Source organism: Ignavibacteria bacterium, from assembly GCA_025612375.1.
Lineage (GTDB): Bacteria > Bacteroidota > Ignavibacteria > Ignavibacteriales > SURF-24 > JAAXKN01.
This window is the reverse complement of record JAAXKN010000036.1, coordinates 1-45,570: the sequence shown is the minus strand read 5'-3', so window position 1 is coordinate 45,570 and position 45,570 is coordinate 1. Positions and strand designations below refer to the sequence as shown.

At 43.5% G+C, this 45,570-nt stretch carries 55 protein-coding genes and 1 pseudogene; 25 read left to right on the top strand and 31 right to left on the bottom strand.

Annotation, left to right across the window (positions count from 1 at the left end):
- The 19 genes from HF312_17300 to HF312_17210 form a co-directional block, all read right to left on the bottom strand.
- Window positions 1–717: PD-(D/E)XK nuclease family protein (locus HF312_17300; protein ID MCU7521975.1), on the bottom strand; the 717-nt coding region annotated here is incomplete at its 3' end.
- A 92-nt stretch (window positions 718–809) separates the two neighbouring features.
- The gene (locus HF312_17295) at window positions 810–1,097 is read right to left on the bottom strand and encodes a hypothetical protein (protein ID MCU7521974.1); all 288 of its coding nucleotides are present in this window, start codon (window positions 1,095–1,097) and stop codon (window positions 810–812) included.
- Window positions 1,072–1,233, bottom strand: a complete 162-nt coding sequence (locus HF312_17290) for a hypothetical protein (GenBank protein ID MCU7521973.1) — start codon at window positions 1,231–1,233, stop codon at window positions 1,072–1,074. Before HF312_17290 ends, HF312_17295 begins: the two co-directional genes overlap by 26 nt.
- 185 nt (window positions 1,234–1,418) lie before the next feature.
- Window positions 1,419–1,784, bottom strand: coding sequence for a hypothetical protein (locus HF312_17285; protein MCU7521972.1), 366 nt, complete (start codon window positions 1,782–1,784; stop codon window positions 1,419–1,421).
- A 304-nt stretch (window positions 1,785–2,088) separates the two neighbouring features.
- On the bottom strand, window positions 2,089–4,614 hold the full coding sequence (locus tag HF312_17280) for a hypothetical protein (GenBank protein MCU7521971.1): 2,526 nt from the start codon (window positions 4,612–4,614) through the stop codon (window positions 2,089–2,091).
- Window positions 4,586–5,074: a hypothetical protein gene (locus tag HF312_17275; protein ID MCU7521970.1), complete on the bottom strand. Its 489-nt coding sequence runs from the start codon at window positions 5,072–5,074 to the stop codon at window positions 4,586–4,588. Before HF312_17275 ends, HF312_17280 begins: the two co-directional genes overlap by 29 nt.
- Window positions 5,067–5,480 carry a hypothetical protein gene (locus HF312_17270; GenBank protein MCU7521969.1) on the bottom strand — a complete coding sequence of 138 codons (414 nt, stop codon included), beginning with the start codon at window positions 5,478–5,480 and terminating at the stop codon, window positions 5,067–5,069. Before HF312_17270 ends, HF312_17275 begins: the two co-directional genes overlap by 8 nt.
- A 63-nt stretch (window positions 5,481–5,543) precedes the next feature.
- Window positions 5,544–6,527 carry a hypothetical protein gene (locus tag HF312_17265; protein MCU7521968.1) on the bottom strand — a complete coding sequence of 328 codons (984 nt, stop codon included), beginning with the start codon at window positions 6,525–6,527 and terminating at the stop codon, window positions 5,544–5,546.
- Window positions 6,524–6,823, bottom strand: a complete 300-nt coding sequence (locus tag HF312_17260) for a hypothetical protein (protein ID MCU7521967.1) — start codon at window positions 6,821–6,823, stop codon at window positions 6,524–6,526. Before HF312_17260 ends, HF312_17265 begins: the two co-directional genes overlap by 4 nt.
- Before the next feature lies 1 nt (window position 6,824).
- Window positions 6,825–7,505, bottom strand: coding sequence for a hypothetical protein (locus HF312_17255; GenBank protein ID MCU7521966.1), 681 nt, complete (start codon window positions 7,503–7,505; stop codon window positions 6,825–6,827).
- Between the two features lie 2 nt (window positions 7,506–7,507).
- Window positions 7,508–7,729 carry a hypothetical protein gene (locus HF312_17250; protein MCU7521965.1) on the bottom strand — a complete coding sequence of 74 codons (222 nt, stop codon included), beginning with the start codon at window positions 7,727–7,729 and terminating at the stop codon, window positions 7,508–7,510.
- Window positions 7,729–8,613, bottom strand: a complete 885-nt coding sequence (locus HF312_17245) for a hypothetical protein (protein ID MCU7521964.1) — start codon at window positions 8,611–8,613, stop codon at window positions 7,729–7,731. Before HF312_17245 ends, HF312_17250 begins: the two co-directional genes overlap by 1 nt.
- A gap of 14 nt (window positions 8,614–8,627) precedes the next feature.
- On the bottom strand, window positions 8,628–9,296 hold the full coding sequence (locus tag HF312_17240) for a hypothetical protein (GenBank protein MCU7521963.1): 669 nt from the start codon (window positions 9,294–9,296) through the stop codon (window positions 8,628–8,630).
- Between the two features lie 5 nt (window positions 9,297–9,301).
- Window positions 9,302–9,814 (bottom strand): hypothetical protein, encoded by a 513-nt coding sequence (locus tag HF312_17235; GenBank protein ID MCU7521962.1) that lies wholly within the window; start codon window positions 9,812–9,814, stop codon window positions 9,302–9,304.
- Between the two features lie 389 nt (window positions 9,815–10,203).
- Window positions 10,204–10,401 (bottom strand): hypothetical protein, encoded by a 198-nt coding sequence (locus tag HF312_17230; protein ID MCU7521961.1) that lies wholly within the window; start codon window positions 10,399–10,401, stop codon window positions 10,204–10,206.
- A 14-nt stretch (window positions 10,402–10,415) separates the two neighbouring features.
- The gene (locus HF312_17225; GenBank protein MCU7521960.1) at window positions 10,416–11,867 is read right to left on the bottom strand and encodes a DEAD/DEAH box helicase; all 1,452 of its coding nucleotides are present in this window, start codon (window positions 11,865–11,867) and stop codon (window positions 10,416–10,418) included.
- Window positions 11,857–12,036, bottom strand: coding sequence for a hypothetical protein (locus HF312_17220; GenBank protein ID MCU7521959.1), 180 nt, complete (start codon window positions 12,034–12,036; stop codon window positions 11,857–11,859). Before HF312_17220 ends, HF312_17225 begins: the two co-directional genes overlap by 11 nt.
- Entirely contained in the window at window positions 12,036–12,440 is a 405-nt protein-coding gene (locus HF312_17215; GenBank protein MCU7521958.1) for a hypothetical protein, read from the bottom strand. The genes HF312_17220 and HF312_17215 overlap by 1 nt, the downstream gene beginning before the upstream one ends.
- A 19-nt stretch (window positions 12,441–12,459) precedes the next feature.
- Window positions 12,460–12,897 carry a hypothetical protein gene (locus HF312_17210; protein ID MCU7521957.1) on the bottom strand — a complete coding sequence of 146 codons (438 nt, stop codon included), beginning with the start codon at window positions 12,895–12,897 and terminating at the stop codon, window positions 12,460–12,462.
- 177 nt (window positions 12,898–13,074) lie between these two features.
- On the opposite strand from HF312_17210, the gene HF312_17205 reads away from it, so the two are divergent.
- The 9 genes from HF312_17205 to HF312_17165 all read left to right on the top strand — a co-directional run bounded on the left by HF312_17205 (window position 13,075) and on the right by HF312_17165 (window position 18,919).
- On the top strand, window positions 13,075–13,284 hold the full coding sequence (locus HF312_17205; protein ID MCU7521956.1) for a helix-turn-helix domain-containing protein: 210 nt from the start codon (window positions 13,075–13,077) through the stop codon (window positions 13,282–13,284).
- Window positions 13,281–15,227, top strand: coding sequence for an AAA family ATPase (locus tag HF312_17200; protein MCU7521955.1), 1,947 nt, complete (start codon window positions 13,281–13,283; stop codon window positions 15,225–15,227). The genes HF312_17205 and HF312_17200 overlap by 4 nt, the downstream gene beginning before the upstream one ends.
- Window positions 15,217–15,363 (top strand): hypothetical protein, encoded by a 147-nt coding sequence (locus tag HF312_17195; protein ID MCU7521954.1) that lies wholly within the window; start codon window positions 15,217–15,219, stop codon window positions 15,361–15,363. Before HF312_17200 ends, HF312_17195 begins: the two co-directional genes overlap by 11 nt.
- Window positions 15,350–15,613 (top strand): hypothetical protein, encoded by a 264-nt coding sequence (locus HF312_17190; protein ID MCU7521953.1) that lies wholly within the window; start codon window positions 15,350–15,352, stop codon window positions 15,611–15,613. Before HF312_17195 ends, HF312_17190 begins: the two co-directional genes overlap by 14 nt.
- A complete protein-coding gene (locus HF312_17185) occupies window positions 15,610–16,653 on the top strand; it encodes a hypothetical protein (GenBank protein MCU7521952.1) in 1,044 nt (347 codons plus the stop codon). Before HF312_17190 ends, HF312_17185 begins: the two co-directional genes overlap by 4 nt.
- 125 nt (window positions 16,654–16,778) lie before the next feature.
- Complete coding sequence (locus tag HF312_17180; protein ID MCU7521951.1) at window positions 16,779–17,339, top strand: hypothetical protein; 561 nt, start codon at window positions 16,779–16,781, stop codon at window positions 17,337–17,339.
- A gap of 13 nt (window positions 17,340–17,352) precedes the next feature.
- On the top strand, window positions 17,353–17,634 hold the full coding sequence (locus HF312_17175) for a hypothetical protein (protein ID MCU7521950.1): 282 nt from the start codon (window positions 17,353–17,355) through the stop codon (window positions 17,632–17,634).
- The gene (locus HF312_17170; GenBank protein ID MCU7521949.1) at window positions 17,631–18,218 is read left to right on the top strand and encodes a hypothetical protein; all 588 of its coding nucleotides are present in this window, start codon (window positions 17,631–17,633) and stop codon (window positions 18,216–18,218) included. Before HF312_17175 ends, HF312_17170 begins: the two co-directional genes overlap by 4 nt.
- Before the next feature lie 356 nt (window positions 18,219–18,574).
- Window positions 18,575–18,919, top strand: coding sequence for a hypothetical protein (locus HF312_17165; GenBank protein MCU7521948.1), 345 nt, complete (start codon window positions 18,575–18,577; stop codon window positions 18,917–18,919).
- Between the two features lie 99 nt (window positions 18,920–19,018).
- Here HF312_17165 and HF312_17160 read toward each other — a convergent pair whose 3' ends face one another.
- The 8 genes from HF312_17160 to HF312_17125 all read right to left on the bottom strand — a co-directional run bounded on the left by HF312_17160 (window position 19,019) and on the right by HF312_17125 (window position 21,845).
- Window positions 19,019–19,318 carry a hypothetical protein gene (locus HF312_17160; GenBank protein MCU7521947.1) on the bottom strand — a complete coding sequence of 100 codons (300 nt, stop codon included), beginning with the start codon at window positions 19,316–19,318 and terminating at the stop codon, window positions 19,019–19,021.
- On the bottom strand, window positions 19,318–19,674 hold the full coding sequence (locus tag HF312_17155; GenBank protein MCU7521946.1) for a DUF3846 domain-containing protein: 357 nt from the start codon (window positions 19,672–19,674) through the stop codon (window positions 19,318–19,320). Before HF312_17155 ends, HF312_17160 begins: the two co-directional genes overlap by 1 nt.
- On the bottom strand, window positions 19,674–19,922 hold the full coding sequence (locus HF312_17150) for a transcriptional coactivator p15 (protein MCU7521945.1): 249 nt from the start codon (window positions 19,920–19,922) through the stop codon (window positions 19,674–19,676). Before HF312_17150 ends, HF312_17155 begins: the two co-directional genes overlap by 1 nt.
- A complete protein-coding gene (locus HF312_17145; protein ID MCU7521944.1) occupies window positions 19,923–20,321 on the bottom strand; it encodes a hypothetical protein in 399 nt (132 codons plus the stop codon).
- Window positions 20,308–20,580, bottom strand: a complete 273-nt coding sequence (locus HF312_17140) for a hypothetical protein (GenBank protein MCU7521943.1) — start codon at window positions 20,578–20,580, stop codon at window positions 20,308–20,310. The genes HF312_17145 and HF312_17140 overlap by 14 nt, the downstream gene beginning before the upstream one ends.
- A gap of 165 nt (window positions 20,581–20,745) precedes the next feature.
- Window positions 20,746–20,916 carry a hypothetical protein gene (locus tag HF312_17135; protein MCU7521942.1) on the bottom strand — a complete coding sequence of 57 codons (171 nt, stop codon included), beginning with the start codon at window positions 20,914–20,916 and terminating at the stop codon, window positions 20,746–20,748.
- Window positions 20,917–20,996: 80 nt separating this feature from the next.
- On the bottom strand, window positions 20,997–21,431 hold the full coding sequence (locus tag HF312_17130) for a hypothetical protein (protein MCU7521941.1): 435 nt from the start codon (window positions 21,429–21,431) through the stop codon (window positions 20,997–20,999).
- A 69-nt stretch (window positions 21,432–21,500) separates the two neighbouring features.
- A complete protein-coding gene (locus tag HF312_17125) occupies window positions 21,501–21,845 on the bottom strand; it encodes a hypothetical protein (GenBank protein MCU7521940.1) in 345 nt (114 codons plus the stop codon).
- A 614-nt stretch (window positions 21,846–22,459) separates the two neighbouring features.
- On the opposite strand from HF312_17125, the gene HF312_17120 reads away from it, so the two are divergent.
- The 16 genes and pseudogenes from HF312_17120 to HF312_17045 all read left to right on the top strand — a co-directional run bounded on the left by HF312_17120 (window position 22,460) and on the right by HF312_17045 (window position 42,219).
- Window positions 22,460–22,879 (top strand): hypothetical protein, encoded by a 420-nt coding sequence (locus tag HF312_17120; protein MCU7521939.1) that lies wholly within the window; start codon window positions 22,460–22,462, stop codon window positions 22,877–22,879.
- Entirely contained in the window at window positions 22,872–23,123 is a 252-nt protein-coding gene (locus HF312_17115; GenBank protein MCU7521938.1) for a hypothetical protein, read from the top strand. The genes HF312_17120 and HF312_17115 overlap by 8 nt, the downstream gene beginning before the upstream one ends.
- A 5-nt stretch (window positions 23,124–23,128) precedes the next feature.
- Window positions 23,129–24,568: a hypothetical protein gene (locus HF312_17110; protein ID MCU7521937.1), complete on the top strand. Its 1,440-nt coding sequence runs from the start codon at window positions 23,129–23,131 to the stop codon at window positions 24,566–24,568.
- A gap of 241 nt (window positions 24,569–24,809) precedes the next feature.
- On the top strand, window positions 24,810–26,786 hold the full coding sequence (locus HF312_17105) for a hypothetical protein (protein MCU7521936.1): 1,977 nt from the start codon (window positions 24,810–24,812) through the stop codon (window positions 26,784–26,786).
- 345 nt (window positions 26,787–27,131) lie between these two features.
- Window positions 27,132–28,043, top strand: coding sequence for a hypothetical protein (locus HF312_17100; protein MCU7521935.1), 912 nt, complete (start codon window positions 27,132–27,134; stop codon window positions 28,041–28,043).
- Window positions 28,044–28,062: 19 nt separating this feature from the next.
- Window positions 28,063–28,506, top strand: coding sequence for a hypothetical protein (locus HF312_17095; GenBank protein ID MCU7521934.1), 444 nt, complete (start codon window positions 28,063–28,065; stop codon window positions 28,504–28,506).
- A 14-nt stretch (window positions 28,507–28,520) separates the two neighbouring features.
- Entirely contained in the window at window positions 28,521–29,405 is an 885-nt protein-coding gene (locus HF312_17090; protein ID MCU7521933.1) for a hypothetical protein, read from the top strand.
- A 65-nt stretch (window positions 29,406–29,470) separates the two neighbouring features.
- Window positions 29,471–30,061 (top strand): hypothetical protein, encoded by a 591-nt coding sequence (locus HF312_17085; protein ID MCU7521932.1) that lies wholly within the window; start codon window positions 29,471–29,473, stop codon window positions 30,059–30,061.
- Window positions 30,054–31,547, top strand: a complete 1,494-nt coding sequence (locus tag HF312_17080; protein ID MCU7521931.1) for a hypothetical protein — start codon at window positions 30,054–30,056, stop codon at window positions 31,545–31,547. The genes HF312_17085 and HF312_17080 overlap by 8 nt, the downstream gene beginning before the upstream one ends.
- A complete protein-coding gene (locus tag HF312_17075; GenBank protein MCU7521930.1) occupies window positions 31,531–33,321 on the top strand; it encodes a hypothetical protein in 1,791 nt (596 codons plus the stop codon). Before HF312_17080 ends, HF312_17075 begins: the two co-directional genes overlap by 17 nt.
- Window positions 33,322–33,350: 29 nt before the next feature.
- On the top strand, window positions 33,351–33,599 hold the full coding sequence (locus tag HF312_17070; GenBank protein ID MCU7521929.1) for a hypothetical protein: 249 nt from the start codon (window positions 33,351–33,353) through the stop codon (window positions 33,597–33,599).
- Window positions 33,600–33,761: 162 nt separating this feature from the next.
- A pseudogene (locus HF312_17065) lies at window positions 33,762–33,878 on the top strand (LysM peptidoglycan-binding domain-containing protein).
- Between the two features lie 1,648 nt (window positions 33,879–35,526).
- Window positions 35,527–40,992, top strand: a complete 5,466-nt coding sequence (locus HF312_17060; GenBank protein MCU7521928.1) for a hypothetical protein — start codon at window positions 35,527–35,529, stop codon at window positions 40,990–40,992.
- 1 nt (window position 40,993) lies between these two features.
- Window positions 40,994–41,326: a hypothetical protein gene (locus tag HF312_17055; protein ID MCU7521927.1), complete on the top strand. Its 333-nt coding sequence runs from the start codon at window positions 40,994–40,996 to the stop codon at window positions 41,324–41,326.
- 12 nt (window positions 41,327–41,338) lie between these two features.
- Window positions 41,339–42,025: an N-acetylmuramoyl-L-alanine amidase gene (locus HF312_17050; GenBank protein ID MCU7521926.1), complete on the top strand. Its 687-nt coding sequence runs from the start codon at window positions 41,339–41,341 to the stop codon at window positions 42,023–42,025.
- Between the two features lie 2 nt (window positions 42,026–42,027).
- Window positions 42,028–42,219: a holin gene (locus HF312_17045; protein ID MCU7521925.1), complete on the top strand. Its 192-nt coding sequence runs from the start codon at window positions 42,028–42,030 to the stop codon at window positions 42,217–42,219.
- Window positions 42,220–42,419: 200 nt separating this feature from the next.
- Here the strand turns inward: HF312_17045 and HF312_17040 are convergent, their stop codons facing one another.
- The 4 genes from HF312_17040 to HF312_17025 all read right to left on the bottom strand — a co-directional run bounded on the left by HF312_17040 (window position 42,420) and on the right by HF312_17025 (window position 45,208).
- A complete protein-coding gene (locus tag HF312_17040) occupies window positions 42,420–43,019 on the bottom strand; it encodes a hypothetical protein (protein ID MCU7521924.1) in 600 nt (199 codons plus the stop codon).
- Window positions 43,020–43,434: 415 nt separating this feature from the next.
- Window positions 43,435–43,734 carry a VRR-NUC domain-containing protein gene (locus HF312_17035; protein ID MCU7521923.1) on the bottom strand — a complete coding sequence of 100 codons (300 nt, stop codon included), beginning with the start codon at window positions 43,732–43,734 and terminating at the stop codon, window positions 43,435–43,437.
- Entirely contained in the window at window positions 43,731–44,258 is a 528-nt protein-coding gene (locus HF312_17030) for a DUF669 domain-containing protein (protein MCU7521922.1), read from the bottom strand. Before HF312_17030 ends, HF312_17035 begins: the two co-directional genes overlap by 4 nt.
- A 14-nt stretch (window positions 44,259–44,272) precedes the next feature.
- Window positions 44,273–45,208, bottom strand: coding sequence for an AAA family ATPase (locus HF312_17025; protein ID MCU7521921.1), 936 nt, complete (start codon window positions 45,206–45,208; stop codon window positions 44,273–44,275).
- Between the last annotated feature and the right edge of the window lie 362 nt (window positions 45,209–45,570).

The window sequence follows — 45,570 nt, the reverse complement described above, 5'->3', positions numbered from 1 at the left end:
ATACGTGTAACGGTCACAACTTATCCTTCTACGTGACATAGTCCCATTTTTCAACATATCAGGAATTGTAGGTGGCTTCGTTTTGATATAGTCCATCAGGACCCCTGCAACATCTCCAGGCTTGAAGCCAAGTATTGGCGCGATTTGTTCTAGTACCCAACTATATACAGCTGTCTGACCGTCTGACATTCTGTAATCTTCACTAGGTATGTCCTTACCCACCGTCTTATGCTCCACAATCCATACCTTTCTACTAACCCTGTGTCTGATGATGGCATCAATCTTTCCCACTAGGACAATTTTGGTTCCAGGTACCCGTATCATAAAGTCTTGTTCAGCACGTACGGTCTCGTACTCAGCATCCACTTTCAGGTATGTCTGATGGTAGGCCCTCATCATACGAAATACCTCCGTGGGGAGGTCACCCAGTTCAACTTTCTCCTCCAGAAACAGTTTGTCATATTCCTGAGCTTTGAGATCCTTAATGACCTTCACCCAATCGTTACCAAGGGCACGTTGCTCAAGGCAACTATGTACCCATGTACCACGTCTGAGGGCTGTAGCCTTTTTCTTGGGTCTCAGTTTATCGTTGTACCGATAAGCGAAGGCCTTCTGGCAAGATTGCCATTTCTTCGCTTTAGATATTGAAATCTCCAGAAGGCCTTCCTCGCCTTCCACCACTCCTATTTTAATGCACTGTGGTGAAACTTCCTTCATTTGTACCAGCTCCTTTCATATCATATTTTTTCTACATTATTATTGTATCATAAGGCAGAAACTTTGTAAACTTTAAAATTAAATTATTTCATTTAAACTATGTCCCACTCGGGGTTGAAGTAATTCTCCCTCCAGGCAGATTTTAGTTCTTCCAGCCGTTCCGGGGCTAATGTAAGCACCTTATCCTTAGATAGGTCAACCACCCTTAATACCTCTACATAATTAGGGTCTACTCTATCGAGTGTCTGATAAGTCATAGCCACTGTAGGAGTAGCTGCCCTATATCCTGAGGCCTTAAATTGTATTACCCACAGATACCTGATGTGTCCAGGTGCCTTATTTATTTCTGTCGCATTAGCTCTGTATCTTGTTTTTTTCACACGGGTTCACCTCCTCTACCTCTATACTTAACAGCTGGGAGAGTGCAACTTTATTCTGTCTTAATGCATCTTCCATCTCACTAATCTCTGTCTCGAGTTCCTTTACTTGCCTAACATAATCAGCAATCTGGGTCATTGGTTACCTCCTTATCTAGTACCTCAGGAAACTTATCTACGATAGTTGACTTTATAGTAAGCTCCCCAATTATCTCCGACCCCTCTAGGGGGACCATGCTATGTTTTAGAGTATCTTCTACACTCTTTCGTGGGCCTTCATACACCAAGATTCTCATAACTCTTACCTTATCCTTATCCATCCTTTTACCCTCCAACTTCAGATTTAACGTCTATCCCTGTTACTTCCTTACACAGGTTGAGCAGGTCATCTATACTCATATCAGCCCCGTCATAGTCTAGAGCATCGAAGATTCTGTTAACCTTATCCATCAACTTTCTCAACCTTCTGTTGCCGAAACCAAAGTGGTCATGCAAGGCTAGAGAGAAAGCAGCTATCATACCATTGGCAGCAAAATTTAAAGCATCCTGTGTAGCCTCTTCCTTAGCTCTTTGAATGTCCCTTTGGGTCTTGTCCTGAACTATAGACTCCAACTGCTCCTTATTGAAGTTATAAGTGGGAGTCTTGTCATTCTTACGTGCCTCCCTACGTTTCTCAGCCCTTGAGTTCATCTTCTCACCTCCTACTTCGTCCACAGATAGTCTAACCACTCGATGTACTTCTCTAACTCATCCAGCGTATATAACTCAAAACTGGGGTGTCCCATCCCGAAATCCTCTTCTGAGTTCCTTATAAACTGTTCGTATGTCTCACTGGTGTTAGCCTTCGAGTCTAATTTACTTCTGACCTCTTTTAACATGTATCACACCCACCTTATCAAGAAAACCCTGCAATCGAGTAATGTACTTCTTCTCCTTACCTCTGTGTTTATCCGTCAGAGCCCGGTGGTACAAGATTTCAAATACCTTCATATTATCACCTCGGAGTAAATGGCAGTGGTTGACCTAGCTCCCAGTCCTTAGCGTCACCCCAGTGTGTCCCTATCTTACAGTCACCTGTGATAGCTACCGGAGGTTCATAGCCGAACCACTTCCTTAATCTAGTTGGGTCATCAAAGTTCTTCTTAATCTCTGTGGGCCAATACTCTAACATATCGTTGCGAATTTCATAGTACTGGGCATCGTGAACTGCCCCCACAGGACGTATGGTTTCGAAGTTGGGGTCTTTTTGTGCTATCTTTACCAATACCATGTCAATAAATGCAGCTAATACGTAGTCACTTCCGAACCCTTGCACGGGTGAATTAATTGCTTCCCTCTCAGCTGATGCTTGTTTATCCTCATCTACTGAGTATATGTCTGGAAGTCTCCTTTTACGTCCAATAGGTGATACAACATAGCCCATAGCTCTGACCAGTCTTCGCATCTTAGCATGCCATGCAGGTAAGTCAGGATACTTCTCGAAGAACCTTTTACGATACAATTTAGCCTCAGCCTCTGTGAGACGTATACCATACTTCTCCCAGGCGTATTGCCTGAATTTCCTCCAGCCCATACCGTATACAAAACCAAAGTTAACAGCTTTTGCCTTCTTTCTATCATCGTACCCAACGTCCTTAGGGTCAACACCCATTATGGTAGCAGCTGTCTCTCGATGTATGTCCCCACCTGTGGCGAAGATACGTAGCATGGTCCTCTCACAGGCTACAGCTGCCACTACTCGGAGTTCGATTTGGGATCCATCAATTTCAAAGAAGGACCATCCGGCAGGAGCTCCAGGCAAACTTCTAATGAATTTGTCTCGAGGTACCTGATGCACTCCGTCCTCGCCCGATAGACGCCCGGTGACAGTTCCGTGCAGCTTGAATGTAGGATGTATTCTACCGTTCTCATCTAATTTGGCCCTCCATGGTTCAAGATAAGTATTAAGATACTTTGTCCACTTCCTATACTCCATCAGCCCCTCAAGCACAGGATGATCTATGTCCGCTCCTAGTGATATGAGCACAGACTCTGACGTACTTGGCGCACCCTTATCAGTCCTGAGCAATACAGGAAAATTTAATCCATCTTCACCAAATAACAATGCCCCGAGTTGCTTCGTACTGTTCCAGTTGAATCCTTGTTTGAGTTGTTTCTTACTGAGATGAGTTTCACACCACCCCTCAGGTATCAGGCTATTTAACTTCTCCAGTACAGCATCTCGATTGGTGACACATTCCTCTGTGGCCTTCCCTAGCCTCTCGGGGTCAATCCACATGCCGAATTCCTCGATATACATGAAGACCGTACTACCTTTTTCAAGTAGATGTTTGTAGATACGAGCTATTCTCATATCTTTCACGAGTATGCCCCTTTCCCTAGGGTATACCTGCCGTGTGTAGTATGAGTCAAGAGCCTGATATTTCATTAACTTCTTGAGGTCCATTTTTAGATATTCGGCCACCTTCTTATTGATGTCATCCACCACAGGGTCAAACTTCTTGGGCCATACTATATCTTTGGCATAGTCTGGAGCTCCACAGTGTACTGCCGCCTGATACTTCAGGTCATGGGGGGCATTCTCATCATTGGCGTAACCTATAAGCATATTGTCTGGACCAAAATTAACAGTTACACCATACTTAGCTCTCATCCACTTGTTGTCATACTTCCAGTTATTACCCACCCACTTCATACCCACCAAGAAGGTTTTTACAAGGGCTACTATTTTATGTGATTGTCCCCTCCAGGGGCTTGCAGGGTGTTCCATAGGTATTGACCAGGTGTGTACATCATCCACACATACACCCATAGACATTACCTTAGTCTCGGGTCTCCAATAATCAAATGTTGTTGTCTCTAGGTCAAGTGCACCGTAATTCAATTCGATTTTAGAGGCCTTTTGAAGGTGCGTAATTAGCTCTCTAAGTGATTCTTTATTCATTACATAATGAATTACCGGTTCAAATTTTTGAGTTTTTTCTGACGTGTCTCCAAATGCCTTCCGTAAATCGTTCTTGAACTGATTAGTATACTTGGGAGAGCGTAATACAGCGGCAGGGTGATATGTAGGTATCACCATAGCCCCTCCTTTCTCGAGCTCACTGCCCCTGTACTTACTAATACCTGAGTGTCCTGTGACGGCATACAATGCAGAATTTCCTAGGGTTACAATTACTTCAGGCTCAACAGTGTCTATTTCATAACTCAGGTATGTATAACAAGCTTTTATCTCTTCCTTGCTAGGTGTTCTGTTCTCTGGGGGCCTACATTTACAGGTGTTAGTTATGTATACCTGACTATCATCAACGCCCATAGCTCTAAGTGTAGCACGGAGTAGTTTACCTGACTGCCCCTGAAATGGCAATCCTGTGCGGTCTTCACCCAGCCCGGGGGCCTCCCCCACTATCATGTATTTAGCGGGGACAGGTCCGGTGCCACAGAGGCAGACGTGTTCGGCATTCTCACATAGGGAGCACATAGTACAGTTTTCATTCCTCAGGCCTGATATGTCGCTCAATGCTTATTCCAGCTCCTTTCAACAACTTCTGTCTTACTGAAGGGTTGTCCCCGAAGGGGTGTAGATACACAATTCTTCCAATAGGCAACCCTCCTACATTGACCGCTGAGATTACCTTATGTACACACTTCATACAAGGGTAGTGAGTTACATACAACGTCAAGTGGTATCCTGTTATACCTATGGGGTAACCGTCCCGGTCATAGTGTATACTTTTTTGAAGGGCCTCCAGACAATTCTCTTCAGCGTGGAGAGCATTAGTGCAATGATTGTTGACTAACTTATGACCTACCTCGTCACAGTGAGGTTCTCCAGCTGGGGCCCCATTGTATCCGATGGCGACTATGTTCCTATTATTGTTGACGAGAACAGCCCCCACGGAGGCTCTATCACAGGTACCTCTTTGGGCTACAATCTGTGCTATCTGCATGAACATCTCGTCCCTACTTATCCTACTCATTGTTATCACCTGACAGTCTTAGTACCTGTCCTATTACTCTTTCAACTTTGTCCCGATAATCGCCCCACTCCTTTATGGTCACAGGTCTCTTGAAATCTCCTAAATTCAAGGTGTTAGTATAATTGCCCCTCTTGAAGGTGACCACCAGGTCCTCGGTAGAACTATCATCTGTTTTAAACTCACCACTGTGGTTTAAAAGACTGATAGCGTTCAACAACTCGGGCACATCACTACGGCTAATCCTAACCCTAGAGTTATTTACTCCTGACACATACACAGTCAAAGCATTCTTGATAGACTGTGAGGGCTGTATCACCAATGCTCTATCCTTTATATTACTGTCATTCGCTATCACCCTAATAATTGGTCTCTTTACCTCTTTGTATTTTACCTCTACCTTACTCATTTGAACTACCTCCTTAAATGATTTTATTTTATGAATTAATTATATAAAATTATTGAACTAATGTCAACCCTCAATTTCAACCTCTTCACGTAAACGGAGGAAACGAGGGTGCTCACAGTTGCCGTACTTATTTCTCTCAAAGAACTCCACCTCAATGACTCTGCCCACATACTCTGGCTTAACACTGTGGTTACCATCACTGAGTTTCTTTCTCATCTCATCTGTCATTCCTGAGCATGAGCCCGTAAACTCCTTATCTCCTTTGGTAAACGTAAAATTAAGACTTCCAAACCACCCAAGCGCCCAAGCCTTTGTATGTCTACCCAGGTCATAAATTCCCGTGTTAGTGTCCCTGTAAAATTGTTCAGGAGGTGTGGCCCCGGTAATAACAGCATCAACAGTGTCCTTCCGTTTATACTTATACCAATACCCCGCCTTTTTACACTTTTTTTCGGTGAATATGTAACCAGAGCCCAGATTTTTGAATACCATACCTTCTTCGCCATTCTCCAAAAGTTCATATAGGTATCTCTCCTTGTCTTCTGCTCCTTGCACATGTGGGACAAAGTTAGCCCAGGTCATAACGTCTTCATTCTTAAACAGGACACCTAACTTCTCCAAGAGCTTAAGCCTAAATGCTAGCGGCTTATCACCTAAGTCTAAACGGCTCACATTAATAACATCAAAGAAATATGGCTCAATCTCTCGAGGCACTTCCACAGTTGAACGATAATTCAGCTTCCCGGCTATCTCAGAGTCATCCATCCCTGGGGCCCACATTTCAGCATCTAAGACTAGTCCAGCTAGTGACTTAAAACGCTGACGGGTCAGATGTTTCAACCTGTGGGTAATGTCTATGGGTGTCTCCGGGTCATCTAACGTAGCCCCTCTGGTTGTAAACTTAAGAGAACCGTCTTGGAGGACGTGCATTACTGCACGAACCCCCTTGATTTTTCTCTGGCCTATATAGTTATCATCATGTATGATTCTCTGGAGCTGGTCCTCAGTATCAATCTTTTTACAGCCCATAGGCCAAACTTTACTCATTCGCTTACCTCCTCATAGGTTGCTTCGAATATGTCTGGCTTACATGGGTACAACTCACCCTTTATCCCCTTGATAATGTAGTCACCTACACTCACGTGGTGTGGACCTTCTAAGGTCTTAATAAATAACTCGCAGGGTGGTCCTCCATACGGGGGGATAGAGCCATAATATATTGTCCCCCTCCTGATAGCCTCAACTGCCCATTCAGGAACATAATGAACGCCGTGACTGTCCTTAAGGTCACCGTCATACTGAAAGGCCTCGATCTCAACAGGTTTTTTCACATATTTAGCCATCTTAAAATACTCCTTTCACGTCCTTTTTATACACATGCAGACTCCCAATAAAATGAGTAAAGTCTCCAGGCTCAACTCCTGCGTGATATGCCACATAGTCCATAAGTCTGGTAGCTAGGTAGGCATCGTTGTGGAGATGAGTGATGAAATCACAGGACCTCATCATGTAGGTCATGTTAAGCTTACCATTACGGAGTTGGAACAAATAGCCCAATGAACATGGGACTCTACTTCCTCCACCTAATTTGTCTGGGTCAGTGTTTGGGTCCCATATAGACACATATAGCTGCCGGCTGTCAGGGTGCCCCTGAATCTCATGTATGAACTTCCATAATTGATTACGGAGTCTCTCATTATAAGTATAGGCAAACTTACCATCATGCAGGAACTCATTCCATACCTCAATCCTTGTCTTGTAAGCTTCACCGGGGTTGACTGCCACAGGGGCTATTCTTTCCCCAAACTCAAGGTCTGCCCACGGCTGTGATACATTCAGATCACCCAAGCTATTCAAGGGATTGAAGACTGTGTACATATAGTTCTGAAGTTCCTTAGTAGCGTAGTTAGGGTCATCTCCTACATACTTATCCTGCATAGTCTGTGGATGAACTTCTAAGCCCATCTCAGCAAGGTCTCTCGTTATCTCGTTTATAGCTTGACCAAATGTAGTGAAGAATCTCATAATTATTTTACCCTCTTTCTTATGAAGTGATATATTAACTTAGTCTCTATGCTAATCAGCACAGGTCCTTTCCTTAACTCCTGAGTCTTTGGAGTTATTTGCCACGGAGTATAGCCCAACTTAATCAGGGAGTTAACCATTTCCTCCGTACAATCTTCCCTTTGAATGTACGGGGGTAGGTCCTGAGCCATGTCCTCCTGTGGTACTGTTGTGTTCTCAGCCATTATCTATAACCTCCTTTCCCAAAGCAATCATTTTCAGGGTCTGATGCAAAATCTACCTCTTGGTTGATGTCTATGTCAGGTAGAGTAAGATCCTTAGTCCATACAGGGTCCTTTCTTTCCATCTCACCCTTTAACATGAGGTAAGCTTCCATAGGTCTACGTTGAACTTTGAAGTTCTGATAGTCACCCTTAAGATATGTCTTCTCAAACCGCTTGACAGTTGCCTCTTGCCACTTAGTCAACTCCCAGTCATGAGTCCTTAATGTGGGGTTATTGAGTAACTCCAAGTTTGAACAGAGCCACTCTTCCTTGCCCGCCATAATGACAAACCAAGGCATTGAGGTAATAGACTGATAGGTGCTGACCATATGCCAATATACTTTAATATTGTTTACGGTGAAGCCAACTACCTTGCCTATCTCACGTAGTAGTACATGTACGAATATCAGGTCCACGTACCACCTCATGGTGAGCTCGGATGCCCTACTAAATACCTCACAATGCCAGCCATCTGTGGGGTTGAATCCCACTGTCATAGACATCAGACAAGACCCAGACACATTGCGACGTTTCTTAAACTGCATACCTATGTCAGGGATATAATCTTTGTGGCCCTTACCGTTTCTGTAATGAAGTAACCTAGCACACATGAGCCCCAGTTCCTTCGGGTCAAGATACAGATTAATTAGCATCTTCCACTTGCTGATGGTGTAGTTAATGTCATGCATGTTGAGTCCACAACTAGCTGTTTCAAATATGAGTTCGTCATGGAAGCTGTGGGATGTGACTGTACCCCTTACCATGTCATACCCTATATTGAAGAATAGGTAGTTATTTAATTTGAAATACCCGTCATCAAAGTTTTTACACCTCATTCTAAACATTTATGCCTCCAAAATTAATATCCAGAATTTTGTCTGAATTTATTCACTTCGTATTTACACATGTACATATTGTAGAGACCATCCCAACTGAACCCAGAGGCCTTACAGAGGTCAATAAATCGACGAAATGCCTTACTCATTATGTTACGATATTTTGCCTCATCTGTATGCACATGGCTTTGTTTCCACGGTTTGTTCTTAAGGCAGTTAGCTGCAAGTCCTAATTCCTTAATAAAGCACATAGCCTTACGGTGAATATAAAAAGGATTAACCTGCTCCTCAAACTGTGGCTGTACCTCATGGGACTCCCAGAACAGGTTGTACAAGGTGTCCTTGTTGCCATTATGTATCTCTACACCAAACTCCATAAAGTTAGACAAAACACAGGCCTCTACAAAGAAATGCATGGCATCCGCTAACTCCTCGTGAAAATGCGGGAGGTCCTCCTCATCGAGAGCTTCGAGAGCTTCGCATACCTCCTCAGTAACCCTCCAAAACTCATCCTTGATACGGGCCTGCCCAAGTTTGTCATGGATGTTGACAGGTATATCTCTGGTCTGGAGTAAACCATTGGCTTCCTCAATATCGAGATACTTCCCCGCTAAGTCGTGCTGGTGCTTAAATATTGCTATCAGTGTGTCTTCCGGCAATTGTTCTGGAGCCTTGAAGTCATTTACATTCATACATCTTACCTCCTCGATTTTAAATAAATGTTAACTACCCTGTCTGTCATCTCAGCCGCATGGGGCTCAGTAAAGTTATGATACCACACGGGGCATTCACTGAATGGCTCACTATCCATAACCTCCCTGAACTTAGCCATAACTAGAGGTATCTCATCGAGATTAGGGTACTGTTCACGTTGCTCGTATGTACTCTCAATAGTCTCTAAGTCAGTCTCACAGACTATAATAAGCGGTCTGTGGCGGTAGAACATATACTTTAGTTGCCCCAGTTTAGGTTCAGGTAGACTGATTTTACCTCTCTTCAGTGGACCATAAACGAACTCATCTACGAAGAATCTGTCTATAATACTATGGGTCCTGGTGTCTAATACTTGTTTAACCCAGCGATACCAGTCCACATAATCCACAGGTGGCAACGTGTGATACCTATCTACCTTCATTATACCAAACTTGTCTGCAATGTGATCTACCAGTGTGGACTTACCCGTGTTATCTGCTCCTGTAACTATAATCATTTTCTCACCTCCTTTCAAAATAAGATGAATAGTAAAGTAACAGCCGTAGCTGAACTTAGCATATCGTACCGAGTTACTGGTCTCTTTCTAATTAATCCTCCAACTAAGACGATGGTATGTAGCAATATTAATGCTATTCCAGCTACCTGTACTGCTCCCGGCATCTTAACTCCCCCTTCAATTAATTTATTTCATATATTTATTATATGACAAAGTTGAATTTCTGTCAACGACTTTTAATACGGTCTATCTCCCTCTCCAGAGCTTCTATATAATCGGCACATTCGATTAAGAACTTACGTTGTTCACAGGATAAGATATCCCACGCCCCATATTCACCTTCCTCATTCGGGTATTTGACCTTTTCACGAATAGTCTTAACAAAGCGATTACTCATCATCTACACCTCCCTTACCCAGCTCGTGGTAGTATTCCTCGTTGTGTTCATCAATCCACTCACTGACCCGCTTGAAATCATCGGGACCAGAGTATGATATTCCTAACACATCTTCAATGTTCCAAACGAGTTCCCACATTTTCTGTGAAGCTCGCCCTACGTTTGTCATATCAATCTCTATCTTAGGCATCTTAGCTTACCTCCTTAAAATTTGGGTCTCAACATGTCACGATACTTAGACCTATCAACCATAGCCGTTGTAAAGTCACGTTTAGTCTCCAGGTCCTTAAGTACCTGATAGTCGATAGTGCCCTTCACTACAAGTCTTAATATATAAACTGGCTTAGTCTGACCATCTCTGTGGATACGTTTCAACCATTGCCAGTAGTCATCCCATTTCCTCGTGCAGGAGTAGAGGATGCCAATATCGCCAGCGGTCAGCGTCATAGCGGTGGCGGCTGAAACCTGAAAGATTATTACCCTGCACAGAGAGTCCCTTTGAAATTGTTTCCTGGCCTCTGTTCTGGCATCCCCATCCATACCACCCTTTACGGTTACATACCTAACACCTCTTTTCTTTAATCGACTTTCAATCTGAGATATCTCCCATAGGAACCTGCATCCAACTAATATTTTGTGGTCATCAATGTATCGGGTGACAAGATCCATGAATACGTCAAGTTTTTCTGTTCCTACAGGGAAGGCCACTTGCTGCTTCTTAGGTTCACCGTTTGGTCCCTCAAAGGTATCCGTCCTCATCAAGAACCCCCCGGTGATCTGTTGAAGTTTAGTTGCCTTCACGGCTGCTATGGCTGCTGTCACAACTTCCAGGTTTTCCAACTCTGCTATCATTTCCTCAGCCATCTGCCGGTATACCTTTTTAGATTTATCTGAAAAGTACACAGGAACATCCTGCTCTATGAGCTGAGGTAATTGTTTAGCTTCTTCGTCCTTAACTCTACAAGCAATCCTGTGTATCTTTTTAGCCATATCATCTAAGTTCTTCCATGCTATTATCTTGCTTGGGAACATATAATGAGGTATTGCATAAGTATCTTTAAACCTCTTAAAATTGGTCCCGAATATACTCTCATCGAGTATCTTATACTGTCCAAATATATCTAAAGGGTTCTTAGGGATAGGAGTACCCGTCAACCCGATAACCCAACGGACTAACTTCCTTATAGCATATACACCCTTTGACCTCTTAGTGGTATGATTCTTACAATAATGCATCTCATCCACAATCAACAGGCTGGGCTTAAACTTTTTCAAAGCCTTGTGTACGCTGTCATTTCTCAGTGAATCGTAGTTAATAACTAAGGCACACAGGGAGTTCTTCACCCCTGTGGCCTCGGCTATGTGTCTCAATTTTTCTTTCCCTGCGCCAACGGCTGTCACCACGGTGTAGTTGATGCCATTGGGCATGTCATTTATCATCTCATCCTCCCATATGCCCATAGCTGATAGTGGACATATGATGAGTACTCTTTCTAATTGTTGAGTCATTCTCTTAATAGCCATGAAATCAATTGCTACCTTCGTCTTACCGAGCCCAGGGTCAAACCAGAGAGCTATGGCACCGTCCAGGTCTAGAGCTTTTCTTAATGCTGCCAATTGATATGGCCTTGGTTTACGTTTGAACCTATATTTCATATCTAATCCTTCCTCTACTATCAGTATGAGCTGCCATGTCTAATTTAATCTCTGCGGCTGATAATAACAATATGGCTATATCTAGAAATTCAGGTGCAGCGTATGAAAAGTTCTGTAAGGCCTGATGATATTCAGCCAATGCCTCCTGGTACTCTGGACTATTGTTCATTACTTCCTCGCTCCTCTCATTGCATATTCTTCAAATTCTCTCCTGAATATGCCATTAAACTTTTTAACATAAAAGTCTTGGTCCGACACGCCACATATTGGGCAGTGGTCATTCCCAGTTTTTTCTCTATGTACAAATATTCGAGGTTTAATACAGTAAGGACACCAGTAATGATTACGTGGTATCTTCTTGTCCTTCGGAGGTTTAAATGCAACCTGTCGGGATATAACATCTATCGTAACTGGTCCTGCTCGATTCCCCGTAAACTTGTCTCTCAACTCTTGTACCTTCAACTTAATAACCTCTTTATAGAAGTCTAAGTTACTCTGCCCTTCCTTTCCTCTTAACATAAACATCTTTGTTACTTCGTGAGTTCGTATCGATATTGCCCACTTAGGTTTCATACATCTGACCCCCCAGTCATTACTTTTCCTGTCTTGGCTTTCTCATAGGTAGAAAACACTCATCGTAGGCCTCACAGTGTTCACAGTCATGTTCTGATTCGTTCTTAGACATGAATGTATCTAACGTCTCTAACGAGGAGTTGACAGCCTTAGCACTACGGTAAAGACTAAGGGCATGCTCTATATTTGGATCCGACTGTACTATGTCCCCTATTGCACTCTCCAGCATATCAAATATAAATACACTGTTACCGTCACGGAAGCACCCTGTGCCATCCTTAACCTTATACAATAATATCATATTACTAACAGATTCAGATAACACTATTTTCCCCTCAGAATCCTTGATAGTAACAAGCAATTGACTACCTGATACCTTCTCTACATGTTCTATAGTTCTTTCAGCCCTCTCCCTTAATCTGTCCTTCAAACCTTTCAACTCTTCATTGTTACTCATAATCTTTTCCTCCTAATCATTTTTAACTTCATTCATTTAATTAATTTAATTATATCATTGAGTTATACCTCTTGTAAACTATTTTATAAAAATTTTATATAAAAAGTATACAAGGTCATTGACGATGTTATATAATATAAATGAATAAATTATAGAAATATGAAAGGAGGTGATGAATTGTTCGGAGATAAAGATGAGTATCTCACGCTAAACGAAGTGATGGCATTATATAACAAAACCTACACCCAGATAAGATATGCAGCGGAGACAAAAAGGTTAACCGCTATCAAAGTTGGGTGGCAATGGCTGTTCCCCAAGGATAAACTCCCCAAGGATTGGCCTGATGCTCCTAGAATCGCTAAAAACAAGGGGGTCAATAATACATGAGTGGGGTTAATACCATCTTTAAAGTGTGGGGTAATCAAAAAGGATGGGTTAGACTACCTCGTAAATTAAGAAGTACCTCGAGCCCTAAAGGACCGAAGAATCATGCAGGTACATGGGAAGAGAAGATGTTTCAATGGCCTCAAGACAGTGAAGGAATCATCAATTGGGTTAAAGATAGTGTAACTAAAAAGTATGACCTATATTGGTGTCCTTCTGTATTTCAAAAGTCTAGGTCAACCAAGAACAACATTAGACAATTGACCTGCTTATATGCTGACCTCGATGAAGTAAAGCCTGAAAAACTGCCGAAGGACTTAAGACCAAGTATGGCATGGGAGAGTTCTCCAGGAAGGTACGCAGCTATCTGGAATCTAAAAGAAGCTGTCCCCTCTGACGTTGGGGAGAAACTCAACAAAAAGCTTACATATTTCATTGGGGCAGATCCTGGAGGATGGGACCTTACACAGGTATTGAGGGTTCCTGGTTTAAGAAACTACAAATATGAGGGAGCACCCAAAGGACAATTACTGTGGTATGATGAGAGTCACTTTTCTCCTACCAAGTTTGAGTCACTGCCTGATGTGGATGATGTAGATTCATTAACTGAGCTGGACGCTGAGGAGATCCTCGAATCAGAGCCATCATTATTGCCTGAGTTAGTGAAACCTTACTTGTCTAAGCTGGGTACAAAGACTCTGGAGCTATTGTTTGCTACAGAGGATGACGTATTACTGGAGGACAGAAGTGCTAGACTCTGGGAACTTGAATGTAAGTTGCTGGAGAGTGGAGTGCCACAGGATGCCGTTGTGAAACTCGTCGCAGCGTGCAACTGGAACAAGTACAAAGGTAGAAGAGACGAGACTAGAAGGATAGTTGGTGAAGTTGAGAAAGCTGCTCAGACAATCAAGCCATCGGCCACAGAGACAGAGTACAAAGACAAGTCGTGGACTAGTTATTGTGACTTGATGGGCATGGAGCTAACTCAACCTGGCTGGATGATTGAAGGAATCTGGCAGAGAACATCTCACGGGATGATAAGTGGCGAACCTAAGACATATAAGTCTGTCATTGCCTCTGACATGATAGTAAGTGTGGCATCAGGTACAGACTTCATGGATAAGTTTCCAGTGCATCATTCTGGGCCTGTGTTAGTAATACAGGAAGAGAATGACCCGTGGTTGGTTAAGGATAGGGTAGCTAAGATTGCCAACAGTAGAGGTTTACTTGATGGTAAGGTACAGGTAGTTAACAACCATACTATCAAGGTACAGTGGCCCCCAATACTGCCTATCAGCTTTATGAACAACAAGGGATTCGATTTCACTAACGAGGAGGACCGTAGGTCATTAGAGCAGACAGTTGAACAAGTCAACCCTGTGCTGATAGTATTTGACCCGTTGTACCTTATGATGGGAGGCAAAGATGAGAACTCATCTAAAGACATCAGGCCTATGCTCAACTGGCTCCTTAAGTTGAGGTACGTGTATAAGACCTCCGTAATAGTTATACACCACTGGAACAAGAATGGTAAGTCAGACCGTGGGGGTCAGAGGATGCTGGGATCAGTATTGTTTCATGGGTGGGTTGAATCTGCTATGTACACGCAGGTCATCAATGAGGAACAACATGAGATAGCAGTAGAACGTGAATTTCGTTCTTTTAGTAAACCTGCAAAAATTGACGTTGTATTTAAATTTGGTGAACCTGGAGAATTGACGTATGAGGCCAAAATAGCTGACTTCATCGAGAACAATGATGATGCGGTTTATGACCTTATCAAAGGTAATGCTGGTGTCACAGAGGCCGAGATAAAAGAGGCGCTAGGTATCAGCAAACAGCAACTGAAGGAGAGATTGAAGAGCCTTAAGGCAAAAGGGTTAATCATTCAAGTTGGGGAATTATGGAAAACTGTGAATAAGGAGGAGAGAGGTAATGAAGAGTAAACAGGAGATTTATGAAGATTTCAAACAGGAGTTGTATAAATTATACGGGGGTTACTGCACAGAGATGAGAACCTTAGGGTTAGAGCCCCAGACTTTTGATGAGTGGAAGGAGGAAAGAGCAAATGGCGGTGAGTAGAGAAGAAGCCCTCAAACTAGTAGACGCTGAACGTAACTATCAGGATTGGAAGTGGGGTGAGGATAACCCCCATACGTTACCTGAATGGTACCTTATACTGGGTAAACAAGTAGGCCAGCTGGGAGAGGCCATCAATGCGGTATTGTACAATTACGATGATGGAGATGTAACGAAGATAAAGAAAGAACTGGTAGAGATAGCGGCGGTATGTGTAGCTATATTAGAGCAGAGGGAGGAAAGAAGAGAATGAGTAAAGTAATTGAATTAAACCCAAGACAAAAGAGGATATTGATAACACACACAGACCTTGATGGTGTAACCTGTGCGGTGTTATATGCGAAGTGCTTCCCAGGTACACAGGTGTACTTCGTGGAGTATGACCAGGTGAATGAGATCGTTATGCAGCTAGTAGCTGAAGATATGGATACCCCAATAATGATTAGCGACATGTCTGTAAATGAGGACATAGCTGAATTGCTCAATGTACGTGGCAACGTGGACCTGGTAGACCATCACCCAACGGCAAAATGGCTGAGTGTGCAATACCCTTGGGCACTATGTGACATATCATTCTCAGCGTCCCATGCAATGTATCGACTATTGTCTGAGAAGTTCAACATTCAGGATTATAAAGACTTAGCTGATATTGCTGACGATTATGACACCTGGGGACATGACACTGAACCTAAACCTGTAAGTAAAGACTTCACACGATTGCTGGGACTGTTGGGTCAAGTAAGATTCTTCCAACGATTCTTGCAGATACCCAGTGTGACGTTGAGTGACACAGAGATAGCCTTGATACAATTGGACACTGAATGGGAACAGCAATACATCAATGACTCATTAGCACAGGTCAGTGTTGCAGAGGATGCTGAAGGTAACAAATATGGCCTCCTAGCTGCTGATAGATATGTGTCAGTTGTATGCCATGAGATATTGAAAGCAATACCTGAACTGGAGTACGTTCTATCATTAGACTTTAGGAAGGACAAGGCATCAGTCAGAAGTAGAGGAAAGGTCGATGTAGGTGCTATGGCTAAGTCACTTGGTGGAGGAGGACATAAAAAGGCTGCAGGGTTCCCATTACAACAAACAACCCCGCATATCTTCTTCTCCTGTGGAGGCAAATGTGAATACACTGACAGGCTCAGGAATCAAATGAGAAGAATGAAGGCTGACGTAGAAGCTGGTTTGTATAACCCAAAAGCTGATGATATTAACATCCCAAAGTCCACACGTAAACAACGGCAGCAATTAGCTAAAGAAGTGCTGAAGAAGGAGGATTAGACCGTGGATGAATTGATAAACACTGAGGTAGACGATACTGAACACAGAGATTATTGTGCTGACTGTGATACCCCTGGAGAATGTATGGGATGTATTCATTGGCCCGAGTAAAGGAGGAATAAGCTATGCCTATTATGCCAAACGAGAGAGGATGGTATACTACACCTACTCACACCAGATTCGTAAGCGGTAAGAAAGACTATTACAAATCAATCGTCATGGCTATCCTACAAAACGGTGGCGTAATAAACCATAGAAAGTTATATTACTTAATCAACCCACACAGTGTGTTAGTGGGTGAACGGAAACACAACATACCTACTAGTCATTACGCTAAGTATATCAGCATGGGCCTTATCGTTAAGGTAGGGCCCGGCAGGTATGCAGTCAATCCTGTGCTATTAGCATCGGGATGCCATATAGTCAATGATGCCAAATATGATATACTCAGTGACACCAACAAGATAAGGTACTATAAGTACATTCAAGGGGGTATGAGTCATGATGAGGCAATGGCTAAACTCAGAGAACATATAGAAAAAAGAGAGGCAAGAAAGCTAAGGGCGAAGCGTAGAAAGCTGGCATTAAAGCCCGTCACGATGACAAAAGAAGAGTGGAGAGAGGTATTCGATGAGGCCGATGCTGAGGGGTTAACATTACCCCGAGCATTGTTCCCAACGTTATGAAGGAGGAGATAATATGTCAAATGTAGTATTAGTACCCATAGGTGACCCGTATGAACTGAAGAGAGGTGCCAAATGTCAATGTGTAGAACTCAACTTCGAACTAGGTAGAGTCATCACTATAAAGAGTGTACGCATGGGGAGAGTGTACTTCACAGAGGACAAGGCGGTCAGTGTACCTGGCCCAAGAATAGCTGATAGAGTAGATGACCGCCTGTCTGAAGATAACTGGATGACGGTGGAAGAGTTACAGTCACAGTATGCACGGAGAACAAGACCAGTGAGGTTGAAGACATGAGCAGAATAATACCATTCAACCCAACAAGAGTCGAACAGTGGCATTGTATCAGAGTGGGCACGAGGCAAGTCTCAAAACGAGGCTACCTCAATGTCGCCGTTATGGTTACTCACAAGCTAATGCTTGCTAACAAACGGCTTGTCTCAATAGAACGTGAAGACCCCCACCTCCAGATGCCAGACAGGAAGGTAATGAAGAACGGCAAACAGTCTGTGGAAGGGCCATATGCTGTGATGAGAGACAAACGTATCAACGTAGAACTCACAGATGAGAATGAAGTTAAGCTGAATGACATAAAGAACAAATTCTCCACGTTCCTCAACACAGACGCTAAAGCACTAAGCTTTTGCATTCGTACCCTCGCCAAATACATCAAAGAATATGACCCAGATGTCTTGTCGCAGTGGGATGAAATGAAGCCACAGAAGCCACGTGCCAGCAATAAAGATAATGTGTCAGTAACGCTCCGTATCTCATCAGATGTATACCTGAAGTATAAGCTGCAGTCACAGAGTCTTAACAAAACCACAAATCTGCTTATGGCACAGGTGTTAGAGAGTTGGCTCGATGAGAAACAAGAATAGACGTAAAACACTGTACACACTGTACAATTTGGTGCTGGTAAAAAGTCAATTTTGTCATATAACGCTGTACAATTCATCAATGTGTACAGTGATGTACAGTGAACCGTATAGACGTTGATATGACAGTGTTACAATATGAATTGTACAGTTGTGTACAGAATGAAAAACTGTATCAATCATACATACACATACACATATATATAATATGTGTATGTATATGTGTGATACCGGTTGAGGAATGAGAAAGGAGAAATAAAATGGAACTAATAGGATTAGTAATTTATCTTATCTCATTAGCATTTCGTGCTATAGTAATAATATTAGCTTTGTGTGATTCAGAAGAATAAGGGGGTGCGATGATGAGTGATGAGCTAAAGGTTGTAGTGAATGGTAGAAGACTGAAGTTCAAAGGAGTGAGTAGCTTAGCTGAGCTGAGAGCGAAGCTCGAAGAGAAGATTGGGGAGGATAAGCTCGAAAAGGAGCTTAACTCAGTAGAATCTGAGCTTAGTAGGAGTTATGAGAATGATGTGCAGGGAGGAATGAGTAGTAGAGCCATCCGTGAAGTGTACCTGGAGGAGGTGTGGGGTAGATACACAGCTGGAAGCGGGGGGAATGAGCCAGCTGGTAAGCGTAAGACTATGCGAGAGTGTCGAGGTAAGCGTGGAGCTGAATGTGAGGGCAACTGGGATGCTAACTTATAATTTTGACAATATGAATACACAGAGTATACATAAAGAAGGCATCCAAAAATGAAACTGGATGCCTTCATAGACGTATGAAATATGATATTTTATTGAACGTTAATCATCATCAGATGAGAGTGGTATTGTGGTCGAAGACTTGCGTGTTTCGCTTGTCTCAGCCAATTCGTTAATCTTTTCTTCAAGTATCTCATCAGCTTCCTCTAGGTCAGATGTTAAGTCAATTAAAACTCCGAGTAGTGAACGTGGTTTGTATAGCTTCTTATCGTCTTCCCGTGCCTTCAATGATTCTATAGCCGATTCGAGTATACTGATTTGCTCACTTTGTACTAGATTGGCAGACTCCATGTCATCAATCAATTTGCCCAACCTGTGTTCAAACTGTTGTCTTATGTCCATTATCTATCCTCCTTCAGGCTTTTGAGTATATTCTCAATGAAGTTAATCTGAGCATCTGTGAGAGACATGAAGTCCATACCTTCGTTTGTCATGCCTTCACGTATAAGTACGATATCTCCCACGATGGGAGCATAATGCCCATAGAATAGTGAGCCGAGCAAGTTAACTGGCTTATTCTTAATGAGTCCCTCTTCATCAACCACCATGACGAGTCCCTCTGGCAAATCTCTGGGTCTGACGATTTCAATCCAACCGTCAACGTCTTCACCAATCGTTTTGTAGAATGGCTCATCGTACATCTTTATCTCCGTAGTCAAATCTACCTTTACTACCATACCCTTAAGTTTTCGTGCCATTATTCATCATCCTCCTTCATGTTTGAACCTGAATCCATTATAATTGTAGCCACTTCGTCTGCTAAGTCATCGGGTATGCTGATACCTTTACCTGGCTTTAACTCATCATTCTTGTCTTTGTAATAAGTACGGACATCAACGTAACTCTTACCTTTAAGAGAGGTGAGACGAATTTGAATCTCGTCTCCCTTTTGGTTCTTGCCCACTGTGCCAACAAGTTTTTCCGTATCCCATTTGAATTCAGCCATTTATTCACCCCTTCTTTCTTTAAGACGTTTACGGAACTCCAGTTTTATATCAGCCGGAGCGTTGATTAATGCCAATGTTATCTCTGTGATTATCTTCATGGCGTATAACTCATCATTCATATATTGGCCCAATGTCCACTCATCTCCAAAAATGACATGTAATACCACATACTTGTTAATCGTGAACTCATCTGTGTTTGGTGTGTATTGTGCCCAAATATAATCTGGTGCCTCCTCTGTGCAGCGTATGATTTCATTGCCACCTTCAGCTACAAGTTTGAGTATGGGACTGTCACTCTCCATATCAACTTTGATTATTTTATCTCTGAAATTTTGCCACATTACATAACCCATTTCTGTGAATACCCAATTGTCACCCTCTTGTTTAGACCATTGCATGTGCCTTACCTCCTTTTAATTGTATAGATATGATATTTAACTCAGCTATGTGAGCTCTTTCTCTTTCTGCCATGAATTTGTCCGGATCTTGCCATGGTGTGTTTGCATCACGAAGATAAGTTCCACGACCATGCTTACATGTCAATCTCATAATCATGTTACCACCTCTACCTTTTGTCCATACGGATGAATAACATCCACAATCTGGGCATTTCATGTCACCCTGGTATTGCCAGACTGCTTGTTTCTTATTAGACATAATAATTACCTCCATTTGTAAAATTTTGAATAGTTTGCCGACATGGGCAACCGAATCGAGAACAGAGTTCAGAATATTTCATGTAAAATGTTGAGAAAACTACGGCTTTTAGCGCTCCCGCCGTCATTGTTTCACGTGAAACATTCTGACTATTCTCTCATCTCATTACGGATGTTGAACTAATGGCTTTCCATAATTGAATTCGTGTATCTGGCCAAAGACTTGAATGTACACGTAGTTCCCATCAGCATCAACCTTGAAGTTGTAGAATGTATATGTTGCCACAGCTGCTGTGAGAACAAAACCTATTGCTACACCAATGAGCAATCTCTTCATACTCTCACCTCCTCTTGCTCTGCATTTCACATCCGGAGCTTGCTTATCCGGCAACGGTTGCATTAAGAGAAGAGGCAAATTTATTTTGCCTCCACCTTCTTTTCTTCTTTAACCACGGGATTGTAACGTTCAGCGAAATATGTCACGATTGACTTCAGCACGGGATCATTTTTATCCCACTTCCAATCAGCTTGAGCATCGTGGTTGTCGCCGAATGATTTTCTCAAATGTCTCCGTACAGTTTTGCCACTATCGTTGAGTTGAAACAATTCACTCAATACCTTTGGCGTAACGGTGTCCGGCAATTTGGCAATGATGATTTTAACTTTTGCTGAATCTGTTGCTGCTTTCACTTCGCTTTTCTCATCTGGTTTGTTCTCCGATACATTAGCTCCGTCGATTACTTCATCAATCAACTTGTCAACATCAACCTTCTCATTCTTCTTGCTGTTCTTCTTATCAATTGCTGCTGCCATTTCTGTGGCCCCCTTCACCAATTCTTTTATTTTTTCCATGATGTCTACCTCCGATGTAATTTATTGACCCAAATTGGGTTGGAGCGGAATTGACGTTCCGCTGGACGTTTATTGCTTTTCATACTTTTCTATGAACGATTGCAGCAAATCAATGACATATACGAATGTGTCTGGCACTCGACTTTTCTCATTACGATTGTGCTCATGATTCTCAATGATGGGATCCGCCCATTGATAAAATAAACCCATGTCGAACATTTGTCTTCTGGTTAATCCCAATTCGTCTTGACGTTCAAATTCTAAAATGTCATCAAGATAAGCGTATGCTTCAATGATTGTCTGGTTGCTTACGATATGTTTGTAATGTGGGCACTGCTCAATACACATCTTCATGCCGTACTCTTCACATTCATCACAATTGCCGTCAGCTCGAGAGTGAAACTCATTATTCATAACTGTACCTCCATATCCAATTTGTTTATTGATTACATTATTATGATATCAGACATGGATGTGGATGTCAATAGTTTTATTAAATATTTTTGTTTAACTTTTATATTGATAATGAAAGGAGTAGACTATTATGTATAGTAAAGAAGAAGAGATCCCCTTCATTTTATTTATTCATTATTATGTATAGTATGTGGTTGAGTTGCAACTGCATGTCATTGGTCAATGACTCGACCCCGGGTCAAGCCCAACCACGGGCCGGGCTCATAGGTGAGGAGTACAGACTTCAGATGCACACTCACGCCGCCTCTATTCCTGTGGAAGAGGCACCCCGTCAGCCCAGAGAAGCTACCCGTGGGTAATAATTTGACCTTATAAAAATTTTTTAAAAAAGTTATTGACAGTCGTTGCGGCGAGGTGGTATAATATAAGTGTACCAAATAGTAGTTTTTTCGGTGAGAGATACAGCCCGTAACGATATGCTCCTTGCTATGGGAGGCTCGGTGAAGGTAATAAGCTGAACAACTTCATCTCTCGACCAAAACACTCATATTTACATTCTGTTGAGAGGGGACATCCGCTACCCTCTTATTTTTATAGAAAGGAGGCAGAGATATATGCAGAGAGAGGTAGAAAAAGTTCTAATGACTCGAGTTCTCAGTGAGTTTGCTAAAGTTGGAGTTATAGGTGTAGCCTGTGATAACGTTAAGGTAAGACGTGCCGCACACAACAGATGGTTGCAGAAATACCCCAAATACAAGGAACTGTACGAAGAACTCAAAGAAAGATTCGTAGATGGTCTCGAGTCTGTGGCTATACAGAGGGCTAAAGAAAAATCTGACTCTTTACTAATGTTTCTGCTTAAAGCTGAAAGAAGAGAGAAGTATGGTGACAGAACTGAGATAAACGGTAACCTACCGTCCTCCCAGATCACCCTCCTGTTCTCAGAAGGTATGCTCAACGATGAGGAGAAGAAACTCCTCGAGGATGCACAGCAGCAAGCACGGGAGAAGTTAGGAGGTAAGTCTAATGGCTAAAATAATTAACTTCCCCAAGAACGAGTCAGACCAGACAGCTGATGAGTTCCTACAAGAGAGTGTTCAGCTAACACTGGACGCTGACCCTGTGGGAATAACTATCGCCGTGAAGTGTAAGGATGGCACGGTCATGACTGGGTACTGGCACGTAGACTTTGGTCAAAAGGCTGAGATAATCGGTCATCTTCAGGCGGACATGATAGACCAGATGATTCTCAATAATCTTGAAAGGTATGGGGGGTAGGAAACATGAGTAGGAGACGTAGACTAAGTCCACCTCGTAAACTTGCTACATACGATCCACATCCTCACCAGAAGGCTTTTCATCAAGATACTCACAAGTATCGTGCTATAGTCTCTGGTGTTGGTGCTGGTAAAACTCGTATGGGTGTTGAGGAGATAATTAAGTGGACTCAGCTCTATCCTGGCTCACTCGGAGTTATCGGACGTCTAACTGCTAAGTCTCTACGTGAGACTACACAGAGACGTTTCTTCGAGGTATGTGACCCATCACTAATTGAGGAGTACAACAAGTCAGAGGAACACATGTGGATAAGAACCAATGCTGTGGATGAGGAAGGTAATCCTGTGTACTCTGAGATATTGTTCTACCATCTTGATGACCCTGGACCTCTCGGGTCACTTGATATATCCTACTTCTGGATAGATGAAGCTCACGAGCCGGACGGTGCGGAGGTGCCTGAGGCTACCTTTCAGATGCTGACGGCTCGTCTTCGTCATCCTGTGGGACCCTGGAGAGGTTTTGTAACATCGAACTCGGGCGGTAAAGACTGGGTGTGGGATAGGTTCTTCAACCCGAAGAAAAGAGCTACCTACACTGAGTACATAGGATGGAACGTCCCAACCCGTGCTAACGCTAAGTACTTGCCTCCGGGATATGAGGATGAGCTCCGTAAGAACAACCCGCCAACTTGGGTTTCGAGATTTCTTGATGGTAGCTTTGATGCTTTTGAGGGTCAAGTTTATACTGACTTTGATGAAGCTATACACGTCTACAAGGACGAGGATGTAGACCTTGCACCACAGTGGGATTATGGTGCTGGCTTCGACTTTGGTGTCACTGCTCCTACAGCCTGTGTATATGGTTGTGTAGACCATGACGGTGATATCTGGATGTATGCTGAGGACTATGAGGCAGACGCTGACATTGAGGAGTTTGCTCATAAGATAAAGAATCGTGGCTTTACAGACGTTAATGCTGACCCTGCAACTGGCAGTAAAGGGCCGAATAAAAAGTCCCCTCGACAGCTCTACCAAGAGTTTGGTGTGAATCTGCTTCCTGCTTCCAATGATGAAGACTACTTTATGAAGTTATTCATAAATCTTCTTAAGAAGAGGAAGAAGGACGGGACTGCAGTTATACATATATCTAGCAAATGTGTATATCTTATAGACCAGATTAAGAAGGAGGCATGGGACCCCTTAACATTGAAGGGAACCACCCATGATAAACTTAAGAAGCAGCCTAACCATGCTAGAGACGCCTTTAAGTACTTCCTAAATACTTACGGCATGCATCCCGGCTTACTCAATCCTGTGCTACCTGGTAGGGGTAAGGGGTCATTGAGTGTTGGGGGAGAGTGGGAACATCCCAGTTATGAGGAAGATGAAGACTTTGACCGTGACGATTATGTTCATATGGATATAAAAAGGAGGATTGCCCAGTGACCACATTAGAGGTTATACTTCTCTCAGCTCTATGTTTATGTGTAGGTTATGTCATCGGCATTACTATAGCATTGATGACAGCCACTAAGGACGTCCCAGAGAAACCTAAGAAGAAGGCTCACATCCCTCGGTATAATGCCGGGAATCTACTTGAGCCAATAAGTCCCGCTGACCAGAGGCTAGAGAAGATGTTAGAGACCAAACCTAAGAAACATTACTTCAGTAAAGGAGGGAATCATTAATGTCTAAGGACAAGGTAGACAAGAGAGAGGACTTAGAGTATATCAATACCGAGTCTGAGAAGGAATTATTGGAGAAGATCACAGACCGGTATAGAGCTTCGTATATAAAAAAGGAGTCTCTCGGCATGAATACCCTGTGGGGAAAGTGCGAGGACTACTGGTCTGGAGACGTTAATACTCCGGAGGATGAGGATGACCCTGGCTCTGAGACTAACATTGTACAGTCTATTATTGAGTCCCAGGTAGCTGACTTGGTAGATGGTCAGATGGAGGTACTATTGAAGGGTGTTGGGCCATCTGATGCACCATTTGCTACAGACGTAAGTCAACTAGTTAAATGGGTGTGGCAGAAGAACAAGATGATACCTAAGTTTGATGAGGGTGAGAGAGATAGACTCAATCTTGGCTCTGTGGGCTGGAAGGTTTACTATGACTTTGACGCCCTCAAGGGTAGGGGTCTACCTATTATGCAGCCATGTAGCCCAGATACATTGTTCCCCGACCCTAAGATTAATGACCCACGTAAGATAAATGACGGTGACTTCTTCATACAGGCTCAACCATATCCTTGCTCATGGTTTAGGAGGAGGTTTGGTAAAAGGGGCAAATTTGTAAAACCCGAGGGGAGATTCGGTCTTCAGTCATATCATCCCACCATATTCGGTGAGGAGGATGACTCGACGGCTAATGAGGTCATCAATGACCAAGCTGTCTTGTTTGAGTATTGGGAGAAAGACGATGATGGTAACTTGCGGAGAGTCTACTGCACCCGTGACATCATCCTTGAGGACTCAGACTGGGATCACTACGACGAAGAGAAGGGTGAACGGAAGAGCTTCTACGAACATGGTAAATACCCCTTCGTAATCCTTGTGTGCTACAAGAAGAAAGGTAGGTTATGGGGCAAGAGTGATACTGAGCAACTCATTCCTATACAGGACGTTATCAATGAGCTGGATGACCAGATTAGAATGAATGCTCGTCTGATGGGTAACATCCAGATAGTTGTAGGAACCGCCGCAGGTATAAATATTAAGAAATGGACCAATAAGCCAGGGCTTAAGATACCTGCTAAGGACCACACGGCATGGGAAACTGTGAATCCTCCAACCATTCCTGGGTACATATACACTAGAAGGCAAGAGGGTTTCAATGAATCGGAGGTAGTATCTGGACGTTCTGATGTAGTTGAAGGACGTAGGTCTGGTAGTCTCCGTGCTGCTTCTGCTATATTAGCTTTACAGGAAGCCGGTAGTAGAAGAGCTAACCATAAGAAACTCATGTTGCAAGAGGGATTTATTGAAGTTATAGAACTATTGTTAGATTATATTAAGGAATTTATGGATGAGGAACAAGCTTTTGATGTCACCGAGAACGATAAGACAGATTACCTGTGGTATAGGGGTAGTTCTCTCAAGGAGATACCTTATCTTACACTTAATGAGAATTGGAACCCCGAGGATGAGACTCTCAATACCTCACGGTACAGACCCCTTAAGGATGAGAACGGTGAGATGATTACTAAAGAGGCTGAGTTTGACATTGAGATATCTCTCGGTGCAGGTATGCCTAATAACAAGTCCTTCCTATATCAGGCGGTAATCGAACTTAACCGTGAAGGACTTATTACCCGAGAAGAAGGTAGGGCAACCTTGAAGAAGGTATTGAATTGGCCTATAATTGACCCATTCAACCCTCAAGGACAATTTGTAAGTAGGAACATGTCTGATGAGCAATTAGCCATGGCAAATGGTACACCATTCCCGTCCTCAGTTCCTCAGGACAACGCCGGGGCACCGCAGACAGAACAACCTGTACCAACAGGACAGCCAGTCCAACAGGCACCTGTGGAAGGTGACATTGCTGCCCAAGGTATGCCACAAGGTATGGATGCTATGCTGATGGAGGCCTTGTCCGCCATACCTGAAAATATGATTCCTGAAGTACTTGCCAAACTGGGGGTGGTAGTAGCATGATAATACTTAATAATTCAGGTACCAGCAAGAGTACTTACATAGCCCATGGCCTATCTCACTCTATGCATAATGGGAGACGTCATAAGGCAGCTAGTCTGCCCGTATGTCCCAAATGTGAGAGGGTTGGCTTCAGGGATAAGGGATGGCAACTTAACAAGACTATGAGTTGTCCACACTGTGGGTACCACGGTAAGGCTACTCATGTCTTATCTGCTTATGTTGAAGACCGTTTATACAAATAGCGGTTTACATAATTCGTTGGCTGCTCGTAAGGCCCGAGACACGGCATCGTTAAAGCTGAATACTATCGGGTGAAGACCTAGTAAAATACTTAAGGAGGATGTTATGGGAAAGACAGTAAGTTATCAGGACGCTATTGAAGGAAACATGGGACTGGGTGTTACAGACGATAATGAGGACATCTCAGGCCTGGGTGAGGATCTTGGTTCTGGTTCAAGGGTAAGATCTACTTCTAAACCGTCTGTGGAAGATGAGGGCGACGAGGACCTTGAAGACACTGATGAGGACTTAGACGATGAGTTTGTTGAGGAGTCAGATGATGATGCTGGTGAAGACGATGTGGTCACCAAACCCGCAAGTAAGGAACCATCGTACCGTAAAGAACAGGTTCAAAAGATAGTTCAGACCCGTGTTGGCACGTATGCTAAGAGAGTACAGAAACTTCAACCGTACAAAGAAGCGGTAGATAAAATTTGTGAAGTTACAGGTCTTAACTTCGATTCCCTTATAGGTAGACTTACTAACATGACTGACGAGGAACAGGCTAAGATTCTCGGTGTTCCTGTGGCACAGATAGCCCAGGCTAGGCAAACTCGAGTAACCATAGCTAAGGAACAGGGTAAAAATCAGTCTCTTCAGAGACAATTGGAGGAGACACAGCTTAAATCTGACCCCAAGTTTCACGATTATGACTTATTTAAGGAAGAAATTGATGAGTTGCTGGATGAGAACCCGAAACTCAGCATTAAACAGGCTTATCTTCTGGCTAAGGGGGATGTAGCACTCGACGTAGCTGCACGGGACGGGGAACAGAGAGCTATTGCTCGTAGGGTCAAGACGGCACAGACTAAAAAGGTAGTGAATACAGGAAACTCTAACGCAGTTTCTAATGGGCCTAAACTAAGCCCTCAGGTAGTTCAGGCCGCTAAGAGAATTGGCATGGACCCTGTGGAGTATGCTAAGTATCAGGGAATAGACAATATTGATGCTTATAGGGCCTCCAAGAAGAAAAAATAACTTAAAAGGAGTGAATTAAATGTCTAAAAAGGTTGCTTATTTGAAGTCTTTAGATGCAACCCAGCCAAATGAAGTACGTGTTAAGATAGCTGCTAGCCAGACTATCTTAGCCGGAGACCTCATCTCAATAACTTCCGGGAAGGGAGTTAAGGCTGGTGCGGCTGCAACGGGCATTCTGGGTATAGCTACTCAGGATATTACTACAGGAACTACTGTGACCGATGCTGATGCTATTCTTGTCATCGCCATCAATGAGAGGTCTGTAGTTCGTATGAGCTATGTGGGGACCACCAAGACCTCACTAGTTGATACAGATATGTATCTCACAGCCTTCGACATAGATGCTAACCAGAACATCAATCTTGATGATACTACAGGTGGCGCTATGTTAGTAGTTGGCTATAACAATACCAATAAAACGGCAGATGTCGTAATCAAGAGATCTGCTTTATGGAATTCTTAAGGAGGTGAAATATAATGCTTACTTCTGGTAATTTTCAACAGCTGCTCGAACCTAAATTCAGAAAGATCTTTTTCGATACTTACGATGAGATTCCTGAGCAGTACTCTGATATCTTCAACGTTAATAAGTCTAAGAAAGCTAAGGAGTATGACTACCATGTATCTGGTACTGGTGAATGGGAGGAGAAGGCTCCTGGTGGTCCTATTGGTGAGGAAGACATCGAACATGGTCTCGAAGTATCCTACGTACATAAGGCATATGCTAAAACTATCTCCATTGAGAGAGAGTTAGCAGATGATGAACTGTATGGTGTTATGGATAAATTGCCTAAGAAACTCGCACGTGGCGGTAGAGCTACAGTTGAGAAGACAGCTGCTGCCATACTCAACAATGCCTTCACCGTGGACGGCTACGATGATGAACCACTATTCTCCGATGCTCACCCATTGCTTAAAGGTGGAACCGCCGATAACCTGATGGCCCCTGGAGCTCTCTCAGATGCTAACCTTAAGTTAGGTCTTACCCAGATGAGAACTAACATGGTTACTGAGGAAGGGCTTAAGATGCAGGCTAAGGCTAAGAAACTCGTAATACCACCTGACCTTGAATTCACTGCACTCACCATTCTACACTCTGCAGGACAGTCGGGAACTCCCAACAATGATGTTAATACTCTGAAGGGTAAGTTGACCCCTGTGGTACTTGACTACCTCACAGATACTAACGCATGGTTCCTGGAAGATCCCGTACTGAATGAGCTCAACTTCTTCTGGAGGGTAAAGCCCGAGTTTAAGGGTACTGAGAACTTCGATAACATGGTAGCTAAATATCGTGGATATCTGAGATTCTCCTGTGGTTACTCCGACTGGAGAGGTTGGATCGGAAACGCTGGACAATAAGCTAAATTTAGATGACGAGGGGCCCTTAGGGCTCCTTGTTTTCTAGTATATGGAGGTGGAATGAGTTGAGAGGACGAGAATTATATACAAGGATGAGTAATGTGGGGATTGAACCCTCAGAGGAACAAGTAATTAACTGGATAGATGCCTGGCAAAAAGACCTAGCTCCAGACGGTGGATTGATAGTCAGGACTACATTCACCAACCCCGTGGCTGATGTTGAGAACGTGCTTCCACCTGATTTTATCTCCGTAGTAGAGTTCAGGTATCAAGGCAAGGAATACAGGAAGTCAGACCAGGTGAGGATAGATACTGAAGGTTACATAACCTTCCCTGAGACTCTACCTGGAGACATTATTCTAAGGTACAGACAACTACCTGCGGACTATATTAACCTAGACTTAGATCTGTCAGTACACCCCCTATTGCAGCCCCTGGGATTCTATTACCTATTGTCTCTGTACTATGACAAGGAAGGTGAGGGAGATGAAGAAAGTTCTATGGCATCCCGCTGGATGAATTTCTATGAGGCGAAGAAGGAGAGAACCCTAGATAAAATCAGGAATCCCTCTGGCTCCGAACCTGTGAAAACCTCAGATGCCCTACCTAAGAGGGGTAGACATAGTAGCTATGTGGAGGATGATGATTATGTCTAAAAGATTGACCGCCTATATCAACTTTAACCGTGGCCGGAATGGCACGGCTTCAGCTGATTCCCTGTTAGCCTCTGAGATGAGAGAAGCCCAGAATGTTGATTTAATGGTAAGGGGTGGATATTCACAACGAAAAGGTTGCATAAAGGCACTTGTTACTCCTCTGGGGACAACAGGTATCTCCCGATTGATAAAATATCCGGGTATGAATTTAGCTATTATAGATAAAAAATTGGTCAAATGGGATGGTACCGTATTACTTAGTACACTGTCTTCAAATGATGTAGGAGTTGAATACTTTACTAACCAGAAATTGTACATCGTGGACGGTACCAAATACTATGTATATGATGGTACTACCATTGCTGAAGTAACTCCCGCAACCAGCGCTGACCTAACTAACGTGAAGAACTGTAAGTTACTGATTCAACGTGGACAGAGAATGTTCGCTATGGGGGATAACACTAACAACATATATTTCTCTGCAACAGGAGAACCTAATAACTTTACGGCCTCCCAGGCCATAAGGGCTCTATCGACTGACCTGTACAATCCTGTGGCTGCAGCTCTCTATGGTGATGCTCTTATTATCTTCAAGAGAAATAGTGTATATGCTTGGACTGGCTGGGATCCGACTACGGATGTGGAGTTTCATCCTCTTAGGGTACATGATGGTACCCAATCCCCCCGTAGTGTATGTGCTGCAGAGGATTACTTGTTATATCTGGGTGATGACGCTATTGTAGCCCTAGTGTCTACTGAAAAGGATGTCATAAGTACCATGAAGGTATCTACTGGTGTAACTGACATCATAGAGACGTTAACCAATCGGGATAAAGCTGTGGGTGTATACTATAGGGGTTGTTATTATCTGGCCTGTTGTGATGACGGTTCAGGTATAAACAACCTTGTACTTAAGGGCTATGTGACTATGGCATTTCAAGGAGATGAGACGATCTCATTGAGGTCCTTTCCTTGGACGCTGTATAGGGGATGGTCTGTGGCCGATTGGTTCAAGGACGATAATGATGATCTCTACTTCGCTTCGGCAAGTACTGGTATGATTTACAAAGCGTTTCAAGGAGACAACGATGATGGCATCCCCATTGTTATGCAAGCCAAACATAGACTCAATCTTGATGATTCATTCCGTATCAAGAAGTTGAAATCTATCCTACTACTGGCAAGACAGTATGAGGGGGAAAGTTGTTACGTCGAGGTAGATATCTCCCTCGGTTACTACAAGGTGTCTAAAGGTGTCCGGATTGATGAGAGTGGGTTTTGGGATATTAGTGATTGGGATGACAATCTCTTCGATTTTGAGGATATTGTAAAGAAACAGATTGACCTAAACGGTCATAAGTGTGACCGATTGGAAATTACTATTCGCCACGATGTTATAGACGAACCCGTCACCATATATGGCTATGGTGCAGTATTTAAACCTAAGAAACCGAAGGGAGTGAAAACTAATGTCACAAATATCTAGAAAATTTGACTTTCAGCCGGGGACTAAAATTAAAAGTGCTGATGTAGACGATGAGTTTAATCAACTTATAGCCGGTCATAATGACCATGACACTTCTATAGGTACCTTAAACTCCCAGATGACATCAGCTAATACTCAGATAACGGCGAGTAACACTAAGGCTGATAATGCTGTAAGTACCGCTAATGCCGCCAATATTGCAGCAACAGATGCACAGACTAAAGCTAACAGTGCTGTTACCACCTCCAACAGTGCACTTAGTATAGCCCAGGCGGCTATGACTGAGGCGGATCAAGCTGCTACTACGGCTACAACAGTACAAACCAATTATGAGGCCCTTAGGCCTCAGATGGAGGACGCTGTAGCCTCTGTGGAAGGTAAAGCAGATAAGGCCTATGTTGATAGTGTAGCTAGTAGCTTTCAGATGGGTACCGTATTAGATAACTCTTTGACTGAGGCTAAGATGGCAGCTGACATGAAGAAACAAGCCGGAGGTGTAGCTAAGTTTGATGATCTTACCGCCTTACAAAATGAAATGACCACTGTGAAGACTAAGATAGTACCTCATCTGGGTACAACCACGAATGTAGGTAATGCCTATACGGTTACCACGAGTGAGACAATTGAATCAAATGATAAATTCTCAGTGACTTTTAATGTGGCAGCAACGGGAGCAGCTACCTTAAATACAATCTCCCTAGTTAAACCAGGAGGTTTATCACACCTACCTAAGGCGGGAACCTATACCTATTTCTACAATGGCTCAAATTTTCAGTTGTTGGGTGAGGAGGGGGTGATTTCAAAATTACCCAACTTGGTAAAGAACGGCAACTTCGAGAACGGGCTAAGTCCTTGGTATACCCCAAGCCCCGATGCTATACTAGGCATCGATACAACCTATAAAAAGTACGGCCTGAACGGTGCTGACCTGTATGTGCCTGCAGCCTTGAATGAGGGTTTCCTGATGCAAGATAATATTAAATATACCCAAGGGCATAAGTATTATGTATGCTATTGGGCATTGTCAAGTGTTGCTGGAAAACCTTCAGCAGTATACTTCCCGGCGACAGGAACATATCCAGTATCACCCCCAATAGAGTGTACAAACCCCTATACGTGGTACTTCAATAGCTTTATAAGTCAGGATAGTTCCATAGCCTCAGGTAATTACTCGATTAGGATAGACAATGATAACAATAATGTGGGGATGTCAATGGTATTCGACGGGGTAATGATAATAGACTTGACCGAATCCTGTGGCGCGGGTAAAGAGCCTAGCAAGGCAGACATGGATTACGCTATAAGTCTATTCGGAGGGTGGTGGGATAGTGACCTGGAGGCATTGACCGTTGACGGCACAATAACCGCTGCAGATATTACACTCAATAAAGTTGGATATAGTAATGGCCAGAGATTTGTTGGCACAAATACAAATGTGGGTTGGGCCTTCAGGACAGGTACTACCTCAGGGTCCCCGGGGGGTACCACTGTGGTAGACTTAGGTTTTGAGCCGTCCTTCGTATACATGCAGGTTCAAGAGGCCACATATAACGGCCTTAAGGAGATGTTTCTGTATGATGCTGCTAGTAGACTATTTCATATAGGGTATAATACAGGTATCAACTCTACCTACACGAAGGGTGGGCCAGCGGGTTCAACTTATCTTATGAACCATTGGGATATCCCCGCTGTTCAAGTTACACCAACTGCGAGCGGTTTCACGGTGATAAGTCAGTTAGCCGGTTGCGCTTACTTCTGTTGGGCATTCGCCTAGGAATACAATTAAAAAAGGAGTGATTTATAATGAGTAGACTAGCACTTGTAGTGTATGATCTCGAGGGGTACATAGAGTCAGAGCGGTATGACAGTAATCCAAGAATCCCCGTGGGTTTGCCGTATCTGTGGGTTACCGTACCGGATGGAAAACGCCTCTCAAAGATAGACCTTACGGGCATTGAGCCTCGGCCAGTGTTGGAGGATGCCCCAAAGAATGAGTTGACAATATTACAGGAAACCGTCGAGATGCTTGTATTAGCAAGTTTGGGGGTGTAAATATGTACGAGACATTGTGTAAATTATGGCAAGAAGGGAAACTCACCGAAGCCATGTTAGACAAGGCAGTAACATTGGGTTGGATCACACCACAACAGAAGGCTGAGATAATGTTACTTCCTAAGAACACTGTGGGTTCAACCACGTAAGGAGGATATTTATATGGCTAATACCTATACTATAAAGCCGGGTGAGACCCTGCCAGCGGTAGCTAAGAGATATAACACTACAGTGAACGCTATCACTCAGGCTAATAACATCTCTAACCCTAATCAAATCTATGCAGGCGGGGCACTGAAGATACCTACTATAGCTACTACACCTGCAGCAATCACCATCCCCACAGTGGGAGGCCAAGCCAAAGCTAATGCCCAGGCCCCAGCACCTGCTCCAACTCCGGCTCCAACTCCGGCTCCAACTCCGGCTCCTGCCCAAACCTCTGTGGCCGCTAAGCCACCAGCATTGACTGATTGGGCTGGTAAGAACGGTATACAGGTGGCATATAACAATGGTAAGGTTGTAATGACTAACCCGAGTACAGGGCAACAGGTATCATTCCTCTCCAATCAGGGAGAGAATTATGGTATCGGCGACATGGTAAATAATCGTCATACCGTGACTAATGTTGAGGCACTGAGGACTGCCTTGGGCATGGGTGAGACTACTAATAATGGGTCCCAAGAACAGATAGATTCTCTTATATCCATGTTACAGTCGCTGGGTCAGAGTCAGACACCATCTTTTCCTGTGATGGATTATAATCAAGCACGAACTCAGGCGGGCAATGAACTAAACCCTGATTACGATGCAGCAAAACGTGAGTTGATGAGACTTACAGATGTTGACTTAGAGAAGAGGGGGATATATAATGCCCCCTTAGCTTCTGGTATCGTTACTGAGAAGTCAGCTGACTTCGAATCTGGTAGGCAATCTGCTATCAACAAGAGAGCTGGAGAGATAGTACAACAGGACCAGGAGAATTCCTTCCAACGTCAACAGTTATATCTCCAGGATAGAGCCCAGAGAACTGATGCTCTTGCAAGTCTTCTAGGGACGTTGTCTAACAGGCAATTGAGTACCGCTGAAATGACCGGTATACTTAACGGTGTTAAGACCATTGCAGCACAACAGCTAGAAGCTGACAAGGCCTTTAAAGAAGCTGACTTGACTGGGTACTATAAGAATAAACCTACCTTAGACCGAGAGGAGTTTAACTTAGAGAAGTATAAGACGAACTTCAGTTCAGCCGTATCCAGGCTCGAGAGTCTCGGTTATGTAAGCAATGACGCTGATGCTAAGATTCTTGGTGTTGCCAGAGGTACGCAGAGCTTCCAGGCTAAGGATGCTATCGCTGAACGTCAGGCAGCAATGGCTAGACTCGATAAACAACTGTCCGCTGAGGCGTCTATTGCTGCAGCTGACAGGCAAGCAGCTAATGCTCGGGCTAGAGCTGATAGTGCTCTCGCAAACTTCAACAAGGACCTAGCTGTATGGGAACTGACTGGCAAGGCTCCTAATACCCCCGCAATGAAAGCCTACGGTATAGCTCCTGGCTCAGCATGGGTACCAAATGCCAATGACCAGATGAATCAGATACAGTTAGAGGACGCTAAGAAAAAATCTAACCAGTCTAAGATTGACAAACTGGTAGATGGTTATGCTGGCAGCTTACTCTCTGTGAAGGAAAAAGATGGTTATGACGCTGCAACTTGTGAGGCCATAGCAACAATAATTATCAATAACCCAACCAAGGCAGGGGCTCTTAACGCCTACAATTCGTATCGTAGTGCCTTAAGCAAGGAAGGTGTAGATGTAGGAAAAGTTAAATCTTCTTTGGAGGAAGCTTTCAAATTGGGAGATAATTTTATTAGTAACCAAATATATGACATGAAACGGTCTATAGGGGCCGAATAAGGAGGTGACAGGTATGGGAGTATTATCAAAGGGTCTTAGAGCCAGTCTGGGAGGTTACAGAAGTATCTTCGACGATAATGAAGAAGATGATCCATTGTCCTCTGTGACCCGTGGGATAACTAATGATGAGCGGAGACTTAAGAGCGTAAACGAATCGCCTGAGAAATCTAAGGAGGACGGTAACTTTCTGACCACTGTGCTTAAGAATTTGAGTAGATTTGGTTACGGATCTATGAACTATGTGAGGGAAATGACAGATCCACAGTCTGGTGCAACCCCTGGTATATACGACCCCTGGAAGGCCTTCAAACGTGGTTTCTCCCTGGAGGAACCTACCACTGGTAAGGAAGTCATGCAAGGTCTAGGACTAAACGGTACTCAAGGTATGTTCGGAGGTAAAGCTAAATGGTATAACCCCAGTCCTGCAGGTTTTACTGGTTTGGTTGCGGATGTAGTTAATCCTTTAGACCCCATCAACTGGGTGTCATTCGGAGTTGGTAATACTACTAAAACTACTGGAGTGAAAGGTGCAGGGGCTCTGACCAAGAGCTTTGGTTCAAGAGCCTCTCGTATTTCTGAAATCTTAGGTGATGAGGCAGTAGGTAGATTGGGAGCCCCATCTGTGGGCAAACTCATGGGTCAGGTAGGTAAAGAGGCTACCCGTAGTGGTCTTAAGGGAGATGCTCTGCAACAACTATTGCAACATATGAGCCAAGGTCTTGAGGAGACTGGGTTGAAAGCCACCAGTAGATTACCTTACATAGTGGAGAAACCTATTACAATAGGTCTTCAGAACCCGTTAAGCCTAGGCACAGGTAAGACTTTTGGGGAGATTGCCATCCCAGGTTCTAGCAAATTGTACGGGGTTGGTTCCAAAGTTAAGAGCGCCTTCATGGGTACTAAGGCGGGAGATGCCCTAGCTAAGGCATTCTCCACAAAACATATCCCACATAATGTGCCAGATACTGTGATTATACGTGACATCACCGGACGTCAAATGGATAACCTTATTAGCGACGCAGAGAAAGGAAGTTTCAATTCTCCACTAGACCATGATGAATTAATACAATTAAAAAATGAGTTGAACAGCATTCCCTCTATCAGTACCACATTCGACCCTAAAAGGGCTGACGCTGGGACACACGTTAGTTTTGATAGTGTAGCTAACACTGTGGGCTTAGACACTAATTTAGCCCGTACCTTTTTTGAGACTGAGTTACCTTTTACTATGGACATTAAGGAGATATATAATGTGCTGGCGGGTAACACGGCTAATCCTGACACGGCTAAAAACATGTTCACTCAGGCCGCCAAGCTCCGTAAGGTTATGGACCAATTAGCTGATAATATACCTAATGAGTTAATGCCGTTCTTCAAAGGTACTATGATGACTCCAAACCGTATGCCTAACTTTAGTGGCTCGGTACTTGAAGATATACCACAGGGTACTAATGCTTCACCTATGATTAACTACATATTCAACTATAAGGGCGTAGACATATCTGCAGTAATAAATACTTCAAAAAATTTCAATGATGATATATGGGTAAAATTGGGAGGTACTATCCGTGCGCTGGATGAGTTGCCTGCCGAAAATTTACAAGTATTGAAGGACAGAATTCAGGTGTCACCTGTGGAGCTAGGTAGGAACGAAGGGAAGGCTGTTCAGGGTTATACCCTTGATGACCAGCTCATAGTACTTGGTAGTCCCGCTAAGCAGGTATTACCCCATGAGTACGGTCATGCTATCCAGAATGCTTCTGGTGACAACATTGCTGTGGGGTATGCCGATGCTGTGGAGAGGGACGGAGGTCTTAATCAATATGCTATGGGCCAGACTGACCAGGCCACAGCATTGAAGGAAGACTTTGCTGAGTCATTCCAGAATTATATTGCTAACCCTGAACAGTTCGCCACTGAGTCCCCCGCAAGGTCCCAATACATACAAGATATCTTGGAGAAAACTAAGATAACTCCAGAAGAGCTTAGTGGGCTGATGCAGGAACAAGCTACAAGAGCTAACAATATGTCGAATATGCCATCCGCTGACCAACAATTGGATACCATATTGTCTCAGGTTGACGATGCTATGAAGCAAGGTATGACTAAAGGTGGGACCTTTCAAGAAGGTTCTGAAGCTTATCAGGAGTTCCGTGGTGAGTTGACTCGTATCTTTGAGGAGTCTGCCAATAAGGTAGAGAACTTTGTAAAACAAGTCGAGGTTATATTCAAAGATATACCCCTCCAGGAACGTAAGAAGATAATGGAGACCGCTGCTGGAGGTTATGTTGGGAATGTCAACATGAGGACTGACTATGCTCCAACCTGGTACACCAAAACTGAGCATGACGTATTGCCTAAGATGGGTAATTCAATGCCTGTGGACCAATTCAGGAACCTGCTTAAGTCACAGGGTGTTAAAGAAGATGAGGTTAAATGGCTAGGCATCGAAGACCTGCTGAGGGGTAAAGACAAGGTTACTAAGGCAGAAGTACAGGACTGGCTTAAATGGAATAATCTTGAGATACAGGAAGTTACCAAATCGGGTGAGTTAAATCTACCGGAGGGTTTTTCAGCTACAGATGCCCTAGACGAGATCAACAGGAACGCCGAGCACACAAAGTATGCCCAATACACCTTACCGGGGGGTGAGGACTATCAAGAGATGCTGTTTACCCTGCCAGGTGAAACCAAGTATCAGTCGGGACATTGGAATGAACCTAACGTAGTAGCCCATACAAGATTCGATACTAGAACTACTGATACGGGCGAGAAGGTTCTATTCGTTGAGGAGATACAGTCTGACTGGCATCAGGCAGGTAGGGAGAAAGGTTATCGACCCGATTCAACCGCTCTAATATCTCAGATAAAAGATATGAAACCTCAGGTTATGGATATACTTAAACAGAATGACTACCTGGGTTTCGATACCCCTACACAGGCCTATAGGGCTATAAGTGACCTTGCAGGTGACATACGGAACTGGGAGTTGAACTCAACGGGAGATTATGCGGTACTACGGGAATATAAAGGATTGTTGGAACAAAAAAACACTGTTGCTCAGCAGGTAGAGCATGCACCATTTGAGAAAACATGGCCCGAATTCGTGGAGAAAAGACTCATTCGTTACGCAGCTGAGAACGGCTATGACAGGATAGCCTGGACCACGGGTACCCAGCAGGCTGCGAGATACAGCCTTAGTAACACTGTGGATAGATTGATATATCACCCTGATGAGCAGGTACTGTCTGGCTACATGAAGGGCGAGAGACTGTTCTCCGAGACTGTACCTAAGGAACAACTTGGTGACTATATAGGTAAGGAACAAGCTTTACACATTATGAAACAATCTCCCGATGAGACCGGCCAATTAGTTCTACAGGGTGCAGACCTCGATGTAGGAGGCTCCGGTATGAGAGGTTTCTATGACCGGATGGTACCTGCTCAATTCGAAAAGATAGGTAAGAAATTTGGAGCTAAAGTGGAGTACGCCACAGTTGATGGTGTCCAACAGATGTCTATCCCTGTGACTGATAAGCTTAAACAATCTGTGCTCTACGAGGGACAACCCCTGTTTAAGCAAGGTGACAAGGTAACAAATGAATTGAGCGAACGGGGTCAACAAGCTCTTAATTCCTTCCTTAAGTGGAGAGATTCAGTAGTCAAGGAGTACAGAAACCTTCAGATACCTATACATGAGCTTGAGAACTATGTACCGTTCATCCCTGTGAGGGGGCTCAAAGAACCCGAACAGGAGGCGCTAAGAACTATGTTTGGTACGGGTATGAAGTCAGGGGATGAACTAAATACCCTCCTCGATACCCTCGCTAAGACTGACCCTAACCTGCATGAAAGAACTACTCAGGCCAAGAGCCCGGCTGAAGTTAACAAAGTACTCGGTAAGGAATGGCTCACGGAGGATGCGGCATTAGCCATGGCACTCCGTGGCACTCGTGCTATCAAGGCACAGGAGGTAGCTAAATTCTTAGACGGCTTCCTGGGCAAATATGGCCTTAAACCTGAGGATCTTGGGGCTATGGCTGGAGGTAGAATACCCAATGGCTATAAAATGTACATTGTTAAGGTTGAGGATAGTGGTAAAAAGGTATTACAGGAAGTATTCAATGCCCCTGGTATAGCTCAGAGGAATGTTGAAGGTTTCTTCATACCCGAAGAGATGGCTAATATATACAATGAGTACACAGATTTGATATTCGGCGTTAAAGCTAAGCATCCATTACTCAAACTGTATGATTCTGCCACCTCTGCTTACAAGAAAGTGGCATACCTGTGGAATCCTGGACATATACCCAGAGACTTCATTGGTAACGTCTTCAACGGTTATTTAATGGGTGTAGTTAACCCCCTTGAGTATGCACAGGCAGCTAAACTGCTCCGGAGACCCCAAACTGTAATTGACTTACCAGGCGGTAAGGTTATGATACAGGACCTCCTAGATAGAGCTGAAAAAATGGGTGTACTTGATGTAGGGGCATCACTTGCTGAAACTCCCAGAGACGTTATAGACCGTTTAAATTTGCCTGGTAGAAACACAGTTGTCAATGCTGTCAGTAAATATTCATCACTGATGAGACAAGGTAGTAAAATGTCTGATACCCTCACCAGATTCACCGGTCTGTTACATGAATTAAAGGCTGGTAAGAGTCTGACTGAAGCCTCAGCACAGGTTAAGAAATTCTACTTTGACTACTTTGACCTAACACCTTTTGAGAGAAAGGTAATGAAAAGGATTATACCTTTCTATACTTGGATCCGTAAGAACATACCTTTACAGGTAGAACAATTATTTAAGAACCCCAGAAACTTCGCTAGAATTGGTGACGTTATGAACGCCGCAAGTGGCGAAGCTGTAGACTGGGATGAGCAACCCGAATACATCAAGGAATCCGGAGCTGTCCAACTGGGCTCAGATGGTCCATACGTCGCCTTCAACCTTCCATTCACTGATCTATCTAGAGTACCCACTAACATGGATGCGATAATGCAACTATTATCCTCTGTGAACCCCATTATAAGAGCTCCTATTGAGTCAGCTACTAACCTACAATGGTTCACTGGTCAACCCCTCGAAGATTATAAGGGACAGACTCGTGACATCCCATTAGCCGGTTTACTGAGATACCTTGGTGCTATAGATAAGGACCAACGGGCCCCTCAGGTAGATAATCGAGTAGTGGGTAATGCTCTTGACCAGATTCCTCTATTGAGGAATGTTGATGTTATGACTAACCCCGAGAGCCCTCGTAGAGTATCTCGAATATCTTCCTTTATCGGAGGCCCGTCAATCTATCAAAGAGAGGGGGTAGAGAGGAGTAAACTCTACGAGGAAAAAAATGAGCTGGATACCCTTATCAAGCAACTGAAGGCTGAAGGGGTAGATATTCCTACCACGAATGAGTTGAAGAAGACTGGGGGTAGGTCTAGAATCAAGCAATTATTGTCTGGAGGGGGCGAATAGTATGGACAACGTAGTATCCCGAGATGTCTGTAAGGTGGTTCATAAGGCTATGGATGAGAATATAGAGGAGATGAAGGGTCATATGCAGAAGATCGATGAGTCTATAGCTTCATTGAGCAAAATATCTGAACAAAACCAGACCATCATTGAGATACTCATGGAGGAAAGAGAACTAAGAATGACACAGACCAAGTCTCCCCATGTGTGGTCACAACCATGGTTTAAGTATATCGTAGTAACTGGATGCATCGTATTACTCATATTGGTTCTAGGAGTCACCAGTGCCTCTGTGGTAGAGAAAACGATTCAAGTTTTGGGCAAGATGCCTAAGTAAGGAGATGATAGTATGTATAGTATCTATCTGAGCCCCAGTACACAGGATAAGAACCTTGGAGTAAGAGGGTATGGTACTGAAGAACAAAGGATGAATGACATAGCGGACCTAATGGAGCCCGCTCTTAAAAAATTAGGTATAACGGTATACCGCAACAACCCAGGCATGGGTGTGGTAGAATCGGTGAAAGATAGCAATCTACGTAAGCCCACGATACATTTAGCTATCCATTCTAATGCCTGCAACGGTAAGGCTAGGGGTTGCGATGTGTTCTTCCATAAAGCGGGAGGTCAGGGAGAGAAGTTTGCTAAGATAATCTATCACCATCTTAGTCCTATAACACCCGTCTCTGATAGGGGAGTACATGAGGGACAGAATCATTTTGGCCCAGGTAAACCCCTGTACGAAACCGCATACACAACAGCCCCTGCGGCCCTGGTAGAGGTATCATTCCATGATAATGTGGAGGATGCCGCATGGATTATAGACAACCTCAGACATATAGCACAGGCTCTAGTAGACTCTGTGGTAGAGATGTTAGATATCAAACCTCCCATAGACACTTACCAAGACGATATATGTGCTGTCGCTAGGGCAATAGGTATCGATGCAGAGTACTGGGGTAGAAGATCAAATATTGACCCCCACTTTAAGGGTCTAGTCCATAAACTCGCAGAATACATAAGGAAGGAGAAATAGTTATGAAACAGAACAGATGGAGAAGTAAGGTGATGTGGGCTACAGCAGCCTCACTAGTAGTAGGAACTCTTGTCACCGTGGGTGTAATAACCCCCACAGAGAGTGAAACCATCAACCAGGTTATAGGAACCGTATTAAACCTCGCAGCTCTTTTTGGTATCGTCAATGACCCCACTACTCGAGGTCAATTATAATGGGTGAAATGACAAAAACCATTAAATTATCAGTGTCTTAAAATTCTCTCAAATCAATTCTATATATATTACCGGTGTAATGACATGATTGAATATTCAAGAATGTCATTACACCATTTTTTTTTGCCTATAAAAAGGGGACCCCGTAGGGTCCCAGTGAAAGGGAGGTAAATATGAAATGCACTACATGTTTTGGTGGATTATTTCTTAACTTTGGTTACAGTCTTCTGAGTAGCTACAGTCTTCTGAGTAGCTACAGTCTTCGGGGTCCCAGCTGCCTTTGGAGCTTCGGTCTTTGAGTCTTCAGTTTTTGGACTTTCAGTCTTAACATCCTTAGCCTTGAAGGCATCGATGATTTCCTGAACCTGTGGGTCATTCTTCTTCCAGGCGTATCTCTTAGACTTATCAGTCTCCATGTCACGGTAGTTCTTTCTCAGGAATACTCTTAATTCACGGGGTTCTACACCACACTGTTCAGCAATGTAGGATACCCCAACTTCATCATCAGCCAGGGGTTGTGTACTTGTGAGTCCACTGCCTGTAGGCTTCTTGTTTTTATTAACCTTCTTGTCCTTGGTGATGGCCTTCTCTTCGAGTTCAGCTTCTATATCGTCACCATCAGCTTCACTATCAGCTTCGTCAGGTACCTCTTCATCTGTGATGTCCTCTACCTCAACCCCATCAATTTCGAGGTCTTCAATGTTTATCTCGATGTCATCCATCTCCATCTCAGATTCCTCGATTTCAGGTTCCTCAACCTTTTGTACTGCCTTTGTGTTACCTTTTACTTTGTTAGCCATTGTTTTATTCTCCTCTCAAATCTTATAAGTTTTATTTGATACTACAATTATATAAGTAATTGAAAAATTTGTCAACTACTTTTATGAAATTTTTTTAAAAAATTTTTATAAGGATTCATCGATCTGCCAAACGGCTTTCCTTAAATTACAGGCGACTGAATGTAGAGAATTAGCCTTACCCTGTACGGTATCGGGCATGTTTTCGAAATTGGGCCACAGTGTTACATTCGCCCCGAATAGCTTCCTAGCCAAACAATTAATTCCCTCATATAACTCATTGAGCTCTCCCAGAGTACGATTCAGACATTCCTCTACAGGTCCTGCTTCCACAGGAGTTGGACACGGTCCGGCCGGTCCCCCAGCACACGTTTTTGCCTCCGACACAATTTCTCCCCTCATTGCTTGATTTAATAACTCACTCATCGTAAAGTCTCCTTCCATCTCGTATGTCTAATGCTTCCTGTACATTGTAGGCAACCCCAACTCGGGCTCCTACCTTTTTAAGTAACTTCATTGTGTGGTCTTGTATCATGGTTGGTCCATTACCGGGGCACTTAACTTCAATCCCTATGAACCTTCCTTCATAACAACCAATGATGTCCGGTATACCAGCCCGTTGAAACGGTGAGCCATGTACCTTGACCCACCATCCCCCTTGGGCAATCAACCACGTAGTTATCTTTCCAACCAAGGTGGTCTCTGGCTTTCTACTCATACATCAATCTCATCCACATCGTCAGCCATCGTAGTATCGATTTCCTCATCTTCGGTGGCATCAACTACCTCTTCCTCTTCTTCCTCAGCGACTTCATCAGTTACCTTCTGAGCGGCTATCTGGTCAGCTCTTCCCCATCCTTTGGGACCTTTTGCAGCTTTCCATACATCCGCAACCTTCGCTGAAGGTTTACCCTTATACTCTTCATGTACCACGGTGATTCCAACAATCTTTCCTATAAACTTATCTGTATCAATGCTCATCACAGATTTTGGTACATCGAACCCACAGGCTATAATAGAATTTCTAAGGCTGAATAAGGCCTTCGGACTAAGTGAAGTATAGTTAAACATTTTACTACCTTTATGCTCACCAGCACCTATCAAGAAAGTCCACTTCAAAGACTGCTTACCATTCTCCTCATTCCTGTGCAAATCAACCTTGCCTACCTTACAGATGTAGTCTCCCTCAGGTACTACTACCCTGTCCTCCACATTAGTCATGTCTACTTTTATCTTTGCCATGATTTATCCTCCTCCTATTTTTTAATTTTGCTCTTTGGTTGTGGCGGCGCCCATTCACCGTCCATTATCTTCTTCAAAGTAGTGTAATTTGGGTTAAGTATTGCTGTGGGGTACGCTGCTCCTATTGGAGTACGTATCTTGGTTACATGTTTATCAGATACAAGCCTCATACCAAACTTCTTCTTTACAACTCCCTCATCAGTCTTACTAACAACCTTGTAGGTGTAACCAATCAGGTCTACAGCTCCTCCCAGAATTGACCGAGCACTTTTTGAAATCATAGGGAACACTGTTGGGTCCTTATCATCGTCAGCAATGCTGAGATCAATGTCTTCCTCCTCTTCACGTTTCTCCTGTGCAATGAATACTACGTTCATAGGTAGATTTCTGAAGTCAACTAACCAGCGTTTCATCAACTGTGACAGTCCGCCCCAGTCTCTCTTCGTAGGCATGTCCATATCCTTTGTAGAGTCGAATACAGATTCCTTACCCATTACAAACTTCATGGCTAATTCCTGTAGAGTAGTAACATTGTCTAGAACGACTGTCTTAAAGGGATGATTACCTGTTTTCAGGTACCAATATGACATTTGAAATAGGTCAAAGGTATCAACGAATCTCTTCTTAGATTCCTTTGTACCAACCAATGCCTTTGTACCTCGCTCGTTGAGATCCAGTATAAGACGGGGTCCGGGGAAGGTACCGGCAACTGTAGTCTTACCTGTGCCGTTTGCTCCGTAAATGAGAGCCTTAACAAAGTCTTCTGACTCACGGGTTATCTCCTCAATCCCCTGTTCAAATTCAGAAAAGTCCATGACTGCCAATCCCGAGGCTGATTGAGTCTCTACCACAGGTTCGTTAACCAAGTCACTGTCCATGTCTAAATCTTCACTATCCAGATCGATGTCCTCAGTTGTCGGGTTCACTTTCGCCTTTGTCTTCGTTGCCACTATGTTCACTCCTTTCATAATTTAATTTTATTAGCATAGAGGTGTCCAGGCCTTGCAGTTCTGCAAGACAGAGATCTCTGTACTCACATTTTGGTCTTTCACAGGTGAAACTCAGTGCCCTCGTATTGCACTTCCCATTGAGAGCCATTATCTGTCTTCCTGTGTTAATGATGTCCTTCATGACTTGGTCAACCATATCCTTAGATTTTGTGATAGGGATACGTCTGAAGAACAGATTCTCATCTAGGACTTTAAGAAAGTCTTCATAGTCCTTCGGGTCTAAGCCATTTTTCTTTAGACAAGCTATATACGTGTAACGGTCACAACTTATCCTTCTACGTGACATAGTCCCATTTTTCAAC

What these genes read in the sequence shown, in the direction of transcription:
- HF312_17290 (MCU7521973.1), bottom strand. Translation starts at nt 1,233, where the DNA reads ATGACCCAGATTGCTGATTATGTTAGGCAAGTAAAGGAACTCGAGACA.
- HF312_17285 (MCU7521972.1), bottom strand. Translation starts at nt 1,784, where the DNA reads ATGAACTCAAGGGCTGAGAAACGTAGGGAGGCACGTAAGAATGACAAG.
- HF312_17275 (MCU7521970.1), bottom strand. Translation starts at nt 5,074, where the DNA reads ATGAGTAGGATAAGTAGGGACGAGATGTTCATGCAGATAGCACAGATT.
- HF312_17270 (MCU7521969.1), bottom strand. Translation starts at nt 5,480, where the DNA reads ATGAGTAAGGTAGAGGTAAAATACAAAGAGGTAAAGAGACCAATTATT.
- HF312_17265 (MCU7521968.1), bottom strand. Translation starts at nt 6,527, where the DNA reads ATGAGTAAAGTTTGGCCTATGGGCTGTAAAAAGATTGATACTGAGGAC.
- HF312_17260 (MCU7521967.1), bottom strand. Translation starts at nt 6,823, where the DNA reads ATGGCTAAATATGTGAAAAAACCTGTTGAGATCGAGGCCTTTCAGTAT.
- HF312_17255 (MCU7521966.1), bottom strand. Translation starts at nt 7,505, where the DNA reads ATGAGATTCTTCACTACATTTGGTCAAGCTATAAACGAGATAACGAGA.
- HF312_17250 (MCU7521965.1), bottom strand. Translation starts at nt 7,729, where the DNA reads ATGGCTGAGAACACAACAGTACCACAGGAGGACATGGCTCAGGACCTA.
- HF312_17245 (MCU7521964.1), bottom strand. Translation starts at nt 8,613, where the DNA reads ATGTTTAGAATGAGGTGTAAAAACTTTGATGACGGGTATTTCAAATTA.
- HF312_17240 (MCU7521963.1), bottom strand. Translation starts at nt 9,296, where the DNA reads ATGAATGTAAATGACTTCAAGGCTCCAGAACAATTGCCGGAAGACACA.
- HF312_17235 (MCU7521962.1), bottom strand. Translation starts at nt 9,814, where the DNA reads ATGATTATAGTTACAGGAGCAGATAACACGGGTAAGTCCACACTGGTA.
- HF312_17230 (MCU7521961.1), bottom strand. Translation starts at nt 10,401, where the DNA reads ATGCCTAAGATAGAGATTGATATGACAAACGTAGGGCGAGCTTCACAG.
- HF312_17225 (MCU7521960.1), bottom strand. Translation starts at nt 11,867, where the DNA reads ATGAAATATAGGTTCAAACGTAAACCAAGGCCATATCAATTGGCAGCA.
- HF312_17220 (MCU7521959.1), bottom strand. Translation starts at nt 12,036, where the DNA reads ATGAACAATAGTCCAGAGTACCAGGAGGCATTGGCTGAATATCATCAG.
- HF312_17215 (MCU7521958.1), bottom strand. Translation starts at nt 12,440, where the DNA reads ATGAAACCTAAGTGGGCAATATCGATACGAACTCACGAAGTAACAAAG.
- HF312_17210 (MCU7521957.1), bottom strand. Translation starts at nt 12,897, where the DNA reads ATGAGTAACAATGAAGAGTTGAAAGGTTTGAAGGACAGATTAAGGGAG.
- HF312_17200 (MCU7521955.1), top strand. Translation starts at nt 13,281, where the DNA reads ATGAGTGGGGTTAATACCATCTTTAAAGTGTGGGGTAATCAAAAAGGA.
- HF312_17195 (MCU7521954.1), top strand. Translation starts at nt 15,217, where the DNA reads ATGAAGAGTAAACAGGAGATTTATGAAGATTTCAAACAGGAGTTGTAT.
- HF312_17190 (MCU7521953.1), top strand. Translation starts at nt 15,350, where the DNA reads ATGGCGGTGAGTAGAGAAGAAGCCCTCAAACTAGTAGACGCTGAACGT.
- HF312_17185 (MCU7521952.1), top strand. Translation starts at nt 15,610, where the DNA reads ATGAGTAAAGTAATTGAATTAAACCCAAGACAAAAGAGGATATTGATA.
- HF312_17180 (MCU7521951.1), top strand. Translation starts at nt 16,779, where the DNA reads ATGCCTATTATGCCAAACGAGAGAGGATGGTATACTACACCTACTCAC.
- HF312_17175 (MCU7521950.1), top strand. Translation starts at nt 17,353, where the DNA reads ATGTCAAATGTAGTATTAGTACCCATAGGTGACCCGTATGAACTGAAG.
- HF312_17170 (MCU7521949.1), top strand. Translation starts at nt 17,631, where the DNA reads ATGAGCAGAATAATACCATTCAACCCAACAAGAGTCGAACAGTGGCAT.
- HF312_17165 (MCU7521948.1), top strand. Translation starts at nt 18,575, where the DNA reads ATGATGAGTGATGAGCTAAAGGTTGTAGTGAATGGTAGAAGACTGAAG.
- HF312_17160 (MCU7521947.1), bottom strand. Translation starts at nt 19,318, where the DNA reads ATGGACATAAGACAACAGTTTGAACACAGGTTGGGCAAATTGATTGAT.
- HF312_17155 (MCU7521946.1), bottom strand. Translation starts at nt 19,674, where the DNA reads ATGGCACGAAAACTTAAGGGTATGGTAGTAAAGGTAGATTTGACTACG.
- HF312_17150 (MCU7521945.1), bottom strand. Translation starts at nt 19,922, where the DNA reads ATGGCTGAATTCAAATGGGATACGGAAAAACTTGTTGGCACAGTGGGC.
- HF312_17145 (MCU7521944.1), bottom strand. Translation starts at nt 20,321, where the DNA reads ATGCAATGGTCTAAACAAGAGGGTGACAATTGGGTATTCACAGAAATG.
- HF312_17140 (MCU7521943.1), bottom strand. Translation starts at nt 20,580, where the DNA reads ATGTCTAATAAGAAACAAGCAGTCTGGCAATACCAGGGTGACATGAAA.
- HF312_17135 (MCU7521942.1), bottom strand. Translation starts at nt 20,916, where the DNA reads ATGAAGAGATTGCTCATTGGTGTAGCAATAGGTTTTGTTCTCACAGCA.
- HF312_17130 (MCU7521941.1), bottom strand. Translation starts at nt 21,431, where the DNA reads ATGGAAAAAATAAAAGAATTGGTGAAGGGGGCCACAGAAATGGCAGCA.
- HF312_17125 (MCU7521940.1), bottom strand. Translation starts at nt 21,845, where the DNA reads ATGAATAATGAGTTTCACTCTCGAGCTGACGGCAATTGTGATGAATGT.
- HF312_17120 (MCU7521939.1), top strand. Translation starts at nt 22,460, where the DNA reads ATGCAGAGAGAGGTAGAAAAAGTTCTAATGACTCGAGTTCTCAGTGAG.
- HF312_17115 (MCU7521938.1), top strand. Translation starts at nt 22,872, where the DNA reads ATGGCTAAAATAATTAACTTCCCCAAGAACGAGTCAGACCAGACAGCT.
- HF312_17110 (MCU7521937.1), top strand. Translation starts at nt 23,129, where the DNA reads ATGAGTAGGAGACGTAGACTAAGTCCACCTCGTAAACTTGCTACATAC.
- HF312_17105 (MCU7521936.1), top strand. Translation starts at nt 24,810, where the DNA reads ATGTCTAAGGACAAGGTAGACAAGAGAGAGGACTTAGAGTATATCAAT.
- HF312_17100 (MCU7521935.1), top strand. Translation starts at nt 27,132, where the DNA reads ATGGGAAAGACAGTAAGTTATCAGGACGCTATTGAAGGAAACATGGGA.
- HF312_17095 (MCU7521934.1), top strand. Translation starts at nt 28,063, where the DNA reads ATGTCTAAAAAGGTTGCTTATTTGAAGTCTTTAGATGCAACCCAGCCA.
- HF312_17090 (MCU7521933.1), top strand. Translation starts at nt 28,521, where the DNA reads ATGCTTACTTCTGGTAATTTTCAACAGCTGCTCGAACCTAAATTCAGA.
- HF312_17080 (MCU7521931.1), top strand. Translation starts at nt 30,054, where the DNA reads ATGTCTAAAAGATTGACCGCCTATATCAACTTTAACCGTGGCCGGAAT.
- HF312_17075 (MCU7521930.1), top strand. Translation starts at nt 31,531, where the DNA reads ATGTCACAAATATCTAGAAAATTTGACTTTCAGCCGGGGACTAAAATT.
- HF312_17070 (MCU7521929.1), top strand. Translation starts at nt 33,351, where the DNA reads ATGAGTAGACTAGCACTTGTAGTGTATGATCTCGAGGGGTACATAGAG.
- HF312_17060 (MCU7521928.1), top strand. Translation starts at nt 35,527, where the DNA reads ATGGGAGTATTATCAAAGGGTCTTAGAGCCAGTCTGGGAGGTTACAGA.
- HF312_17055 (MCU7521927.1), top strand. Translation starts at nt 40,994, where the DNA reads ATGGACAACGTAGTATCCCGAGATGTCTGTAAGGTGGTTCATAAGGCT.
- HF312_17050 (MCU7521926.1), top strand. Translation starts at nt 41,339, where the DNA reads ATGTATAGTATCTATCTGAGCCCCAGTACACAGGATAAGAACCTTGGA.
- HF312_17045 (MCU7521925.1), top strand. Translation starts at nt 42,028, where the DNA reads ATGAAACAGAACAGATGGAGAAGTAAGGTGATGTGGGCTACAGCAGCC.
- HF312_17040 (MCU7521924.1), bottom strand. Translation starts at nt 43,019, where the DNA reads ATGGCTAACAAAGTAAAAGGTAACACAAAGGCAGTACAAAAGGTTGAG.
- HF312_17035 (MCU7521923.1), bottom strand. Translation starts at nt 43,734, where the DNA reads ATGAGTAGAAAGCCAGAGACCACCTTGGTTGGAAAGATAACTACGTGG.
- HF312_17030 (MCU7521922.1), bottom strand. Translation starts at nt 44,258, where the DNA reads ATGGCAAAGATAAAAGTAGACATGACTAATGTGGAGGACAGGGTAGTA.